This is a genomic window from Vibrio sp. Hep-1b-8 (genome assembly GCF_006124995.1).
Lineage (GTDB): Bacteria > Pseudomonadota > Gammaproteobacteria > Enterobacterales > Vibrionaceae > Vibrio.
This window is the reverse complement of sequence record NZ_QEWN01000001.1, coordinates 1-57,671: the sequence shown is the minus strand read 5'-3', so window position 1 is coordinate 57,671 and position 57,671 is coordinate 1. Positions and strand designations below refer to the sequence as shown.

Here is a 57,671-nt window from a genome sequence, read left to right as displayed (position 1 = left end):
CCTCTTCGATACCTCTAAATAGAGGGTGATCGGGTTTGGCTTTCACCGTATTCCAGCCCATATGAGGCAGTGGCAGATCACCAGTGTCCATCAGTCGGACTTCACCTTGACAAAGGCCAAGACACTCAACGATTTCGTCTGCTTTTTGGCCTTTTTCTTGCGAAAACTTACCTAAAAGCTGCATCCCTAAGCAAATTCCGAGCAGAGGCCTTTCTACCTGTTTAACCAGCTCAATTAGGTTGCGCTCCTCAAGGTTTTTCATTGCTTCGCTCGCCGTGCCTACACCTGGCAGAAACAGCTTATCTGCGGCCAAAACGACTTGAGGATCTTTCGATATGCTCACTTGGTAGCCGAGACGTTCAATGGCAAATTTCACTGAAGAGACATTGGCACAACCGGTATCAATAATGACAATTTTCTGATCTGTCATAACTCTATCCTTACAATACGCCTTTGCTGCTTGGTAACTCTGTGCCTTCTACCTTAATCGCTTGACGAAGCGTGCGACCAAAGGCTTTAAACAGACTCTCAATGATGTGGTGGTCGTTGTCACCGGCTGATGAAAGGTGCAAAGTACAAGCTAATGTGTCAGTCAATGAACGGAAGAAGTGAACGACCATCTCTGTCGATAAGTCACCAACCTGTTCACGGCTAAACTGGGCATCAAATTTAAGATATGGACGACCCGATAGGTCCAGAGCACATTGAGCTAAACATTCGTCCATTGGTAAACTAAACCCAAAACGGCCAATACCACGTTTATCACCCAGAGCATCTTTCAGCGCTTGTCCTAAAGCTAAAGCGGTATCTTCAATGGTGTGGTGATCATCAATATGCAGATCGCCTTCAACCTGACAGTTCATTTGGAAACCGCCGTGTGTAGCGATTTGATCCAGCATATGGTCGAAGAAACCTAATCCAGTAGAGATCTGGTTTCCACCTTGCTCATCCAGATTTACTTTGACCTTGATATCTGTTTCCTTCGTCGTACGAACCACTTCTGCGACACGAGCTTTTACCGTCAAGTCCTTGAGGATCTGCTTCCAGCCCATCGTTTCCGGGTTGTATTGAATACCGCGAATCGCCATGTTTTCAGCCAATTGCAGGTCTGTGTGACGATCGCCAATAACAACGGAGTTCTGGAAATCAACCTTACCGCCCTGCAAATACTCTTTAACCATGCCTAGCTTAGGCTTACGACATGAACAGTTGTCTTCTTCGAAGTGAGGGCAGATAAGAACGTCATCAAACTTGACGCCTTGCGACTCGAAAATGTCCATCATCATATTGTGCGGTGCATCGAAATCTTGTTGCGGATAGCTGTCCGTCCCTAGCCCGTCTTGGTTAGTCACCATGACTAAGCGATAGCCTGCTTCTTGTAGCGACAGTAGACTAGGAATAACAAATGGTTCAAGCTTCAATTTGTCTAAACGATCCACTTGGAAATCAACCGGCGGCTCAACAATTAAGGTGCCATCACGATCAATAAAAAGGATTTTTTGCTGTTTACTCACGGGAACTTCCTTATTTCAAAATGGTTGGCAGCCGCAATCAGCCGCTGCCAATGATGCTTTAGTTATAATAATTTCTGATAAATCCGAGTGTTTTTTCACACTCATCACGGCTACCAATGCTGATTCGGACACAATTATCAATTGGCGAATTACGTAAAATAATGCCTCGGTCCCAAGCGGCTTTAAATAGCGCATCACCATCAGGGAATTTCACTAATAAGTAATTACCCCAACCTTCGAATATTTCTAGACCATGAATCATCGACAAACCAACCTGTAAGTAGGCGCGATTGGCATTGAGGTCCAATACCTGAAACTTAGCGCGTGCTAGGCCAGCTTCGGACAGAGCCTGAGTGGCGATTTCCGCGACAGGAATTGGCACGGGATAAGGCGCGATGACCTTGAGTAACACATTAATTAGTTCTTCGTTAGCGAGTGTAAAACCACAGCGAAGCCCAGCTAAAGCAAACGCTTTAGACAAAGTGCGTAAAACCGCCAAGTTCGGGTATTGCTCTAGCAGTCCGACGGTGGATGCCTCTGGACAAAAATCAATATAGGCTTCATCCATAACCACGATGGCTTTATCTTTCGTCATTTCAAGTAAAGTGATGATATCTTCACGCTTGACTAGGTTGCCAGTCGGGTTATTCGGGCTACATACAAACACCAGCTTAACGTTTTCAAGGTTTTGTTCGATACCTTGTAAATCAAGCTGCCAATCCTGTGTCAGTGGGACTGTTTTGCGCTCAACACCGATAGTTTCAGCACTGATTGAATACATGCCATAGGTTGGAGGGCAATAGAGGATCGCATCCTCGCCCGGTTCACAAAACGCTCTAACGAGCAATTCGATACCTTCATCGGCACCACGCGACGTGAGTGTTTGCTCTGGTTTCACACCTGCGTATGCGGCATAAGCTTCGATCAGTTCTTTTGGCTGGCATTCGCTGTACCGGTTTAGGCGAGCGAAATCCGTTTTGTATTCATTATTAAACGGTGACTCATTGGCATTCAGCCATACATCCCCTGTCCCGCCAATGCGACGCGCAGAGAGATAAGGAGTGAGTTGTTGAATCTGTTTACGTGCTAGCTTTTCCATTGTCTCTACCTTACGCCTTTGCCAATTTTTCTACGCGAATTGTCACCGCTCTTTTGTGAGCATCTAGCCCTTCGGCTTCGGCCATAGTCACGACGGTTGGAGCAAGATTGATTAATCCTTCAGCAGACAGCTCTTGCACTGTCATGCGCTTAGAAAAGTCCGCCAAGCCGAGACTAGAATAAGTACGTGTGTAACCGTAAGTCGGTAATACGTGGTTAGTACCAGAGGCATAATCGCCCGCCGATTCTGGTGACCAATTACCCAAGAAAATAGAGCCTGCATTGTCAAGTAATGGCAGTAATTCTCTCGGCTGTTTGGTTTGTACTATTAAGTGCTCTGGGCCGTAGTAGTTTGAAATCGATACCGCCTGAGTAATCGAGTCCGCGATAATAACCAAGCTTGAAGCCAAGGCTTTTTCTGCAATCTCGGCACGTGACAACTGTTTCAACTGACGTTGTACAGCATCGATGACTTGATCGGCGATAATAGGTGATGGTGTCACAAGAACCACCTGAGAGTCTGGACCGTGTTCAGCCTGACTGAGCAGATCGGCGGCGATAAAATCTGGCTCAGCCGTGTCATCTGCAATGACAAGTACTTCTGATGGTCCAGCAGGCATATCAATCGCAGCGCCACGGAAGTCGTTGCTCACCTGACGCTTCGCTTCCGTCACGTAAGCATTACCAGGGCCAAAAATCTTGTCTACTTTAGACACAGATTCGGTGCCGTAAGCCATCGCAGCGATCGCTTGGCCACCACCAACTTTATACACCTCATCAATACCACACAGTCTTGCGACATAGAGGATCTCATCCGCAATTGGCGGCGGTGAACATAACACCACTTTTCGACAACCTGCGATCTTTGACGGAACGCCAAGCATTAATACCGTAGAAGGGAGTGGCGCACTTCCACCTGGGATGTATAAGCCGACCTTCTGGATTGGACGAGTGACTTGTTCACACAATACACCAGGTTGAGTTTCAACTTTAATTAGTTGCGGCTTTTGCGCTTTGTGGAACTTGGCAATATTAGAATAAGCTTGATTCAGAGCTTGCTTCATCGCATCCGTTAGCCGATCACACGCTGCTTCAATTTCTTGCTCAGACACACGAATAGACTGGGGCTTAACGCCATCAAATTTTTCGGTCAGTTCGACCAAGGCTGCATCACCACCTGTGCGAACCTTTGCAATCACATCAGAGACGGCGGCAGTAATATTTGCACCTTCAGTAATCGCTGGACGCTCTAAAATCGAGTCCTGCTGAGATTCACTTAGCGATTGCCAGACAACTGTTCTCATGGTTGTTACCCCATCATTTTTTCGATTGGAAGGACAAGGATTGAGCTCGCACCCAGCTCTTTTAGCTGTTCCATTGTTTCCCAGAACAAGTTCTCTGTACTCACAAGGTGAACGGCAACTTTGTTTATCTCGCTTGATAGTGGTAGAACTGTTGGATCTTCCGCACCTGGAAGTAGCGCTTTGATTTTATCGAGTTTGTCTGTCGGCGCGTGCAGCATGATGTACTTAGACTCTTTTGCCTGTTGAACACCCTGCATACGAGTGAGCAGCTTTTCAATAAGCGCCTGCTTTTCAGCATCAAACTCACCAACACGTTGGATAAGCGTCGCTTTAGATTTGAAAATAATTTCTGCTTCTTTGAGACCATTGGCTTCCAACGTCGCGCCTGTCGATACCAAGTCGGCAATCGCGTCAGCCAAACCCGCTCGTGGCGCTACCTCAACAGAGCCAGTCAGCATACACGTTGAAAAAGGTACGCCCTGCTCGTCCATGTAGGCTTTAAGCAATTGTGGGTATGTGGTCGCGATACGTTTGCCCGCTAAATCTTGTGGACCGTTGTACTGAGCATCTTTGTCGATAGCAATAGATAGGCGGCAACCACCAAAGTCTAAGCGACGTAGTTGGACGAAGTCACATGGTTCACCCAGCGCTTTACGGTCAAGACGCACTTCTTCCAGTTCGTTTTCACCGATAAAACCAAGATCAACCACACCGTCCATAATAAGGCCAGGAATGTCATCGTCACGAACAAGCAACAGGTCAATCGGCATATTTAGTGAGTGAACCACAAGACGCTCACCCATGATATTGAATTTAACGCCGCACGTTTTTAGTAGAGTCTGACACTCTTTACTTAGGCGACCTTTTTTTTGGATTGCGATTCTTAGGCGTTGTGTTTGCATGACATTTTCCCTGTGCAAATATTTGAAATCGATAAACTTTTCAAGACTGTAAAACTGAAAAACCCTCGGAAGAGTTGGTCTCCCGAGGGTTCTAAATCCTGTAGTTTGCGATATTAGCCTCCGGGAGTTTCCTGTCTCCCGGGTATGCGTGCATCTCCCGAAAGACTAGACTGGGTGATGGTGATGATGAATATTCATGACTAAATTACGCATACTTAATAAGCTCTTCTGTTTCGCTTTGTTGTTATCCACACTAACTAAGCTATCAACATTTTTCAACCATTTATTCAAACTTTTTTCATTTTGTCATATACAAATATAAAGGGAGCCGAAGCTCCCTTTATATTTTTCGTTCAAATGATGTGGTTATGCGTTGTGGCAATTTGCCATTTTCGATTTAGACAATACCGAAAGAAGCACACAAATCGCGACGAAAGCGATCGAAGAAACCGCAAATGAAAGTCCAATTGAAGCAGTCATGCCTAAGGTAACAAAGCCAATACACGAGACCGCCGCCACCGCCAGTGCATAAGGTAGCTGAGTGGATACGTGATCGATATGGTTACAACGCGCACCTGTAGACGACAGAATTGTGGTATCAGAGATTGGAGAACAGTGGTCACCGAATACCGAACCAGCAAGTACTGCACTTAGCATTGGCAGCATCAGCGCCAGATCCGTTGCACCAGCCATATCACCCGCAATTGGAAGCATGATACCGAACGTACCCCATGAGGTACCTGTCGAGAATGCCATTAGGCCAGATAGCAGGAACAAGATCACTGGTAACCAATGTGGGTTGATATTGCCTTGTGCCAGAGTCGAAAGGTACTTACCCGTGTTCATATCACCAATAACAGAGCCAATCGTCCACGCAAACACTAGAATAAGGATTGCACCAAACATTGATTTCGCACCAATCCAAAGCGTACGTGAGATTTCGCCCATCGCAATGCCCTGCTTAACCACGGTGAATAGTGCAAACGCAAGCCCGACTAAACCACCGTAGATAAGAGAGGTACCGACATCGGTATTCTCAAACGCACCCAGCAGATTAAATTCGACACCATCAGCAGCCAACGCTTGGCCACCTGTGTAAAGCATAGAAGCAACAGTTGCGATGATCAGGAATACAATTGGCAGAATCAAATCTAATACTTTACCGCCTTCGCTCTCACGAATATCCAGCTCTTCATTCAACTCATGCGCTTCTTGGCTATCTTCAGCTTGTTCTGCGCTAAACCCATGTCCACGCGATGCTGCAATCTCATGCTCACGCATTTTACCAATGTCTAAGCCAAACCAAGCTACCGCAAACACCATTAGCAGTGCAAAAATCGCGTAGAAGTTCATTGGAATCAGACGTACATACGCACCAAGCGCAGAGTATTCAGTGATGCCATGAGAAACAAGAATGCCACCGATGATCGTCATGATGTAGGCACCCCAGCTCGAAGCTGGCATGATCACACACATAGGTGCTGCGGTTGAATCGAGGATATATGCCAGTTTCGCACGTGATACGTAAAAACGATCCGTCACAGGACGAGAGATGGCACCTACCGCCAAGCTGTTAAAGTAATCATCAACAAAAATGAAAACGCCTAAAAAAGCAGCCAGTAATTTTGAGCCACGTTTACTCTTAACACGTGTTTGTGCCCATTCAGCAAAAGCACGAGTTCCGCCGGAAAGCGTCAGCAATGCAGTCATCATACCCAACAGGATAAGGAAACCAACAATGCTCATATTCCAAACGTTTAAGCCGCCATCTTCAACAAAAACACTAGATACCGTTGAACCAACGTAACCCAGCGTATTTGATGCAGAATAGTCATTTAGTAAGATAGCGCCAAGTAAGATACCGACACCGAGTGATACCAAAACACGGCGCGTTACGATAGCAAGACTCAAAGCCACTAATGGTGGCAAGAGAGAAATAGGAGATGATGCAAAATCAATTAAATTCATGATCTTCAAAAACCAGTAATAAATGGTTAGAGATCTACTGCAGACTAATTGAAGGAAATCATTTCCTAACAATTAAGTGAAATTAGCGACGAGCAAGCGAATGCTTAACCCTGCCCTACAGTAGCGCTCCATAGTTTTACAAATTATAGACTATGGCAGTGTTACCCCTTTCGGGTGCAACCCCAGCAAGCATCGTTGATATGAATACTCACTTCGGCGAAATAACCTTTCCTGTTTGTTCATTGGCATCACCCCAACAAACATTACTGATTTATTCCGCGCCTCTACCGCGATGTGTAAAATATTAAACTACCGAAAAGTCAATTTAACAATAATTTAACCCGACAATCGCATTAGGTTGCAGCCATTGTACTTAACCTGAGAGTCGATTCAACATATTATTCGATTTTATTGTTAATTTGTCCCATTCGAAGCGACTGACTAAGATTCCATGACGGATGAATAATCACTACTATTTAGCCGGTAATAATAGATACGCAGGGAAAACAAGCTGACCCTATATGGTCTTTATTGACTCTGGTTAACATACCCACATTAACAACGTGTATATATGTCTAAAGGTTAAAACAGTAACAATCCTACAATTAATAGGATTGATATATAGCTCTTCCCATATTGATATGAAACTATAATAACAGTAACTCTGTCGTAATTTAATTAATCAGATTTACGACTCTATTTCGCTCTTCGCTTTTTAATTCATTGAGACAGCAACAGCGAAACATCCGCTGTTTTTTATATTTTTTATTGCAGAAGATTGTATTATTTAAATTTGAAGTTTATGATTCATCGACAACTTATATACGAAGAGACGAATTAATGTCGGAACTAACTAAAACACTATTAAACATCCGTAGCCTACGTGCTTTCGCACGTGAACTAACACTAGAGCAACTTGAAGAAGCGCTAGATAAATTAACGACTGTTGTTAGTGAACGTAAAGAAACAGAAGAAGCTGAACGTGCTCAAGCTGCTGAACAAGAAGCGAAGCTAGCCGCAATTGCAGAGCAAATTGCAAGCGACGGTATCGACGTTGAAGCATTAATTTCTGCACTTGCCGGTGAAAATAAAGGCAAAGCGAAATCTAAGCGCGCTCCTCGTCCTGCAAAATATAAGTACACTGACAGCACTGGCCAAGAGAAAACATGGACAGGTCAAGGTCGTACGCCTTCTGCAATTCAAGAGCTATTAGACGCTGGTAAATCTCTAGACGATTTCCTAATCTAATCAGTCAACGTTTGTTACAAGCAATTAAAAAAAGCGCCCATTGGGCGCTTTTTTATCGCTAACAAACCTCACTCGAGTGAGGTTTGTTATTTATTCGTTGATTAACGTTCCCAATACGCTTCTTCCAAGCTATCTTCACGCTCAGGTAAACCACGAGACAAACGTGGTGAATGCTGAACTAAAACTTCATAACTCGCTCGGTTAGAATACTTACAAACTTGCGAGAAAGAGGAGTAAGTCAAATATGAGTACGCATGTTTACTTGAGTTAGGCACGTTTTCTTTGTGGTACTTATTTGCCGCCATATCATGCAATAACGCCGATAGTGCTGCATCCCCCGCTCCGTTGGTATTTTTGATTTTTTCCGGACCACCCATATATGGCGAAATATGAGAGTAAACTCTAATTGGATTCTCACACAAGTCTTTTGAAGCTGGTCGGCTAAATTCATAACGGTTGAATTCTGCAATACTACCAGGAAGAAGAGGCAAAGATGTTTCACGTTTAGCTGAATCCTCAGTGTAACCAGCCATAAATAGACCAACCGGACCCGCAGTACATAATACTAAATCAACCCATTCTAGAGTTTTATCTGACGCCGCTAGAGGATCAGACTCACCCGTTAACGCTTCTGCTTCATCTTCATTCATTGCAACGACACTAACGTGATCACGTAAGAAATCCTGCCATAATTGAGGATCGTCTTGAATCACAAACTTAGTTCCAAGTGTCAGTACGACCGGCACTTCATATTTCTTAGCGTATTCAATCGCTCTCATCGTCGCTTCAGGCATCGGATCGCCCTCTTTACAACGAACCAAGTAAGCCGTTAGTACTAAAGCCGATGCGTTCTTGAATATTTTCTCAGGAATATTGTCAGGGTGAAGCTGGTTCATTTGCCCTTCACTGATTGCAAATGTGCGTTCACCATCTTCGGTAATAAGAGCAAAACAGCGGCCAATTGCACCATCAACACCTTGCAGATAATTGAGATCCATTCGGCTAGAGGTATTACATAGGTAGCGGTAGCCATAACTACCAATTTTAATATCTTGGCTCATTACACCCAGAAGTGTCGAACGATCATCCGCTAATACTGAGTAATTATGAAGCGTATTACCGATGGTACCACCAGCGTATTCATTGGTGATAAGTTGGCTTTCTTTCAACTCGTTATATAACGCTTCAGCTGTCTCATCATCAATAACCAGTGAGTGTCCCTTACTCAGCTTATATTTATCAATCAACTCGCTGTTTACTTTCGCTTCAATATCTACCAAGGTTTGATCGATACCAATAATGTGCGTACGCGACATTTTTTTGCTTTCTTGTGATTGAGTCACAAGCGGATCGCGAGCGTGAACAGGAAAGTAATGCTTCGATTTGCGTTGACCAGGAAATTTCATATTGATGATTCTGAATAAGGGATGAAAGGATGCCGGATTCTACCTCGCCCTTTTTAGCGCGGCAACTAGAGGAATTATAGCAAACGTTTGCAATCGTAATTAAATCTGAGGCGATTTAGTACGTATTAAATAAGAAGGGATTTTCATCAACAAAGTAGCTGATTGTTGCTACTTCGAGCACATTCGCTCTCCGTTCCCAAACAGAATGTCAGATCTCACATTCAATTTCACTGAGACCTGATCAAATGTGATATGACGGATTACTCGCCTTCCATAAAGCTTAGATCCGGTAAACTTGCTAGATTTTCAGAGTAACGCTTTAGGTTGAACTCACCGTCGTTTTTCATGACATCATAAATCTCAATAGCCACGGCACAAGCCATCATGGCAATGGCGTCTTCACGGGAGGTGCCTGTCATCATCAAACGAATCAAAGTCTCTTTGACTTTAATTGGGTTTCCATCCTCTAGCTGATTTTCAATCACCTCAATCAATTGTTGCTCTTCGATGATTTGGTTCTGGTCGCTCATTTCAGTTGCTCTGTGTAACTTGAATTTCTGCAACTATGCCATATATAGATTCTCTATACTCAATTATTCTCAGGTTTCTGTCAGTGATTGAGGGGAAATTGACCAAAATCGAAGTGTGAGTTCGATCTCGGATCTGTCCCCTTGCTATGCTTTCTGATAAAATCTGCCTCCAGTTTATTTAAGTGGTGTTTAGTAATGTCTGACAACTGTACTGATAACAGTCAAAAGAAAGTCATCGTTGGCATGTCCGGCGGTGTGGATTCATCCGTTTCTGCTTATCTTCTCAAGCAACAGGGCTATCAAGTTGAAGGCCTATTCATGAAAAACTGGGAAGAGGATGACAATGAAGAGTACTGTACAGCAGCTGAAGACCTTGCAGACGCGCAAGCAGTGTGCGACAAACTAGGCATCCACCTACACACCATCAACTTTGCAGCGGAATACTGGGACAACGTGTTTGAGTATTTCCTTGCTGAATACAAAGCAGGCCGCACGCCAAACCCAGATATCTTGTGTAATAAAGAGATCAAATTCAAAGCATTCCTCGAATTTGCTGATGAGGTTCTTGATGCTGATTACATCGCTATGGGTCATTACGTTCGCCGTACGTTCCCGACGGCTGAAGAGCTTGCAGCAGGTGAAAAACCTAAAATGCTGCGCGGCCTAGACAGCAACAAAGATCAAAGTTACTTCCTCTATACTCTAAGCAGCGACCAAGTGGCACGAAGCCTATTCCCTGTTGGTGAGTTAGAAAAGCCTGAAGTTCGCCGTATTGCAGAAGAACAAGATCTGATCACCGCGAAGAAAAAAGATTCCACAGGTATCTGCTTTATTGGTGAACGTAAGTTTACCGATTTCCTAGGTCGTTACTTACCTGCTCAACCAGGCGATATAGAAACACCTGAAGGTAAAGTGATTGGCAAGCACAATGGCCTGATGTATCACACTCTTGGCCAGCGTAAAGGTCTGCACATTGGTGGTCAGAAAGGCGGCGGCGGTAATGAAGACCCATGGTTCGTTGGTGAAAAAGATCTCAAACGCAACGTTCTTATCGCGGTGCAGGGTAAAGATCACCCAATGTTGAAGTCTCAAGGACTTATCGCTTCCCAATTGCACTGGGTTGATCGTGAAGCGATTAAAGAACCGTTACAATGCACTGTGAAAACTCGCTACCGTCAAACAGATATCCCATGTACTATCATCCCTATTGATGATGAGAACATCAAAGTCATCTTCGACGAGCCGCAAATTGCGGTGACACCGGGACAATCTGCTGTTTTCTATCAAGGTGAAGTCTGCTTAGGTGGCGGCATCATCGAAGAGCGAATTTAATTTATCTTAATCATTGGAGTAGAATTACGTGGCTAACACACTTTATGACCGCACTATCGCATTTGCTGGAATCTGCCAAGCTGTTGCTTTGGTACAACAAGTCGCTAAAAACGGTCACTGTGACTCTGACGCGTTTGAAACTTCATTAAAAGCGATCTTAAACACTAACCCTGCAAATACGGTCAGTGTTTATGGTCGTGAAGTCGATTTGAAGCTGGGGCTAGAATGTTTGGTCAAAGGAATCGATAGCACCCCTTCTGGCAGTGAGATTACCCGTTACATCATTAGTTTGATGGCATTAGAGCGCAAGCTTCAAAGCCGTAACGATGCGATGTCACAGCTCGGCGACCGTATCCAAATGCTCGAACGCCAACTCGATCACTTTGATTTACTCGACGAACAGATGCTGAGTAACCTTGCCAGCGTCTATCTTGATGTCATTAGCCCAGTGGGGCCTCGCATTCAAGTAACGGGGACACCTTCTGTGCTGCAACAGACTACAAATCAACATAAAGTTCGAGCTCTGCTGTTGTCTGGCATTCGCAGCGCGGTACTATGGCGACAAGTGGGCGGTAAGCGTCGTCACCTCATCTTTGGACGAAAAAAGATGGTAGAACAAGCACAGATCCTACTTGCGAGAATGTCATAATTAATTCCCAGCTCGTGCCTTAGCGCGAGCTGTTTCTTTATACCAAAATAACTCTCGCGCAAACGTTTGCGCAATATTCGTGACAAATCACTAAGATGCTGGTATAAAGCTCACAAAATTTCGAAACTCAATTCAGGAGAACATCATGGAACTGTCAGCATTGACTGCTGTTTCACCAGTAGACGGTCGTTACGGAAGTAAAACTATTGCACTTCGCAGCATCTTTAGTGAGTTTGGTCTACTAAAGTACCGCTCTATCGTTGAAATCCGCTGGTTACAAAAGCTAGCAGCTACAGATGCCATCGCAGAAGTCCCTGCATTCAGTGCAGAAGCCAATCAGTTCCTAGATAACCTAGCCGCAAATTTCTCTGAACAAGATGCCGCTCGTATCAAAGAGATCGAACGCACAACAAACCATGACGTTAAAGCGGTTGAATACTTTCTGAAAGAGAAAGTTGCTGGTGTTCCTGAGCTACACGCAGTAAATGAGTTCATTCACTTCGCATGTACATCAGAAGATATCAACAACACCTCTCACGCTCTAATGCTGAAAGAAGCTCGCGACGAAGTTATTCTTCCTGAAATCAAAAACATCATCGACGCGATTAAAGCTCTTGCTGTTGAATACCGTGATATTCCACTACTGTCACGTACACACGGCCAGCCAGCTTCTCCATCAACCATGGGTAAAGAGATGGCAAACGTTGCGTACCGTATGGAACGTCAATACAAGCAGATCGCTAACGTTGAAATCCTAGCAAAAATCAACGGTGCTGTCGGCAACTACAACGCTCACCTATCCGCTTACCCTGAGCTAGATTGGCACACGTTCTCCGAAGAGTTCATCACTGAGTCGCTGGGTGTGACTTGGAACCCTTACACAACTCAGATCGAGCCACACGACTACATCGCTGAACTGTTTGATGCGGTTGCGCGTTTTAACACCATCCTAATCGACTTCGATCGTGACGTATGGGGCTACATCGCACTCGGTCACTTCAAACAAAAAACCGTTGCTGGTGAGATTGGTTCGTCAACGATGCCACACAAAGTTAACCCAATTGACTTTGAAAACTCTGAAGGCAACCTAGGTCTAGCGAATGCTGTATTCGGTCACCTAGCGCAAAAACTGCCTATCTCTCGCTGGCAGCGTGACCTAACGGACTCAACAGTACTACGTAACCTAGGTGTTGGTGTTGGCTATGCAATCATCGCTTACACTTCTACTCTAAAAGGCATCAGCAAACTCGAAGTTAACCGTGAAGCACTACTAGCAGAACTGGACAAGAACTGGGAAGTTCTAGCTGAGCCTGTACAAACTGTGATGCGTCGCTACGGTATCGAAAAACCATACGAGAAGCTTAAAGAGTTAACTCGTGGTAAACGTGTAGACGGTGAAGCAATGCGTCGCTTTATCGACGGTCTTGAACTTCCTGAGCACGAAAAAGCACGTCTTAAAGAGATGACGCCAGCAAACTACATCGGTCAAGCGATTGAGCTAACTGACAAGCTGTAAGAATCGAGTAGCGAGTAGCGAGTAGCGAGTAGTGAGTAGTGAGTAGTGAGTAGTGAGTAGTGAGTAGTGAGTAGTGAGTAGTGAGTAGTGAGTAGTGTGAGGGTTGGCGTTAAGGCGTCAACCCTTTTTATTTTGGTGAGCTGGATTATTATCTCGCTTTAGGAGCGAGTCCTGTCGACACCTTCAAGACCAAAAGTTGGATCATTTTCCTACCAACACTCACTGCCAGTAGGGTGGAGCCCGAGCCAGTTATCCACAACTGTTTATTGCTTCTGGAAAAACAGGGTGATCGTGCCTACCTCAATGCCAAACTTTTTGATTTTGGTAAGGTTGAACACATGTCTGTCATCTTGTCTGTATAACCAATCATCGAAGGTAACCACCACCGTTGATTGTTCCATCTTCAATTCAAAATCATACTGCCATTGCAGAGCATTACCAACTTCTCGTCCTGTGGCAACACCAATAATGTCGTCGGCACGCCCTTGGTATTGACCACCACCAACCCGCTCGATTGACCAGATTCTCTGCGATGTCTCTCCGTCATCAAAAACGAAATCTTCAACTAAGGTCAGCACATTGCCCGCTACGCTCCCTTTGATGTTAACTTCGAAACGCCGCGTCTGTTTACTGGAGTAGTCCTGCACCATTCCCCAAGCTGTCGACTCTCCCTGAAAATACTCGAACAGGTCAAATTTAGGTTGAGTAGATTGGTAATCATCCAATTCCGCCGCACAGCCTAGTAAAAACAGGATTACCAGAGTGGCGATAGCCGCACGTAGCTGAGTTATCATTGTGCTCTCCCAATCAGGCGCTCTCTCAAGCTAGGATATTCAGTATCGGGCGAGAGCCAAATAGCCAAAAATGCATCATTAAGCTGTTCTTCTTCTATCACACCGATGAGCTTAATGCTCGCTTGCTGCTCAGAGAAATAAAACTGTCCCTGAACACCGTCTGTTACATATGTCAAACTGTGTCCCTTCTTGATATTCGGGAAGATACTCGCTAAATGCTCTGCCCATTGCTGGGTTTGTGTTGCTTGGTAGCCGAGCTTTTGCCATTGTTCTAGCGTCGCATCGATCAATTGCTGCTGTGAAATCTCTCTTTGGTAGGTGATAGATAGTGCCAAAGGATGCGGGGTAATATCAGGGTCAAGTGTATATCGCCCACTCGGTGTAAGAAGCTGAGAGTGGTAAATATCAAAGAAAAGCATGGTAAGTTGCGCTTGTCCTACCTTTGACCAATTGCGCCAGTCTTGTTCCACCCTGTCAGAGACAACAGAAGCCAACGCACTAGCTGTCACTACTAGATAAGTTACGAGTATCAGGATGATTTTCATATCCGTACACCTTAAAAATCAATAAGACCATGATGGTCCACTCAATTAACAAGATGCCAGCTGTTAACACTATCGGCAATCCGAAAGTCACCGCGTTAAGCTTCTCACCGGCACTGTAACTGAGTGCTCCACCAATTCCACCTATGACTGATACGATAGATAATGGGTATTGGCTCACTACCGGATATAAAAAATAGCAGTACCAGGCAAAAATAACCCATAGAGAGACTAACCATAACGGAAGGTACCCTTGCTCAAAATGCAAGAGTCCTAACGCCATATTAACCGAGTCTACGCTGATGCCCACTGCCACGATCACCGCGATCTTTTTCCAAGCAAATTCGCTACGCATAGCGGTGATTAAGAGAGTAAAGGTGACTAACAACAACGTCAGCCAATGCCATGATGTTTGCCCAATAACAGCCACGAACCAGATAATCTGGAACCAAGTTGAGATGAGTATGAGACGCTTCATCAGCTCACTCTCTTTGTTAAGGACGTTGGAACGTCATGTGCACTGTACTGATCGATTTTGCTCGGAATCCGCCTTCACAATAGCAGAAGTAATAGTTCCACATGCGAATGAAACGTTCATCAAATCCGAGTTTATAGACCTGTTCTTGCGCAACATTGAAACGCTCATACCAGTGACTAAGCGTGCGTGCGTAGTCCTGTCCTATGTCAAACAGATCTCTTAGTACCAAGTCACTATGCTTAGTGGTGGCTTGAGTTAAAGCGGTGATTGAAGGAAGAAAACCACCCGGAAAGATATACTTCTGGATAAAGTCAACGTTGTTGCTGTAATAGTCATAACGTTGATCTGCAATGGTAATTGCTTGTATCGCCATCAGACCACCAGGTTTGAGTAACGATTGGCACTTCTGAATGTACGACGTCAAAAACTGTTTACCAACCGCTTCAATCATTTCGATCGAGACCAGCTTGTCAAATTCACCTTCAAGCAAACGATAGTCTTTCTTAAGTAACGTGATTCTATCGGTCAAGCCTTTCGCCTCTATGGCCTGTTTCGCATATTGGTATTGCTGCTCTGAAATCGTTGTTGTCGTAACATGGCAGCCATATGTTTCCGCCATATAGATCGCCATTGCCCCCCAACCTGTGCCGATTTCGATCACGCTATCGTTCGCTGTCAGCTTAAGTTGCTGACACAAACGTTCCATCTTGTTGATTTGCGCTTGCTCTAATGAGTCACTGCAATCGTTAAACACAGCAGACGAGTAGAGCATTCTTGGGTCGAGAAATGTTTGGTAAAGGTCATTACTCAGGTCATAGTGCGCTTCGATGTTTTTGGCTGAATTGGCCACCGTATTTCTGTTTAACCAATGGCTGACTTGATAAGTAAGCTTGGACAACAAACTAGAACGGCTCTCTATCGAGTCTAACGCTGACAAGTTGAGTGCCATCAACTCCATCAGTTGAGTAAGGTTAGGGCTATCCCACCAACCATCCATGTATGCCTCACCCGCTGCAATACTGCCCCCCTTGAGCAAACGGGCATAAAAGGCCGGATTCTTTACTTCTATGATAGCGCTGGGTTGACCTTCTTTAGGCTTGCCAAACTGCTCTCTTACGCGCAGTGCTGGTTCATCACTAAATGATTCAATCACAGTTAAAGAACCAACTTGTAGCTTGCAGAGACAAGAAAATGCGATATTTCGGGCTGTTTTTTGTACTGAACTTAACTGAACAGGCAAAGCCAGTGTCTGTGAGTTAATCATGTCATCGATTCCTTGTTATTTTTTTAGTTCCGCGCTGCTGTTATCCGTTGAACTGTCAAGCCCTTGTTGATATTTCGGATGAGAGTAAAACGGTGCACCTTTAATCCAGAGCTTTAAAGCGTGCCAATAAATCCCTGTCATCACTTTTACTGCCATTATGGGTGTAACGATCAGGTGCTTGAGTAATACTTTTGAATTAAAAGGATGTTTGTTCATTTTAAGCGTAGCATCAAACTCCTTACTCTCTCGGTGACAAGCCAAGTGAACAGATAACTTGTCGCCCAGAGGTTTGATGTTCCAGTGGTATTGCTGTTCTAGCGGATTGAATGGCGAGACATGAAATACTTTGCTGTGAGTCCAAGTATTCCGGTCATCAGCATCGAGCAGATAGTAGTGGCGCTCATTCCAAGGAGTATTACTGACTTCCGCAAGCAAGTATCTCCAATGACCTTGTTGGTCGTAAATGTAGTAAAAGTTCACCGGACTGAAGTAAATGCCAAAGTATCGAAGATGGATGACCGCTTTCACGGTTCCTTGAATCGGTTCTCCACCCAGCTGTTGAACCTTACTCAATACCGCTTGTTTTAAGTCCCCACTACCGAGATAGTCTTGGCGCTTAAACCTCGCCCAATGCCACCATCTCTGACCAAACCCCCACACTCTCTGTTGCAGAGCGTCGAGATCATCCAGATCAAGACAAGGCATAAATAGATGATAGTTCAGCGCATGTTCAATGGGCGTAAAACGACGATGTCGGACGTTTCCAACCAGCAAATGGTTACGCTGTTCCAAGGACATCTTAAGCCGCTCCCTGAGATTGAAGGGTTTCACTGGCTAAACGTATTCCTCTCACTACATCCAATCCACTGCGAACGCCATCTTCATGGAACCCGTTGTACCAATACGCGCCACAAAACCATGTCCGAGACAAGCCATTAATTTCATTGCGTCTTGCCTGAGCGGCCATCGAGTCGCGGCTAAACACCGGATGGTGGTAGACAAAACTTTTCAGTATTTTGTCTTTGTCTATCTGATCGCTACTGTTTAAAGAAACACAAAACGTTTTTGGCGCTTGGATGTGCTGTAGGATGTTCATATTGTAGGTCAACGTAGGTGGTCGAGATTGCTCTTGCTCACCACCATCCAACCAATAGTTCCATGATGCCCATGCCGCTTTTCGTTTTGGCAGCAAAGATTCATCCGTGTGAAGAACGACTTCATTTGGCTGATAGGCTAAATCGGATAAGATTTCGCTCTCTACTGAGCTGATATCAGCCAACAAATGCTTAGCTTGATCGCTGTGACAAGCAAAAATCACTTGGTCAAAACGTTCGGTTTGACCATTAACTCTGACCGTAACCCCAGCTTGATCACGACTCACTGACTCGACCGAACTATTGAGTCGAATCTTGTCCGCAAACCCTTTAGTTAATGGCTTGATGTACTCTCTAGATCCACCTTTAATCACATACCATTGAGGTCTGTTTGTCACATCAAGCAGTCCATGATTTAAGAAAAAACGCGCGAAAAACTGGAGCGGAAACGCTCTCATATCTGCGAGAGTTGAAGACCAAATGGCCGCCCCCATTGGTAGAATATAGTTGTCGCAGAAGTAATCGCTAAAACGGTGAGAGGTCAAGAAGTCGCCTAAGGTGTTCTCGCCCGTTGTTTGATCAACACACTCTTTGACTAGGCGGTTAAATCTCAATATTTCAAATATAAATGAGTAAAACTTAGGATTTAGCCAGTTTCTCTTCTGTGCAAATAAGGTGGTTAATGTGTGGCCATTATACTCAAGCCCATTACTGTCATTTCGGACGCTGAAGCTCATTTGGCTTGGTCTTCCTTCCACGCCAATCTCATTCATCAAGGCGATAAAATTCGGGTAGGTTCGATCGTTATAAACGATAAAGCCCGTATCAACGGAATAGCGACTACCCTCAAGTTCGACGTCAACCGTCGCGGTATGCCCTCCAATATAATCATTCGCTTCAAACAAGGTTACATCGTGGTCACGACTAAGATAATAACCACACGTTAATCCAGAAATTCCACTGCCTATAATTGCGATTTTCATATCTTTACCTCTATCCCTGGGCGAGCAACTTTGCAGTCAGAGCATTTTGCCAACGGTATGGCAATGCACCAATCAATCGCAAAATTGATGTAAATTTAGTTGGAAAATAAATATGGCCTTTGCCCTTCGCTAAACCATGACGAATCTGTTGGGATGCTTGCTGCGCAGACACCAACATTGGCATATCAAAGGTGTTCTTATCTGTGAGTGGTGTTTTCACAAAGCCAGGGTAGACTATCGAAACATCAATTCCCTGTGGTTTTAAGTCCAACTGTAAAGTTCTAGCGAGGTAGCTGACCGCAGCTTTTGACGCACCATAGGCTTCCGCTCTAGGTAACGCGACTTCACTGGCGATAGAGCCAATAATCGCCACCCTATGCCCCGCGCTGAAATGCGGCTGACACGCGTGGATAGCATTCGACAAACCAATCACATTGATATCGAAAACTCTCTTAATGAGTTCAGCGTCCAGTTGCCCATCTTCGATGTACTCACAATCACCCGCATTGAATATCCATAACTGGGGCGTAATCGGCAAATGAGACAAAGTCGTTTTGGTCTGCTCAAGGTTTGTTTGATCAAAGGTTAGTGAAGAGATCGACGTTGACGTCTCAACCATTTCATTGAGAACGGCAGTGTTACGTCCACAAGCAATAACATGCCAGCCATTTTCAGCGTAATCTTTGGCTAACTGATAGCCAATACCCGATGTCGCACCCGTAATCAGAACGCAGTTCATTTGCCTAACCTCTGCTTGATGCTTTTTATAATTGAGCCAAGTAACGGTAGGTTCTCATACAGCATTTCACCCAAATCAAAATAGTCTCTGTGGTAGATGACTCGCCCTTCAGAAAACTTAATATGACTAACGCCATTGACATAAATCACCGTACCTTTTGATAATTTTGGATGCTCTAATGCCATTCGCCAAGTGAGAAACCCACTATCATCCGTTTGCTGATGCTCCTGAATCTCAAAATCACAACGTGTCACGTTTTTGTAGAGTGTCTCAAAATAGCGCTCAAGCGCGTCCCAACCTTCCAAGCGGTGGGCAGCATCTTCAAACACCACTTCTTGATGATAAACATCCGACAGAAGGTGAAGATTTTCCTTGTTCAGTTGTTGATATACCTTGCTTACAGATTGGACATCCATATGTCACTCCCTAAAAGCTATACATAAATCTTATTTGTATAACATGCAAATCATAGATGAAAAATTAAAGTTGTACAAAAATGATTTTGTATAACTTATGGCTTTTGTACGTTGGATTTTTCAAACGGATCAAAAAAGGCTTGGTTATAAACCAAGCCTTTTCAAATAATTATAGCGACAGATTAAGAATTGCGCAGTGCAGCAATACGTTTGTCTAGTGGAGGGTGGCTCATTAGTAGTTCTGTCATTGAACGCTTACCATTGATGCCAAACGCCATCATAGAACCTTCTAGCTGTGATTCATGACTTACTTTAAGACGTTCTAGCGCTGCGATCATCTTGTGCTTACCAACCAACTGTGCGGCACCTGAATCTGCGTGGAATTCACGATGACGGCTGTACCACATGGTAATAAAGCTCGCTAGGAAACCGAAGATGAGTTCTAGTACCATACTGACACCAAAGTAAACCATCATATTACTACCACCTTCTTCTTCATTGTCGTTCGACGCAACAAGGTTAGCGATAAAACGAGACAAGAAGATAACGAAGGTATTTACAACACCTTGCATCAGAGTCATGGTAACCATATCACCATTGGCAATGTGGCTAACTTCGTGCGCAAGCACCGCTTCTGCTTCATCACGAGTCATGTTGTGCAATAGGCCTGTCGAAACCGCGACCAAAGAGTCATCTCGTTTCGCACCTGTTGCAAAAGCATTGATATCCGCTGAATCATAGATGGCTACCGTTGGCATGCCAATACCCACTTGCTCAGATTGACGACGCACCGTTTCTAGCAGCCAATGTTCTGTTTCGTTACGCGGACTCTCAATAACCATGCCTCCCACTGAACGCAATGCCATACTCTTTGACATTAGCAATGAGATAAACGAACCACCAAAACCAAATACCGCGGCCATCACCAGTAACCCAGAAAGGCTGCCTGGTTGCATGCCTGTCACTGCATACACAATGTTGAGGACAACACTTAATACCAGTACAACAGCTAAGTTGGTTACAAGGAATAACATTACTCGCTTCATTACTTTTCTCCAAAAACGGAAGCTTTTTCTCTATGCTGATGCATTCAAATCACGACCAGCTTGTTCTTTACCTAATAGATATAGTCTATCCCTTTTAATATCAAGGTTAAGCAGCAAATTGAAACATTTGATTTCTGGACGCAGCAAATTTCTCAATTTCATTACAATCAATGGATTAGCGCCATAATGTATCGTCAGCTTTCTCAACACCACGAGGCGTTAGACTTTGGTCGTATTGAGAGTCCAATCAAACATGCTAGATTTACTACTGATCCACTCCATGGGACATAGGGATAAGGGACAAAATCATGGTTGAAACTAACGACTATCAAATGGCTATTGATCTGTTGTGCTGCCACTTAGGGATCTCGGAAGATGAGGCAAAGCAGCAGTTAGGTATCTCTGCAGACAATCAAACACAAAAACGTATTGCAGAGACTCAAAGTGCGCTGATGGGGCTTAATCAAGAGCGATAATGCTGTTGACCAAATGCAAAAAGGGCTGCCAATGGCAGCCCTTTTAATATCTCTAACACTCGCCCTTTAGCAAAGGCGTCACATCAATATACTTTGCAAGCCCTTGGCGCTTCACGCTTGGAACGTAAGGTATTTCACCAATTTTCGGCGCATCAATTTTTTGCTCTAGCATCTCAATGATATCAGCATAGTGCTCTGTGCCTGGGTTGATCCGGTTTGCGACCCAGCCGATGACTTGTAAACCGTCCGCTTTGATTGCATCGAGCGTCAACATTGCATGGCTAAGACAACCAAGTTTAATACCGACCACAAGGACAACAGGTAGTTTTTCCTGCTGCACCCACGTTGACAAACAATCAGAGTCCGATACAGGTACTCGCCAACCGCCAGCGCCCTCAACTAACACGATATCCGCATTTTTCTTGTGCTGTGACAGCTTATCACTCAGTACGGAGTAATCGATGACGACTCCTTCTCGCTTAGCTGCAATATGTGGTGACGCTGGCAACGCTAGTGCGTATGGGTTGACGTCATCATACGCCACTTCCAACGTAGCGGCTTTTTGCAGATAGAGCGCGTCCGAATTTCGCAATCCAAACTCCGTTTTTTCGCAACCCGCGGCGACAGGCTTATAGCCTATGGTTTTTAAATCCTTTTCCGCTAGCGCGTTTAAAATCGCTTTAGACGCAACTGTTTTTCCAACATCGGTATCCGTACCCGCAATAAAAAATGCATCAATCATAGATGAATAACCCCTAAACAGACCTGATATGTTGCAGGTAGAAGACCCTGATGATTTCGGTTTGTTTGATACTCTTGTTCGACACGTTGTAACGCTTTGCGACCAGTCAAGCCATTTGCCCTGCCACCCACATGCGTTGCACCAATGCCCTTAAGATCACGCATTAAAGAAAATGCCGTCTTGTACCAAACCGTAATGGTCGGTAAGTCTAGTTGATGCGTATGGCATTCAGATTGCGCTAACGCAATTTTTACCTGATTGACTGAGATAAATTGATTCACGTGTTGATATGAATCAATTTTGCTCCACGCTTGTTTTAGCTCGTTTAGAGAACCGTCGAGTAAAGTCGAAAAATAAATTGAACCTAGCGGTTTTATCACTCGACGCAGCTCACGAAGTGGCACGGATAAGTCATCACACCACTGTAGCGCTAAGCTGGAAAATGCAAAATCAATGCTATGATTTTCAAATGGCAACGCTTCGGCATCTCCTTGCAAGTACGTAGCCATCTCACCACAGCGCTGTTTAGCGGCGTCGAGCATCTGTTGCGACAGGTCAAAACAGATCACCGTCGCACCACGTTTTATCAGTTCTAATGAGAAATAGCCTGTCCCACATCCCAAATCCAATACCGTTTTACCCGTAAGATCTTGAGGCATTTGGGCCAACAAACGTAAGCCCACATCACGCTGAAACTCTGCATGTTGATCGTACGTTTTGGCTGCTCTGCCGAATGCATCAGCAATCGCTGCTTTGTCGTTGACACGGTCAGGAGTAATCAATACCGCTTGTTCCATTAATCCACTTCCTTCAAAGCTGTTTTTAGCTGATTTGCCAATGCTCGTATGTGTGCTTTTTCATGGCTAGCCGTGAGAGTCACGCGCAGTCGTGCACTACCAACAGCAACTGTAGGGGGACGGATCGCCGTCGCCCAGATACCGTTAGCTTTGAGCTGTGATGCGATATTGATTGCCTTTTCACTACTACCAAGAATAAATGGCTTAATCGGCGTTTGAGTTGCACAGTAACCTTGTTCATTCCCTAACAGAGAATGGTAATACTCAGAGAGTTCGCACAATTTTTCTCTTCGCCATGACTGCTCCTGAATCATAGTGATCGCTTGAGTTAAGGCCACAGCCTGTGCAGGGGGCATCGCGGTCGAATAGACATGATGTCGGGCAAACTGAGTTAAATAGTCCCCCACCTCACGGCTACACATAATTGCAGCTCCAGATAGACCAAATGCTTTACCAAAGGTCACGACCAACAAATCAGGCTGAATCCCCGCATGATGGCAACTGCCACGACCATCTTTACCAAGCACACCAATGCCATGAGCATCATCAACCGCAAGCCAGGCTTTTTTACGTGTCACTGAATAGATATCTGCCAATGGTGACAAATCACCATCCATGCTAAAAACCCCTTCTGTGACGACCAAAGTATTGCCATCAATGGAAGAGCAAAGGTGGTCAACATCGTTGTGTCTGAAACGCTTCATCTTCGCAGTCGACAACATACCAGCTTCGATCAGTGAGGCGTGATTGAGCTTATCTTGTAATAGCAGGTCATCTTTCTCTAATAGTGCAAATAGCATGGCTTGATTGGCAGAAAATCCCGAGCTAAACAATATCGCCCTTTCAAACCCCAGCCATTGGCATAAGCTCTGTTCTATATCGCGATGAGCAGAGCTATGACCCGTCACCAATGGCGATGCCCCACTACCGTTGCCATAACGCTCTAGGCCTAGCTGCCACGCTTTGGTTAACTCTTTATCCGCGGCTAACCCAAGATAATCGTTGCTGGAAAAATTAAGGTAACTGTTACCTTCGTGAACTAAGTGGGTACGATTACCTTGTTCTATATTGAGTAAAGTACGGCTTAAACCCTGAGTTTTACGTTGCTCAAGGGCTTTAGCAATTCGTGTATTAAACGCCTGCATCGTAGAATAAGTCGTCTTTCGTTGGGCGTGCAGCCACTCGTTCTACAACTCGATCAAGAAGATCATTCTCTTCGATTTCATCGGGCTTCTGAGACACTTGCTGGCTATTAATGCCAAGCTTATCGAACAGAAGCATATCTTTGTCTTCAGAAGGGTTTGGTGTTGTCAGCAGTTTACAACCATAGAAAACGGAGTTGGCCCCCGCCATAAAGCACAGCGCTTGCATCTGCTCATTCATGTTCTCACGACCAGCAGACAGGCGTACCGCAGACTTAGGCATCATGATTCGAGCAATCGCTATCAGACGGATAAAATCGAATGGTTCAACATCTTCCACCTTCTCTAGTGGGGTACCTTTCACTTTGACCAACATATTGATTGGCACACTCTCTGGGTGAGTAGGTAGGTTTGCCAGCTCAACAAGCAGGCCCGCACGATCATTGGCATTCTCACCCATACCAATAATACCGCCAGAACATATCTTCATGCCTGCATCACGAACGTGAGAAAGTGTATCCAGACGGTCCTGATAAGTACGAGTAGTAATAATGTTGCCGTAGAATTCAGGCGAAGTGTCTAAGTTGTGGTTGTAGTAGTCTAACCCTGCGTCGGCTAAAGCTTTCGCTTGATCCGAAGTAAGCATACCCAGCGTCATGCAGGTTTCTAACCCCATCCCTTTGACGCCCTTAATCATATCGGTCAGATGCGGCATATCGCGTTCTTTTGGGTTTTTCCATGCCGCTCCCATACAGAAGCGGGTCGAACCTGCATTCTTAGCCTTCTGCGCTGCATCTAAAACACGCTCGACTTCCATCAGACGCTCTTTCTCTACGTCCGTTGTATATCTTGCGCTCTGGGGGCAGTATTTACAGTCTTCAGGACAAGCGCCTGTTTTTATCGAGAGCAAGGTGCTGACTTGGACATGATTGTGCTGCTGATATTGACGATGCACCAGTTGCGCTTCAAATAGAAGATCCATGAATGGCTTATCCATAAGTTCTCTAACTTGAGCAACTGTCCAGTTGTGACGTACTTCCACGGGGCTTCCTTTAGTTATTGTCAGTTTGAATACTTGGCTAGTCTACTGACACAAGGTAGACTGTCAACACCCAGCAATTTCAAAAGTTTACACTTGGTTATTTTTTAATCATTTAGATTTCAGGAACTGAACATGGATCTCGCTTTCGACCGCCGTCATATCTGGCATCCCTATACTTCAACGCTGACACCTCTGACCTGCTACCCAGTTGTTTCCGCCAAAGGAGTCATGCTGCAATTAGAGTCTGGTGAGCAGCTAATTGATGGTATGTCATCATGGTGGTCTGCGATTCATGGATACAATCACCCTCACCTAAATGCCGCAGCGCATGGCCAGATCGATAAAATGTCACACGTTATGTTTGGCGGGATCACTCATGATCCAGCGATTAACCTGTGTAAAAAGCTACTCTCATTTGCGCCAAATAATCTTCAGCATGTCTTTTTGGCCGATTCTGGTTCTGTCGCGGTGGAAGTCAGCTTGAAAATGGCGTTGCAATACTGGCATGCAAAAGGTCAAGTGAGACCGAAGTTCCTAACACTCAGAGATGGCTATCATGGTGATACGTTTGCTGCAATGTCGGTGACAGACCCTAACAATTCAATGCATTCTTTGTATAAAGGATTTCTGCCTGAACACATCTTCGCCTCTTCGCCAAAAACCGGCTTCTGGGAGGAGTGGGATGAAGCTGATTTAGCCGACTTTAAGCACAAGCTCGCTCAAAATCATTCTCAGATAGCGGCCGTTATCCTAGAACCTATCGTTCAGGGTGCTGGCGGAATGCGAATCTATCATCCTCAATTTCTTAAAGGTGTTAGAGCATTATGTGATGAGTTTGGCGTGCTATTGATTCTTGATGAGATAGCGACTGGCTTTGGTCGTACCGGTAAGATGTTTGCCTGTGAGCATGCCGAGATTGCACCCGATATACTCTGCGTGGGCAAGGCATTGACCAGTGGATATATGACATTATCTGCAACGCTAGCCTCAAGTGATGTTGCGGATACGGTATGTGGCGGAGATGCAGGCTGCTTTATGCATGGCCCTACTTTTATGGCCAACCCGTTGGCCTGTGCAGTCGCGACTGCCAGCATGAAATTGCTAGAGCAAAATGAATGGCAGCAGCAGACAAAGCAAATCGAACAACTCTTCTCTGAACTTCTGCCTAAGTTGAAACACCATAAATTAGTTACTGATGTACGCTGGCTTGGTGCCATTGGCGTGGTTGAAACCACGACGCCAGTCAATATGGAAGCGATTCAAGCACTGTTTGTCGAGAAAGGGGTTTGGATCCGCCCATTTGGCAAACTGATTTATATGATGCCGCCGTTCATTAGTGAACCTGAGCATATAGAGAGATTAGTGCATGCAGTTGAGTGTGCTTTGAACCATAAAGATTGCTTTAGTGGTTAACACTTAAGTTTCGAGCTGCGAGTAGCTCGCGACTCGAAACTTCAAGCTTTGTTTTACTCTTGGTCAATCATCCAACGGCGGAATTCTGTTCGTTGCGATGTGTTTGCTTTGCTGTACCACAACTTCAACTGCTTAACGACTTCTTCACTTCTGGCTTTTTCTGCTTTTTTTAGTTGGCCAGCAGGAGTGTCTAGATCTGCAGTTAAAACAATACCATTCACCTCATTGTACTCATTAATAATATCTTCCAATTGCAGGTATGGCATAAAGCCCTCTTTACCAGGAAGGAACCTAGAGTCATAAACTAAAGGGCTGCCGCCCTGTAGAATGCTCCAGTTAGTGGCATGTCGAAATTTCTTTTCAGCATCAGTAAAGTTCAAAACTTTTGGGTGTTCTACTAAAACGTCACGATCAGCATTAAAAGAAATAATGTAAGGTTTCGAAATAAACTGCTCTCTCGTACTACCGTTAGTTAATCGTTTTGACATACGGACGACTATCTGGTTGAAGCCTTTGTTTATTTCATAAGAGTCACTAACTTTAACCTTTAGCCCGTTCACAGCCAGTACTTCAACACCAGACCTTACCTCTAATACATTAGCAAATGTAGAAAAAGAGACTAGTGCTGCGATAATAGTCAGTAGAAATTTCATTAGCACACCTTCAAATATTGACCATTTAAATGGAATAGAGATAAAAAAAGAGTCGCCTGAAGGCGACTCTTAATAAAACTATCTAATAGTTAGATTAGAAGTTTACATTCATACCAAGTGCTAGCATGTCTTCGTCTGAAGCAGAACCTTCTTTATCGTAGCTAGCGCCTTCGATGAATAGAGTTGTTTTCGAACCGAATGCGTATGCCACACCTGCGTAGAAACCATCAGAGTCAGTCTTAGCACCACCAACTGGCTTGTTTTCAACTGCACCGTAACCTGCGTATAGACGGTACGCATCAATGTTGTATTCACCACCTAAGCGATATGCGTCAGCTTCGCTCTTATCGAAGAGCTCTTCTGATGCGTAATCCACACCTACTTTCGCATCGCCAAATGTGTAGCTAGCACCTAGGTTAAAACCTGCAGCGTGGTCTTCAACACCAGACTTTTTGTAGTCGAAGTAACCAGCAGATAGACCTAGACCGAAATCAGCGTCGTAAGAACCTGCAAAAGTAGCACCAGTAACACCAGCTTCATCAAACTGGTAAGAAGCAGATGCAACTAAACCGTTTAGGTTAGCAGTAGTTACTTTAATAATACCGTTTTCACGACCACGGTCTTCTAGATCTTGAGAGAAACCGTAGTATTCATCGAAGCCGCCGCGGAATGATAGGTCATCAAAAGAAGTAGTTTGGCGACCGAATGTTACTGTAACAGTATCAGTAAAATCTAGACCAGCGTACACATCACGGTTTTTAAGGCCGTGATCCTTGTCTTCTGTTAGTTGGAATTCAAATTTACCAACAGCTGCAACACCGTCAGTCACTTGGTGACGAACGTTGAAACCTAGACGAGAGTCGTAAGCGTGTACGTCTGTGTCAGTACCTGTTGCTTCTGTTTTTTTAGTTTCAACAATTGCAAAAGCACGACCTGTTAGTTCTAGAGAAGAACCATCTACGTTGTAAATCTCAGCCGCTTGAGCAGACGTTGCTGCCATAAGTACTGAAAGAGCTACTAGAGTCTTTTTCATAATAATCCACTGCCTTTTCTATAGAATGGGAAATCCTTGTCCGGTTCCCTTTATGTTTTTTGATGATGATTCCTTCCTCTAATGGGTCGGATATCAACGTCACTAAATTTCGAGGTCTAGATTGCAAAAGATTATTCGGCGTGTCAAATATTCTAAAAACAGAAAATAAAAAAACATTTATTCATTTTAAATCAATTAGTTACATAAAATTATGAGCAATTTTCGAGCGACTTCATAACTTTTAGCCTCGCAGTATCGAAAACTTAACAAACCATCAATACAGCATATAAACCCTAAAATCACATACCGAAACATAAAAATCAGAATATTATTCCAGTCAAATCCCAAGTTTGGCGTGATATATTTTTTACATTTAGAATTAATTGTAAGTATCTGAAGGTTCAGTTTTTTTTTGTGAAGAAGATCCACATTTCGTTATTAAGGATTCTATTTCGTGAACTAAGTAGCGTTTAGCAAACTGTGCTATGATGCGCTACCCGCAATACAGGTCACAATATGAATACCAGTAAAATCCAACAATCCATTCGAACGAGTTATCAAAACCTCCAATCTCAGCTTGAAAACTTTGTGCCTCGTCGAGCTCAGAATTACCTCGTTGCGGAGATAGCGAAAACATTATGTGGTGAGTATCACAAATCTACCCGTATGCTCGTTGCAGAAGCTGGGACTGGAATTGGTAAGTCCCTCTCCTATTTAATGGCGACCATCCCTGTCGCGATTCATAACAATAGAAAAGTGGTCATATCTACTGCGACAGTGGCTTTACAAGAACAGCTGGTCAATAAGGATTTACCTTTATATCGCCGCCTGACTGATCGTGAGTTCTCTTTTATTTTAGCGAAAGGACGTCAGCGCTATTGTTGTGCCGAGAAACTTGCAACCGCCAGTGGCGTTGATGGTGGTCAGTTAGCCATGTTCGAGACAAAACCTAAGAAGAAAGATATCGAACAACTCGAAACAATGTACCGTTCGCTAGCGCAAAATAAGTGGGACGGCGATAGAGACTCCTGGCCTAAGCCAATCGCCGATGATATTTGGCAATTAATCGTTAGCGATAAACATAGCTGCAACAATAGTATGCCAGCGCATCGCAACTGTCCGTTTCAAAAAGCGCGCTCTGAAATGGATAAAGCAGATGTCATCATCGCCAACCATAGCTTAGTCATGGCTGATGCGGGCCTTGGTGGTGGTGTCATTCTGCCTGAACCAGAAAATACAATTTATGTTTTTGATGAAGCGCATCACCTACCACACGTAGCCAGGGACCACTCTTCTGCCGCAGCAAGCCTGAAGGGCGCGGCTAGCTGGCTAGAACGCCTTAATCAAGCGGTGACGAAATTTGCCAATATGGCAGACGAAAAACGTGTCGCTCGATTTCGAAACGAACTACAAGACTCAGTTCAGCAACTGATCCCATCTTTAACTCAGCTAGCAACTCGCTTTGATCCCACCCATTTCGAAGAAAACATTTATCGTTTTGAGAATGGCGAGTTGCCTCAGTGGCTCACAGAGGAATCTATAGAACTCAAAAAACTCAGCCACAAAGGTTCGCTAGCAGTCGCAAAAATTGCAGACCTGATTGCCGAACGAGTTAAAGAAGGTGAACTTTCAAATCGATTGGCAGAGCCCGCTCTTGCTGAACTGGGGTTTTATATTCAACGAATGGATAATCTCGCTCAGGTATGGAACTTAATGGCGGAGCCTCAACGAGAAAAAGGAGCCCCACTTGCTCGTTGGCTTGAAGTCAGTACAGAGCGCGAAGGCGACTTTATCGTCAACGTTTCACCTTTGGAAGTAGGCTGGCAACTTGACCAGCAACTTTGGAGTCGTTGCATTGGCGCGGTACTCACTTCTGCCACTATGCGTGCTTTAAACTCGTTTAGCTTTTTCTGTCGCCAAGCAGGCATCAGTGAGAAGGGCGAAGATGGTGTGCGATTTTTGGCTTTAGCATCGCCTTTTGACTATCAGAATCAAGCGGAGCTCTATGTCCCTAAAATGGCGTATGAACCGCAAGCGCCACAATTCACTGAACACTTGATTGAAAAGCTGCCTGATTTAATTGAAGACAAAAAAGCCAATTTAGTCCTGTTTTCTTCATACTGGCAGATGAATCAAGTCGCGCAAGCCCTCTCAACCGATTTCGTAAAAAGAGGCTGGGCACTGCAAGTTCAGGGTAAGGAGTCGCGCTCAGAAATACTCAAAAAACATAAAACCTTAGTTCAATGCCAAAAGACCAGCGTTTTATTTGGCACTGGCAGTTTCTCGGAAGGATTAGATTTACCTGGTGAATTGCTAGAAAACTTGATCATCACCAAAATCCCTTTCGCTGTACCGACTTCACCAGTAGAGCAGGCGCATGCGGAATACATAGAAAGTCGAGGGGGAAATCCTTTCATGCAGATCACGGTTCCTGAAGCGAGTAAAAAATTAATTCAGTCTGTCGGACGCTTGCTGCGTAAAGAGAGGGATTCTGGTAAAGTCATCATTCTCGATCGTCGCGTGATCACCAAACGCTATGGCAGCGCCCTACTCGATTCACTGCCACCATTCAAGCGGATCATCGAATAAGTATCCGTATTTATATAAGAAGAACTATTTTATGGAATTGTTTGAGCCAACCGTACTGTTGGTGTTGGCACTGGTTGCTTTCCTTGCTGGGTTTATTGATGCTGTTGCTGGTGGGGGTGGTATGCTGACCGTCCCTGCACTACTGTCATTAGGTTTACCACCCCATATTGCATTAGGAACGAATAAATTAGCCGCCACCTTTGCATCATCAACCGCGGCTTTTACCTACTACCGTAAGAAGCTATTTAAACCAAGTTGCTGGAAACGTGCTTTCTTCTCGACTTTGATCGGAGCAATTATCGGCACCTTGGTGGTAGACCTCATTAGTACACAGTGGCTGGAAAAAATTCTGCCATTGGTGATCCTCGCCGCGGCTATTTATACCATTTGGCATAAAACCCCTAGCACGGTAAAGAACGATACGCCTCAGCCTTGTCCAGTACTTAACAAAAAACAGTACGCGCAAGGTTTGACTTTAGGTTTCTACGACGGTGTTGCAGGCCCTGGTACTGGCGCGTTTTGGACAGTAAGTTCGATGGCCCTGTATCGTCTCAATATTCTTCTTGCTTCGGGGCTGGCCAAGGCAATGAATTTCACAAGTAATTTTACTTCATTAGTTACTTTCGCAATTCTGGGGCATATCGATTGGGTACTCGGATTGACTATGGGTCTCTGTCTCATGGCAGGGGCTTTCGTCGGCGCACATTCAGCAATACGATTCGGAGCCAAGTTTATCCGACCAGTTTTTGTTACAGTCGTAAGTATCTTAGCCGTCAAACTGGCCTACGAAGCTTGGTTTGTTAATCTATAGTTGAGAACGCCATGAGCAAATTCAATCAGCTTCAATCAACCTTGGAACAGCTTGCTGTCGATGCTGCTGCACTCGACCGCAAAAGGGGCGAGCACCACCAGCCACTATTTGACGAGCGACTGTTCCAGAGTCGTTCCAAATTGCTCGTTCCATGTGTTAAAGAGACTCAAGGGACTCTTGAAAGCATCATCAGAGAACAGACCGCCGGCAAACTAACGGCACTGCGAGCGGAATATCTAACGGAGCGTTTGCTCTCACAAGTAAGCGCGCTACAACGAGAACTCGCAACCACAAAGATTCGTAAACAAGAGCCTAAGCATAAAAGCCACTTTCAAAAACCGATCAACGAGTTATATCAAAATCTTGCTCAGCATCAGGAGTGGGAGCGTCGCTTACTTGAAATGGTTCGCGACAAGGAGCTGGCTCTACAGTATGCTCCTCCGTTTCAACAGCAAGCGGCACAGCAAGCTTTGATTACTACCGAGCAGAGACTTAAACGCTGCCAAGAAGCCAAACTGAAAGTTGAAAAGCAAATAACCTATCGTGAAAGGAACCAATAATGTCGTCGACCAATGAAGGACTTGAAAACGCTCCGGATGAAATCAAACTGGCGGTTGATCTTATTTACCTCTTAGAAAGCAACGAAGTAGAGCCATATATCGCTTTAAAAGCACTGCAAATTGTTCAATCGGATATTGAGAAGAGATTACGACAAACTCACGCAAATTAAGGACGATTAGACCAATACCGATTGGATAAGCTGATCATGGCTCAGCGCTACACTTTAAACTGATTGACCAACTGCTGTTGTTTATCAGACAAGTCGCCAATTTGCCTACTTACCATCTCCGACTCTTCGGCTTGAGTTAAGATTTGAGCACTTAAATCACGAATATTACTCACGCTTTGATTGACCTCTGCGGAGACAGATTGCTGCTCTTCAGCCGTTTGCTGCTAACTCTTCCACAACAGGTACAGCAGCCGTCATACGATCAACTAATCTAACCATTTCCGTTTGAGACAGCTCGATAACACGTTGCCCAGTCGCAGCGGCTTCATTGGCCTGCTCTGCTGCCCTCACTGCGATTTCAGCGTTTTGAACCACTAGGCTAGCAGTTTGCGTCATCTCTTCAGAAGCAGTCGCCACGAGATCGACTTCTTTAAACTGTGAATCACTGCTGGTGCGAGTTTGCTGTGCAGCTACACGAGACTGATGTGTGGTGGTACCGATCTGAAGCGTCGTGTCCACCACATCACTGATGATTGACTGTAATTTATCAAGGAATTGGTTAAAGCCAATCGCTAATCGGCCAATCTCATCTTGAGATTTAACTTCCAATCGTTGTGTCAAGTCGCCTTCACCAGACGCAATATCATTCAAGCGCACCACCACTTCTCGAATAGGCTTCACTAGACGTGACGCCGCGACCGCGATAGTAGCAAGACCGAGTAGCATCAAAGCTGCACCAGCGATCACTTCAGTTTTTACACTTGAAGCCACTTGTTCGCTAATAATGGTATCCAGTGCTTCCGCATCAGCCAAGACACTCTCACGCGGCATGTCAAACAACACACCCCATGTCTGGTTAGCCACCATGATTGGCGCAAAAACATTCAGCCAGTTACCATCACTACTCCACTGAGTTTTCACCTCTTGACCAAACAACAAATCGGTCAATTGATCGCTTGGGACAATATCACTGTTATAAGGCTGACCAATGGTTTGAGTCACATCATCGCTTGCAATTAAAGAACCGTCGAGGCTGACTAAATTAATCGAACCCGTGCCAGAGAAAAGCAGTTGGTCAGATTCCGCAACGATATTTGTGAGGCTATCAAGACGCAAATCGATACCGAAAAACCCAATGGGGGTATCGTCGAGCATGAGGGGGACCGATATTGAACTGGTTAAGAAAGTAGTTCCATCTTGGTTAATTAACCTCGGCGTGGTCACACACGCGGTGCTGGACGCCATAGGGCAATAAAAGCGTTCACTGTTGATCGCGTCAGCCAATACCGCTTCTGACAGTACATTAGCCACAACGTTTTCGCCATTTTGCGATGTTAGCCAGTAAGGAGCAAAGCGACCAATTTCATTGGAGCCGACATACTCAGCATTCTCGTAATTGCTGTCTTCGTTATCGAGCATATTTGGTCGAAATACTAAGTAAGCACCCTGAATGGTCTCAAAACTCAATACAGAGCGGCGCACCATCTCATCTAAAGCGGTTCGCAGCTCTTCACTGTCACCGAAATTCTCTTCACTTAACGTCTTTTGAAACATAGCACTGGATGCCAGCATTTCTGCACGGTAGAGCGCTTCGTTCAAAAACTGAGTAACTTCTGTGGCATTGAGCAAGGCGCGTGTCTCAACAATCTGTTCAGACTTATTAATCACAGATTGAGAACTTTGCTGCTTAATTTGCTGCTGATTTGATACAGCGTTATAGACAGAAAAGCCGATCAATGAGAGAGATGTGATAAGAAGGCAGAAACCCGCTAAGAGCGTGATTTTCCACTGCACTGATAACGTTCGCATAATACATCCTTTTAGCAAACTCGGTGTTTTGAAGAGGGTTAATTAGCCCAGAGGCACAGACGAATTACACCACATTTGAATCGGTTATCAAACGAAAGTGTTAAATAAACACCAAGTAACTTTATCGGCTTTCCACCGTTCGTCTATTTGATGCTAGTATTGGCCAGACAAGAATTCAAATAGCCAAAAAGGGAACTCAATGAAAGTCATTTCCTTCAACATCAACGGACTTCGCGCCCGCCTGCATCAACTCCAAGCAGTTATCGACAAACATCAGCCGGACGTCATTGGTCTCCAAGAGATTAAAGTTCACGATGAAGCATTTCCATTAGAAGATGTTGAAGCCATGGGTTACAAAGTCTACTTCCATGGTCAAAAGGCGCACTATGGCGTTGCAATGCTATGTAAAAAAGAACCTTTATCCGTTCAGAAAGGCTTTCCGACAGACAGTGAAGATCATCAAAAACGCATGATCATGGTCACGATTGAAGACGATAATGGGCAGCCAGTTACCATTCTCAACGGTTATTTCCCTCAGGGTGACAATATTAACCATGAGAGCAAATTTCCATACAAGCGCCAGTTTTACGCTGATCTCATGACTTATCTCAATGACCACCATAATAATGAAGAACAGTTGGTTGTGATGGGCGATATCAACATCAGCCCAATTGATGCCGATATTGGTATTGGCGAACCTAACCGTAAACGTTGGCTACAAACGGGTAAGTGCTCATTCCAACCCGAAGAGCGCCAATGGCTTAAGACATTACTTGATTGGGGCTTTGTTGACACCTTCCGTCAGATCCACCCCGACGTAAACGACCGCTTCTCGTGGTTTGATTACCGTTCAAAGGGTTTCCCAGATAACCGCGGCCTACGTATTGATGTGGTACTAGCGACGCCTAAGCTGGCAGAGAAGTGTATCGAGTCAGACATTGACTATGAACTACGCGGGATTGATAAACCGTCTGATCACGCGCCGATTTGGTCGACGTTTGAATAGAGAGAAGTGAAGCGCTCTAAACTCTCGCAAACAAAAAGGGTTGGTGCGTAGCACCAACCCTTAAGTCGTATGTCGGAGCGAAGCGTTCTAGCCTCTCGCAGGGCGAAGCCCGCTCTCGAAGCTATACGTTCTCTATCAAATCTCGATAAAGTCTGCTTCTACCGCTGGATTCACATCCGCGTCGTAATCAACACCTTCAACACCGAAACCAAACAGTTTCAAGAACTCTTCTTTGTACTCAACGTAGTCAGTAAGCTCTTTTAGGTTCTCTGATGTGATTTGTGGCCATAGGTCACGGCAGTGCTGCTGAATGTCATCACGTAGTTCCCAGTCATCCAGACGCAGACGGTTCTTGTCATCCACTTCAGGTGCTGAACCATCTTCTTTGTAGAGACGCTGGCTGAACATGCGGAAGATCTGTTCCATACAACCTTCATGCACGCCCTCTTCACGCATTTTCTTAAATACCATCGCGATGTAAAGAGGCATTACCGGAATTGCAGAACTTGCTTGAGTAACGACAGACTTAAGAACCGCTACGTTTGCTGTTCCACCTTGAGCTGCTAGTTTCTCGTTAAGAGCGGCAGCAGCGCGGTCTAGGTCCATTTTCGCTTTACCTAGCGCACCATCCCAGTAGATCGGCCAAGTGAGCTCAGTACCGATGTAGCTGTACGCAACCGTCTTACAACCGTCTGCTAGAACACCCGCTTCAGAAAGAGCATTGATCCACAATTCCCAATCTTCACCGCCCATAACCGTAACAGTGTCGTTGATCTCTTGCTCAGTTGCTGGCTCTACGCTCGCCTCAATGATCACGTCTTTGTTTGTATCTACCGCAGTAGATGTGTACGTATCACCGATAGGTTTTAGAGATGAACGGATCACTTCACCCGTTTCTGGCATCTTACGCACTGGAGAAGCCAGTGAGTAAACCACCATATCAATCTGACCTAAGTCTTCTTTAATCAGATCGATCGTTTTCTGCTTAGCTTCATTTGAGAAAGCATCACCATTTAAGCTTTTTGCATAAAGACCTTCTTCACGCGCAAACTTTTCAAAAGCAACTGAGTTGTAAAAACCCGCTGTGCCAGGCTTCTTCTCCGAACCTTCTTTCTCGAAGAAAACACCAATAGTAGAAGCACCGCCACCAAATGCCGCAGCGATACGAGAAGATAGGCCGTAGCCACTTGAAGCACCAACAACAAGTACACGTTTAGGTGCATCTTTGATTGGGCCTTGTGCTTTAGTGTAAGCAATTTGTTCTTTTACGTTAGCTTCACAGCCCATTGGGTGCGTAGTAGTACAGATAAATCCGCGAATTCTAGGTTTGATGATCATATTCAACTTCCTTAACAAAACCCCGCTAGGATAAAAGTTTCACCCGCAGTTCGCATCTAATTTCTGTAAAAATGTCGGTAAAATGCAAGTGGTTGGAGCACTTTCAGTCAGGATTATTAAATTGTGCACAAAATAAAGGCACCTACTGGAGGTGCCTTTAAAAATGAGCAAGTTTTTATCTAGAGTAGACGAAATCGTCTAGATCACGCTGCACTATCAAGCTTTGCTTTTGACTTTTTTGTCTCACCATGAGTACGAACTTCGCTGAAATCATGGCTAAAGTGGTCAACTTGAATCGCTTTGTAACGCAATTGGTCTGCTGCTAGAATTTGATCAACTTCTTCCTCTGTTAACACATCGGCTTCAAGCGCTTGTGCCAGACGATCTTTCAGTAATCCTTTACGAGCCACTTTACCCTCTTTCGCTGCGCGCATCAGTTTACGCTCCAACCCCTTCACACCATACATCGCGAGGAATGCATTCTCCATCAGACCAACACTGTCGTTTTCATCTTTGCCTATGTAGCAAAGGTGAGTCAATCGGTCACGATGAGCGCCAGGAGTCATTAAACTTTCAGCCAATCGAACCGTTAGGTTGTCGCTTGGTTTCTGGTAGTGGTTGCCGAGTGGGAAGATCAAGCCTTTCAATAAACGACCAACGGCCTTTTGCGGGTAGTTGGCAAACGCTTCCTGCAGAGACTGGGCAGCATGGTACAAACAGTGCTGCACAGCATAGTGAACATAATCTAGGTCTTGTTGCTGACGACCTTCATCTTCATATTTCTTCAGTGCCGCTGATGCCATGTACAGGTAAGCAAGCACATCACCTAAACGAGCTGAGATCATCTCTTTACGTTTCAGATCACCACCCAGTGTAGCCATCGCGATATCGGCACTTACCGCCAAAGCGCGACTCAAACGAGTCATCTCTTTGTAGTACTGTTGAGTCGGACCGCTCATGCTGGCTTTAATAAAGCGTGAACCAGTCAATGCCGCGCCAAACGCACCAAAGGTGTTCTTCATCGCATGACCTATATGCTTGAACAGCAGATCGTCGAACTCTTTTGCGCCTTGCTTCTCATCTGGGTTAGCCGCAGCTTCCATCTCTTTGAGTACGTAAGGGTGACAACGTGTCGCACCTTGGCCAAAGATCATTAAGTTACGAGTCAGAATGTTAGCACCTTCTACCGTAATCGCGACTGGAATACCAAGGTATGGCGCCGCCAAATAGTTCATTGGGCCATCTTGAATCGCGCGACCTGAATGGATATCCATCGAGTCATCTAGGATCTTACGCGCAATTTCCGTCATGTGGTATTTAGCAATCGCGGTGACGATTCCCGGCTTCTCTTTTAAATCAAGCGACGTTGTCGTTAGTGTTCGGCTTGCTTCAAGAAGGTAAGTTAAACCACCGATACGGCCTAACGCTTCTGCCACACCTTCAAACTTACCAATCGACATACCGAACTGCTTACGAACGTACGCATAAGCACCCGTGGTGCGAGCAGTTAAGTGTCCCATTGCCGTGCCTAGCGCTGGCAGTGAAATACCACGGCCTGCTGACAAACACTCAACCAACATACGCCAGCCTTTACCCGCATAATCTTGACCACCAATTAGCCACTCCATCGGAATAAAGACATCTTTACCGCGCGTTGGACCATTCATAAACGCGAGACCAAGTGGATCGTGACGCTCGCCGATCTCAACACCTTTGTGGTTGGCAGGGATAAGGGCACAGGTAATACCCAGCTCTTTCTTGTCTCCCATTAAACCGTCTGGATCGTACATTTTGAATGCCAGACCAAGAACTGTCGCAACAGGCGCTAGCGTGATGTAGCGCTTGTTCCAGTTCAGACGAATACCTAGAACTTCTTTGCCTTCATGTTTGCCGTAACAGACAATACCGTCATCCGGAATACCACCAGCATCTGAACCCGCTTCTGGACCAGTCAACGCAAAACAAGGAATATCTGTACCGTTAGCGAGACGCGGTAGCCAGTAATCTTTCTGCTCTTGAGTACCGTAGTGGGAAAGAAGTTCACCCGGACCTAACGAGTTTGGCACCATCACAGATACGGCAGCACTGATACTGCGTGTCGCGATGCGAGATACGATAGTTGAGTTCGCTAAAGACGAGAACTGACGACCACCGTACTCTTTAGAAATGATCAGAGAGAAGAAACGCTCTTTGCGTAGGTATTCCCACACTTCGGCTGGTAGGTCGCGATCTTCTTTCACAATTTTATGATCGTCGAGCATCGCCAACAGCGTTTCGAGCTCATTGTTCATGAACGACTGCTCTTCTGACGTCAGCGTAGGTTTCGGGTACTGATGCAACTTATTAAAGTCTGGTCGACCAGAGAACAGCTCTCCGTCCCACCATACGCTACCCGCTTCCATTGCTTCTTTCTCAGTGCTAGACAACGGAGGCAGCACTTTTTTAAACATTTTGAAAGCTGGGTCACTTACCCATTTTTGTCTTAGAGAGCTCATAATCAGATCCTTTTGTTCACTGTAGGGTGGTCCAATATTTTTGTTATTTGTCTAATCAGTTTATTCCGCAGCGACGCCTGCTGCTAAATATGGAATCAGTTGGTCAACGACAGATTTTGCATCCATCGCTTTACCGTAATCATTTTCTGCGATTTCCAGTAAGGCCTGACTTGAAGCCATGGTGAATACGCAAGTACCTAAGGTAAAGTGCAAACGCCAGAACAACTCTTCCTGAGTTAGTTTTGGATTCGCCTTCATTACCGATTCGGTAAACAACGATAATGTGTCTTGATAACGAGTGGTGATAAACCAACGCAAGTGTCCCTGAACATCGGTGTAACCACGACCAATTAACAACATAAAGCGACTGGTTCCATTCGGTCTTACGTCATTTAAGTTACGTAATGGAGAGCGTAAAGACTCAAACACATCCGCCATCTCATAGCTGTCATTCAGATTGAGATTAATCAGTGCATCCTGTACCGCAGGCATAAAAGCCTCCAGATAACGATTCAGTACCGCTCGAACCAAGGTTTTCTTATCACCAAAGTGATAGTTCACCGAAGCCAGGTTTACGCCAGCTTTACTGGTAATTGTTCTTAAAGAGGTATCTTTAAAACCGTGTTCTGCAAACAAGGCTTCCGCTACATCAAGGATTTTCTCTTTGGTTGAGTTTCTCGCTGGCATTTCAATCACTCGTATTAAACAACTGTTTGAAATATACAGCTGAAACACAAAAGCAACAAGTTATTAACATCACACTTTTTAGCATTGGTCTGACCAGCACTCAAAAGACGGTGGTAACAAGCTGAATTGACGGGAATAAAATAAAATTAAAAAAATTTGGGAACTGTTTTGAATTTGCTCGGTCTGAATAGGTGTAGTTAGCAGAGTGTTCGAGGGTTTAACAACCCGATAAGTTTACAGGCCGTCAAACTTGTTTTCTTACTGAAACTACTAATTTACGCTGCTTTTTCTTATTAACTCCTATGTTTAATTGTATCCGCCCAGAGCCCCTTTGCTCCGGGCTTTTTTTATTTAGTGCGCTTTTTAAGCACCACTCGCGGCATCACTAACCCCGAGACTCTTGATGGCCCGCCCGATAAAATTTTGATCTAGATTGGTACAGCACAATAGTGATCCGTTAATATGATCGCCCATTTGGTTCACTACTTCGAACGATGAAACTCGCCAATACGCCAATTACTCAACATCAATTTGATGACATTCCTTTTTTCCTTAAGCGCGATGATCAGCTCCACACGCATTTCAGTGGGAATAAAGCGCGAAAATTTATGGCCGTATTGGAGCAAGATTACCCTGCAACTCGAACCTTGATCAGCTATGGTAGCGCACAAGCAAACTCGCTCTACTCTCTAGCGGCTTTAGCATCAATCAAAGGCTGGACGTTAGAGTTTTACGTTGACCATCTACCGCAGTGGTTAATCGATAGGCCGATGGGTAACTATCGTGGTGCTCTAGAGCTCGGGGCTAAGGTGATTGCAACCTCAGAGTACCACCTTCATCCCAAAGACTTTATTGAGCAAATGCGGCAACCGGATAGCAGTTGCCTTGTGATAGAAGAAGGGGGACGCTCGACTCTGGCTCGTTCAGGTATTGAACAACTGGCACAAGAAATACTCTCTTGGACTCGCTTTGAACCTCACAATCAGTTTGTTGTTGCTTTGCCAGCGGGGACTGGGACAACAGCACTATACTTGCATAAGTTCCTTAAGCCACATTCCATACCCGTTATCACCTGCCCTTGTGTCGGTGGCAAAGAGTATTTAATCAAACAATTTGAACAACTTGGTGAGAGCGACTTTCCACACATTCTGGAACTGGACCATAAGCACCATTTTGGCAAACTCTATCGACAAGATTATCTAATTTGGAAACAGCTTCTCGAAGATACCTCTATCGAATTCGATCTCCTCTATGACCCTATGATGTGGCAGTGTCTACAATCGTGGTATAAAGAGAATCAAGATAAAACCATCATCTATGTTCACCAAGGTGGCTTACTTGGAAACGAAAGCATGCTACCTCGTTACGAACGTAAATATGGCCCTGATTTGGGAGAGAGTCTATGAAGTCGTACCTACCGCTGCTACTCGTTGTAATGCCATTTTCAGCACAAGCTAATACGATTAGCACCACAGCAAAACCCATCATCGCAGTGAATGCCGGCGAGATTGGAAAACGCGTTTGTTACTATCAGGATCAAGCCTATTCTGACGGCGCTATCCTTCAGGTTGGTGAACATTACATGATTTGTTCGGCAGCTAACGATTTCGAGACAAATGGTGCACTAAAGTGGTCCCCTTTAGCGGAACACAGCGAGAGTTCTACCAGCAAAGAAAAACCTAAGGCCAAAGCGGTCAAACGCTACTCTACCAACGAATAAGGACTCATGTTGATCACACCGATTGCTGTGCGTCTCACCAAAGGTGATGACTTAAAACTTGCCCTTCAACGACTGGTCACTCAGCACCAAATTCGTGCTGGAAGTATCGCCTCTTGCGTCGGCTGCTTTACGCATCTCAAACTGCGCTTAGCTGGTGCGACTGAGACACTGCAACTTAATGAGCCGCTAGAGATTGTTTCCGTTATGGGTACACTGACTCCAGACCACCAGCACGTTCATCTTTCTGTCTCACGCGCAGATGGTTCAGTGGTTGGTGGACACCTACTGGAAGGTTGCCTGATTGATACCACGGCTGAACTGATTGTTCTCCAATACCATGAGCTTAATTTCAACCGAGAATACGACCCACAGACTGGCTATACTGAGTTGCACCTTGACTCTTCGAGCCAATGAAAAAAGGCTCCATGAAACATGGAGCCAGGAGCATAAATAGTTCGGGGGAACTATTTGACTAAATTCCTTAACGCTTTGACTGAATCAGGGCCGCTGCATTGTGCATCGCATCTTTGGTACTCACGTCTATAATAGCAATGTTCTTAAACCTTTCTGGCTCTTTAATCGCCACATCATGAGCAAATATCACCAACTTAGCGCGGGCAATATCGCGCTCGGTAATGCGATTGTTAATCCCATCTGCACCTTGGGTTTCTACCTTGATTCTCACCCCGACGGCGTTGGCAGCTTTCTCTAGTGACTTAGCCGCCAAAAAGGTATGCGCCACCCCAGACGGACATGATGTCACCGCCAGTACATCCGCCTCACCTTCTCCCTGAACCGAAGAATACACACGCTTCAACGAGCCGTATTCATCTTCGTCTTTAACATTTTTCTTCAGTAGGATGACGATACAAGCGGTCGTCAACGAGCCAGCGAGCGTACCAACGATATAACCGAGTTTGCCATCAACGACAGGCAAAACTATCCAACCACCCCATGGCGCATGATTGAGTACGTGGAACATAAAGCCAATCACGTTACCCACAATACCCCCCAGCACAATTGCAGGTAACACACGCGCAGGATCGGCAGCCGCAAAAGGAATTGCCCCTTCACTGATGCCAATCATGCCCATGATCCCAGCAGCCTTGCCTGCTTCACGCTCGTCACGCTTAAACTTCTGTGGCGATAGTAGCGTTGCGAGTGCCAACCCAAGCGGTGGGGTACAGATTGCGATGCCAACCCCTCCCATTAACCATGGCTGTGTATTCACTTGTGTTTGAGCAAACAGAGTAGCAACTTTATTAATAGGGCCACCCATATCAAAAGCGGTCATGGCACCCAGCACCATACCTAACACGATCTTGCCTGAACCTGCCATATCCGTCAGTAGGGTGTTAAGCGAATTCATGGTTGATGAGATAGGAACGCCAATCACCCACATTACTGCACCGCAGGTGACAAATGTGCCCACCAACGGATAGATAAAGATACTGCCGAGCGAAATCATGCTTTCCGGCAATCTAATTTTCTTCAGTAACCACACCACATAGCCAGCGAAAAAGCCAACCACTATCGCGCCGAGAAAACCCGTGTGGTACTGGTCAACGGCGACCCAAGAACCAATCATACCCGGTGCGAGTCCCGGCTTGTCAGCAATGGAGTAGGCGATATATCCACCAAGCACCGCAGTAAATAGTGTCAGACCGGCAATACCCATTTGCGCCATATCCGCCAGCATCCCTTTCTCTGGCACAGCACCATGCCCTGAGATCATTACCGACAGCGACAACAGAACGCCACCCGCGACGATAAATGGAATCATGTGTGACGTACCAAACAGCAGATGCTCTTTAACCCGAGCAAGTTGATGCGCCACTAGACTTTGTGACTGGAAATGGGATTCCTGCAACAGGTGTTGGTGTGACAACGGATCATCAATCTGCTCATCAATGATCAACGCAAGGGCCTGCTCAACGCTCTGTGCCTGTTTAAGCTGTTCAATAAACTCAGGTTCAATTAACTTACCAGATAGCTGTGCTAAGACTTCGATGTGATGATGATCATCACCGTCCGGCGAAGCTAACATAAAAAATACAGCCGACAGCTCGCCATCTTCAGCGCCGTAGTCAATACCCGAGCGGCTAATGCCAATCGCAACCGCTGGTTTTGCTACCGCACAGCTCTTTGCGTGGGGAATGGCAATCCCCTCTTCAAACCCTGTATTTCCAATGTTTTCACGCGCCCATAGATCAGCCAGAAACTGCTCTTTATCGGCAAGTTTTCCCGCCTTATCTAACATACCAACCAACTCTTCGAAAACTTGCTGCTTAGTGGTCGCTGTTAGCTCCAAACAGAGAGTTTCCGCTTGGATTAGGTTTGTTATGTCCATTGTCTCTACCTGCCGTACTCGCGCTCGAATATAGATTAATCAGCCCTATCTGTCAGAGATATAGGACTAAAACCGCATTAACTGGATTATTGTAACACTGACATGAAAGTGTGAAGTGTATCGGTGAATTTATTGTTCCGTGCCAATGAAATCTCAATTCGCTGTGCTAATATCCGCCAAAATACCACAGAGATTGACTATGAAAATTATTGCTGTCACTGCCTGCCCAACAGGCATTGCACATACCTATATGGCAGCAGATGCGTTAAACAAAGCTGCGCCGAAATACTCTGTTCAGATTAAAGTCGAGACCCAAGGTGCAATGGGTATCGAAAATCTTCTGACGCCGCACGACATCGCTCAAGCAGACAAAGTGTTAATCGTATCTGACATTGAAATTGAACAAGCTGCGCGTTTTGATAGCATTCCGTGTATCCGACTCTCGATAGAAGAAGTGCTGCTCAATGTGGATAAAGTTTTTATCACTCACTGCCGCGCATAACCCCACCCATGACTGAATACCAGATAACGTTTCTTGTCAGTAACACTAGCGCCCCGGCTCACGTCGCTCAGCCACTGCGTAGATTGGCGAAAAAGTTTAAAAGTTCGATTCGAATCATCAACATCACTCGCAATCGAAGTGCCGATTTGACCAAGTCAGTGGCTCTGCTTCAGGCCGGACTTGTTGAAGGGGATCTGTGCCAGATCACCGCCTTTGGCATTGATGCTGAACTGGCATGCTTCGTGATTAAAGATGTTGTTGCGGAACACTATGATCTGGTTGGGGCGCAAATCAACCACCAGTTCTCTAACCAACTTGCTAAGCGTCTGCCACAGTTAAATACACCGAGCCCCGTGGAGTGGCACTACGCTAAAGCACATACCGCGTTGACCAAATTTGAGTGTCTCAAAGGCCTCGCACAACTGATCCACCCGATAAATCCTGATGAGCTTATTCTGGCATTTATCAAACGTGAAGAGCGCTCTTCTACCTGTATCACCGCTGGTATTGCCCTGCCCCACGTGATGTTCGAAAACAAAAGCATCAATCATATTTCTATAGCGGTTATCAGTAGTGAAACACCAATAGACTGGGCTTCTCAAGTCGGCCAAATTCATCTAGCAATAGCACTGGTGATGCCTTCCTCGCCAACTCGCGATCAGATTGTCACCGCGACCAACCTAACCCGTAATCTGCTCTCTGGGCAGCTGGCTGAACGTTTGTTAGTGACCAAAAGCAGCATCGAACTTCAAGCCTTGTTGATGTATTCAATGTCGAGACTGATTGGATAGCGGTTAAATTGAGCCTCGATAATCGGAAGGGGTTCTGCCCGTGCGATTTTTAAATACCCGACAAAAGTAGTTTACATCCTTAAATCCGCAACGAACCGATACTTCATTCAGTTTAAAGTTGTATTTCTTGAGCATGAATTTCGCTCGATCTATCCGTACCCAAGTAATGTAATCGGCCAAGGTCATATGACCCTGCTGACGGAACAACCTAGATAAGTGATTGGACGAGATGCTAAAGCGTTCCGCAATGCTATCTCGAGTGATCTGTCGATGGAAATTTTCCTGAATATAGATACAAATCCCCTGATAGAGATCCTGAACACGGTTATGTGATTTCTCTTCCGGCGCATCAAGCATGGTATTGCAGTCTTGGAGCAATGCTTGAAGTAATAACTCATCCATCGGTTGTTTGATGCTTTCTCTCGCCAGCGAACTCAGGGCTTCTAGGATATTGTCGATAGCAAAGCCCGAACGGGTTTGTAAACTATGCTTCTGAATATCATAGAAACTCTCTTCACCTTTTCGCTTACTCACTAAGCTAAGCCCTAATTGTCGGCGACCAAAAAGAATGCTCAGCACAGAACAGTTAGTATCCCAATCTGGCTTGTTCCAGCAGTTTGGCGGAATAAAAATCGCATCGCCCGCCTGAGCAACGATCTGACTGACCTTACGTTGATGATCTTCCATCTCATTGATGTACTCACCTTCAAGCACCAGTTCCAAACGTGGAAAGTTAACCTGATAACTGCACTCTGGTGGAGTATGAAAGTCACCCGCAAACCAAATATTGTGAATTGGTTTACGTTCATTAAGTACCGCACAAATTAAATCTTGGAACATCATCTTTGGCCCCTCAACAGGACATTCTCTCTACTACACGCACAGGTATACCCCGTGATGAATCACGGCGCTACTGAGCAAAGTCACACTTCCATATTAATGATACAAAAATCCAGCAAAAGCAATAATTTTATAGTTAGACAATCATAGATTAACAAACAATAAGGCGACCAATCACACCATAAGTTAATGTTTTAAAAACATTTAACATCAACAATCCCATAACACAACGGCGTTCAACCACGATCCAAATCACATCACGAAAATACAGTTACAATCGTCTAGTAAATGCATTTTTTCTTCACTACAGGACTTTCGCCTCGCCTTTCACAATACCCCTAGTAAAACAATAAAATGATAGGGGTTCCTAATGATCACCAAACTCATCAATGAGAATTTGATTGCGCTCAATCTTAATGCGCAGTCCAAAGAAGAGGTTTTTAACGAGCTAATCGAGATCCTGTACGCACAGGGTCGTATTTCAGACAAAGAACAGTTTCTTGCTGATATCAAAGCGCGTGAAGAACTTGGCAATACAGGTTTTGAACAAGGCGTCGCACTGCCGCACGCTAAGAGTTCTGCTGTCATCGAGCCCGCAGTGGTTATCGGTGTACATAAAACAGGCATCGACTACGGCGCTGAAGATGGGCTTGCTTCGAAACTGTTCTTTATGATTGCTTCACCAGACGGAGGAGACAATCACCACATTGAGGTTCTGGCTGAACTCTCTTCTAAGCTGATCGAGCCAGGTTTTATTGAACAGTTTCTCGATTGCCAAGATAACCATGCTGCGCTGGAACTTTTACTGACAAAACAGCCTGAAACGGCATCGAACCAAGCCCCAACCAAAGGCTTGATTATCGGTGTGACCGGTTGTCCTGCAGGTGTTGCCCACACTTATCTAGCAGCAGAAGCACTAGAAAAAGGGGCGGCAAAGTTAGGATACGAAATCAAGGTTGAAACGAATGGCTCGATCGGGGTCAAAAATAGTCCGAGCGAAAAAGAGATTGCACAAGCGGAAGCGGTTGTTGTTGCCTGCGACAAACAAGTCGATATGGCTCGCTTTGCTGGTAAACGCGTGATCAAAACTAACGTTAAAGCGCCTATACGCGATGCCGAAGGACTGATTCAACAAGCACTATCTGCACCAATTTACCAAGCAGAGCAAACACAATCGACCCAGTCTGTCGCAGACAAAGCCTCACAAGCTCGTTCCGATCTCTACCGTTACCTGATGAACGGCGTATCACACATGATCCCGTTTGTCGTAACGGGTGGTCTATTAATCGCTCTTGCCCTAGCCATTGGTGGTGAGCCGAGTGAATCGGGTATGGCAATTCCTGCCGGTAGCATGTGGAACCAAATCCTTGAAGTGGGCGTGGTCGCTTTCACGCTGATGATCCCGATCCTAGCGGGTTACATTGCTTATGCGATTGCTGACCGTCCTGCCCTAGCCCCTGGCCTGATTGGCGGCTGGATTGCAAATAACGGTTCATTCTATGGCGCTGAAGCGGGTACTGGTTTTATCGGTGCTATCGTAGCCGGTCTGCTTGTGGGTTACTTCGTTAAGTTCATTACTTCAATCAACTACCACAAATTCATCCAGCCGCTTGTACCTATCATGATCGCTCCGATCACAGGTTCACTGTTTATCGCTGGTCTGTTTATCTTTGTTATCGGCGCACCGATCGCCGGACTAATGGATGGCCTGACTGCAATGCTAACCAGCATGAGTACGGGTAACGTCGTTCTACTCGGTATCGTTCTTGGTGGTATGGCTGGCTTCGATATGGGTGGTCCATTCAACAAGGTCGCATTCCTATTCTCTGTCGGCATGATTGCTAGCGGTCAAACTCAATTTATGGGCGCAATGGCGTGTGCAATCCCAGTCGCTCCACTTGGTATGGCGATCGCAACCGCAGTTGGCCGTAAGTTCGATCTGTTTGAATCCTCTGAAATCGAGGCAGGCAAAGCAGCTGGTGCAATGGGACTTGTGGGCATTTCTGAAGGTGCGATTCCGTTTGCCGCTCAGGATCCGATGTCAGTTATCCCAGCGAACGTACTTGGCTCTATGGTGGCGGCAGTAATGGCGTTCTCATTCGGCATCACCAATAGCGTGGCTCATGGTGGTCCTGTTGTCGCACTGCTTGGAGCGATGAACTTCCCTATGCTTGCTCTGCTATCAATGGCGACGGGCGCATGTGTTACTGCAATGACATGTATTGCGCTTAAAAATCTGCGTAAGGCGAAGCTAGCCGCTGCAACCGCTTAAACCGCTCTCCCCCTTATGGCTTGAGTGGTTTCATCCTCAAGCCATGTTTATTTCATGGTGACTTCTATGTCTGATTTTTCTATCTCGAATGACTCTCTTATTCGACAAGTCTTCTACCCTATGACTAACGTTATCCAGAATTACGCATGGGGTAGCCGCTGTTCTTTTGCTCAGCTATTTGGTATTTCCAATCAGAGTGGAGAACCCCAAGCCGAAATCTGGATGGGTGCCCATCCCAATGGCTGTTCTACCGTGAACACCGAGGGTGAAGAGACAAAACTCTCCAATCTAATCTCACAAAATTTAAGCCTGTTTCTCAGTGACAAAATTGCCAAACGCTTTGGTGAGTTACCCTATCTGTTTAAAGTGCTTGCAGCGGAAAAAGCCTTGTCGATTCAGGTTCACCCAAACAAACAACAAGCGGAACGTGGCTACCAGTTTGAAGAGCAGCAAGGGGTCCCGCTCACAGCTGGCAACCGCAATTACAAAGATCCTAACCACAAACCGGAGCTGGTCTACGCGCTAACTGACTACACGGCAATGAATGGTTTTAGACCGATTAGCGAGATCCTTGCCCATTTTAACTACCTTGATATTCCTGAACTCACGTCATTGGTTCACGACTTAGCAGGCGATCAAACACCGAATGGTTTAGCGAGCTTTTTCTCGGGTTTGTTGTCACTGCAAGGTGAGCAGAAAGAAATAGCGTTGATGATGCTAATCATGAAAGCCAAATTATCACCGACCCCGCTGTTTAACCTGATCAGTGAGCTTGAAGAGCAATACCCTGGTGATGTTGGTCTTTTCGCTCCATTAATCCTAAATGTGATTGCGCTAAAACCCGGTCAAGCGATGTACTTGGATGCAGAAACGCCCCACGCCTATATCAAGGGGACTGGGCTTGAGATCATGGCCAACTCAGACAACGTATTGCGTGCAGGTCTGACACCAAAATATATGGACGTAGAGGAACTGGTCTCCTGTACCAAATTCAATGAAAAACCTATCGACAGACTGCTACTGCAACCCCTTGAGCAAGATGGTGTGATGGAGTATCCGATCCCAGTTGAGGACTTTAAGTTTGCCATCCTCAGCAACTCCCACCAGCGCGAGATTAAAACCGAAGGTGCCGAGATTCTGCTGCCGCTGGATGAGGCTATGACACTGACGCACCAGTGCGGTGAAAGCTGCGTGATTGACAAAGGCCAGTCGGTATTTATTCCAGCCTATGCCAACAGTTACATCGTTGACTGCAATGGGCGTGTAGCACGCGCGTATAGCTAAGTAAAAAAATCACTTTGCACCAATGTAAAATGCCTCGCGACTGCGAGGCATTTTTGTTTTCAACCGTTCACAAGGCACTGAATCTATTAATATTTATGACTAACATCACAAGAATGTCATTCACGAATAATGACGCTAATCACAGTTAGATTTGCTGGATACAAATGTACAGTGAAAGGCTTTTTTTTACTATTTCGCCACTGGCCACAATCCATTAATTTTTAACTCAGAAGTTCAATAAAGATTGAGTTAAATAAATGATCACAAAACTAACTAACGTCAGCCTAATTAACGCCAACCTTCAAGCAAATAATAAACAACAAGTGTTTGAAGAGTTAGCCCAAATGTTATTAAGCGACCAGCGTATCAATAACAAACACGCGTTCTTAAATGATATCCATCATCGCGAGTCACAAAGCATTACGTCAATGGACGGCATCGCCTACCCACACGCTAAAAGTCAAGCAGTGACAGAACCAGCAATCGCTGTTGGCGTAAAGCGCGAAGGTATCGATTACGGCGACGAAGACGGCATCAAACCGACCGTATTTTTTATGATCGCCTCTCCGGATAACGGTGCGGATCATCATATTTATGTTCTACAAGAATTATTTGGAAAATTCAGTGATGAATTTATTCAAGATATTCACAACGCAAAAGACCAACAACAAATCCTAGATATTTTAATCAATTCATAAGGCGTAGTAACTATGAGTACCCTAACAGCTCAAGCTACAAACAATAGCGACTTTAAAAAACTACTTAGTACCATGAAAGGCCACCTTTTATTTGGTACCTCTCACATGCTTCCGTTCATCGTTGCCGGTGGTGTATTGCTGGCACTGGCGGTCATGGCATCAGGTAAAGGTGCGGTGCCTGCTGACGGCTTACTGGCAGATATCTCAAACATCGGCATTAAAGGCTTGGTGCTTTTCCCTATCATCCTTGGTGGCTTTATCGGCTACTCCATTGCCGACAAACCTGCCCTTGCGCCAGCTATGATCTCATCTGGTATTATGGCGGATATGGGCGGCGGCTTCCTAGGCTGTATCGTGGCTGGCTTTATCGCCGGTGGTGTGGTGTTCCAACTTAAAAAGATCCCTCTTTCAGCCAACATGACCGCGCTAGGCGCGTACTTTATTTACCCTCTGATTGGTACGCTGATTTCTGCAGGCATCGTACTATGGGGTATCGGTGAGCCAATTAAGATCTTTATGGCTTCAATGAACGAGTTCTTGGCCTCGATGGCTGGTGCTTCTAAAGTGGTGCTAGGTACCATTCTAGGTGGTATGACAGCGTTCGATATGGGTGGCCCAATCAACAAAGTGGCCACACTGTTCGCTCAAACTCAAGTAGACACACAACCGTGGCTAATGGGCGGTGTAGGTATCGCAATCTGTACGCCTCCACTCGGTATGGCACTGGCTACTTTCCTATTCAAGAAGAAGTTCACTAAGCAAGAGCAAGAAGCCGGTAAAGCAGCCGCTATCATGGGTTCAATTGGTATCTCTGAAGGTGCTATCCCATTCGCAGCAAACGACCCAATGCGCGTTTTGCCATCCATCGTTGCTGGCGGTATCGTAGGTTGTGTGTTCGGCTTCCTCACTGACGTACTACTGCATGCACCATGGGGCGGTCTGATTACTGCGCCAGTCTCAAGCAACATTCCAATGTATGTGATCGGTATTGCACTGGGCTCACTAACAACGGCTCTTATTGTGGGCTTCTGGAAACCTGTCGCTGAAGAAGAGACGGAAGAGACAACAGTCGAAGCGACTCCTGCACAAGTAGCTCCTGTTGCGGGTGAGGGCGAATACGACATCGTAGCCGTCACATGTTGTCCATCAGGCGTGGCGCATACCTTTATGGCTGCTAAAGCACTAGAAAAAGCAGGCGCAGCAGCTGGCATCAAGATTAAAGTAGAGACACAAGGTCAAAATGGTATCCAGAACCGCATCACCGACCTAGATGTCGCTAACGCGAAGTTGGTTATCTTAGCCCACGACATTCAAGTTAAAGACGCGCAACGCTTCGCTAACGCCAATGTGATTGAATGCTCAACTAAAGAAGCGATGAAGAAAGCCGCACAACTGATTCAACACTAATCAATATCCCTCTGAAATCTAGCGCCCTAGCACTCTGCTGGGGCCTTTGATGTATGGCATCAGTCGCCGCGAGTGATACAAATATCCCGCCCCATAGACCTTACTCTTTAGTGTTAGTTTGATCAAATGCACTTAATCGCTGTGCAACAAAATGTATCAACTGAAATTATGAGCTACATCGCCACAGATAAAAGAAGAATTGCTACATTCCAATTAAACGTCAGAAATATCAATAATTATAACTCTAAGGGGCTAACTATGAGGCTAAGTAATCTCTCTATCAAATCAAAGCTCGCATCCATCGTGGTTTTATCGGCAATACTCATTGCCATGGCTTGTGCCTATAACCTGATTCTACAACGCAACTCTTCCATACTAGAGCGTGAAAGCAAACTTAGCGCCCAAGTAGAAGCAGTAGTCAGTTTAGCAAAGCACTATTACGATCAGCGCCAACTGTTAGGAAATGATGTTGCGAAGCAACAAGCTCTACTTGCAATCGAAGCGCTTAGATATGACAGCAACAACTATTTCTGGATTCTGAATCAAAACCTCACGGTCGTGCTCCACCCTATCAAGCCAGAGCTTAATGGTAAAAGTGCGGAAAACTTTCAAGACGGCGGTGGCAAATTCCACTGGCGTGAGATGGTTTCGATATCCAAATCGCCAGCTCAAAAAGGCTTTCTTGAGTATCAGTGGAAAAGCCCAGACGGAGAGCTAAAAGATAAAATCTCTTACGTACAATTGTTTCCTGAGTGGAACTGGATTATCGGCTCCGGAATCATGGTTGCCGACATTCAAGAAGCGTTTTATGCCTTGGCGATTAAAGAAGCGATTGTTGCCCTTCTCTTATCTGCGTTACTGTTTGGCATGGGATATATGATTTCCAACAACATTTTGATCCCACTTCATCGACTGATTGATCACACCCATTTGATTGCCGATGGTGATTTACGAGTTCGTATGAACATGAAGCGCAAAGACGAACTTGGCGACATGAGTAGCCAGATTAATAAAATGATGGACAAACTCCAGTCAACATTACGTACGGCGAATGAGTCTGCGGCTCAATCTAGCACCATGGCATGCCAAATTGCTCAGGCTAGTGAAGAAGCCGCTACCAGTGTCAATTCACAACACGCTCAACTAGAGTTGCTCTCGACCGCGATGACAGAAATGAGCGCCACCATCTCGGATGTTGCGACCAATGCTGAAAACACCGCCGCGAGCACCAACAAAGTCGTCGACCATGCACACAACAACGACGAGACAATGAAGCGTACTTCGGAGTCAATTGCACATGTGTCTGATAATATCTCAGTAGCGAACGAGCTGGTGCGCGACCTGCAATCTGGCGTCCAAGAGATCAGCAATGTGGTCGGTGTGATTCGAGAGGTGTCTGAGCAAACTAACCTTCTAGCGCTTAACGCTGCAATCGAAGCCGCACGAGCGGGTGAACAAGGTCGTGGATTTGCAGTTGTGGCTGATGAAGTCCGCAACCTCGCGAGTCGCACGCAAAACTCAACCAACGAAGTGCAACAGACCATCGAAAAACTCACACGCCAAGCAGAGAAAACCTTCGCGGCGATGCAAACCAGTAACGAAAACGTTGAGGAGAGTGTTCGAGCTTCAGAGAATACACGCAAGCAGCTTGATTTAATCGTTGATGAAATGCAAAACGCCAATGATATGGTGGCTCAAATTGCCGCAGCCTCAGAACAGCAAAGCGCTGTTGCGACCGAAATGAATGAAAACGTCACTGGCATCCACTTGGCTGCTAACGAAGTATTGCACGCTTCTCAGTCGCTCGCGGAAGATAGCCAGTTAATGGCGAATACCGCAGAGCACCTTACCGCCCAACTGAGATACTTTAAGGTTTGATTCGTCGCCAGTGACAAATACAAATACGCCTTTAGCAACACGAATCGCCCTCGGTTAAGCCGCTATTGGGGAAACTGACGATGGAATCGTTCAATCAAGAAATCGATAAACAGGCGCAAGCGCTTAGGTTGATACTGACGACTCTGATAGATGACGTTTAAGTCTGCGCCTGCTTGCGATATAGCACGCTTCAACAAAAAGTCTGTGTTGGCTGAGTTAGAACCAAGGTTGGGTAACTGAGCAAGAATACTTCTAAGCACCTTAGTTTAAATCACAAAGGCCTGTTCACTCAGGCCTTTGATGGAGGCGTCGAATCATAGTGTTTGGGAAAGCAAAAGAACAGAAGATAAGCATCAATAGCTAAGCTAAATATCTGTATTGTATTATTTGGCAAAAAATCAGCGAAGAAACTTTCAAAAAATATCACTTCAACTTTCAAACCATTATGGTTCATTCCATAATTAAATATTGAGTAATACTGTGCTCCAATTGCTATATATAACGAAACATATAAGTAGTACTGAATTTTGGCCAACCTACACTTCTTTATTTTCCTAGCAGTAACCATTATCATTAGTGATATTAATATAAATATTACAATATTAATCATTTATAAAGCTCTTTATGTAACTGATCAACAGTCATCCCATCACTAAAAGCACTAGCACCAAGAGATATCTTACTAGCAGCCTGATACCCTCTTAGATAATCTTCAGCACTATACCTAAATAACTTAAACTGCTTGGCTTTTCGGGTTCTTGTCCATGGCATCGGATTCAAGTTAGGTTTGGAGGCAATCTGGTACGCCTCGGAAGCATTTTTAACCGTAGTGCTTTTAGCGAATGCCCCATAAGCAGACAAGGCTAAATCTGCCCCATAGTAGGCAATATCACCGTGAGATTTTGAGTAACCTAGCGATTCCGCTGCATGTTGATAACCTTTGCGAACTGGCCCTGTTGCATTCTCATCGCCATCCCAAAAGTACTTGCCATTTTCATACAGATTGTTGGTGCCATGAGCCATCATTGGACCACCAATTAAGCATAAGACCGCCGCTGAGGCGTAACATATTCCGGCGCCTGTTGTTACCTGCATGACACCAGCGACAAAGCCAATCCCTTTTTTAAAGATCAAGTTACCTTGCTCGATAAGACTTTGTTTTTCTTTTTGAAGCTCTTTGAATACTGTCTCTTTGTCCTTCTTACCGCTTTTATAATCGTTCACCAGACATTGCTCAAACCGGGTCGACTTCACGAACAAACTGCATCTTCAGACCGCCATTCGAGATGTGGCGATGTGAAAGCGTAACAGCTTGCATAGTGAGCCCTTTAGCGGCTTTTTCGACTTCACGAATGTCCCATGAGTCTGGCGCGGTTTGGTTTCTCATCCTAAGTATCTATCCCATATTTGATAACCTTCTGTGCCGGCCATGTTATGTTTCCAGATTATGTCGCGGTATGTGAGATGGAATATCTCAGACATATCTTCATCTCCGGAAGTAAGTACGTTTGGTTGATCAAATGACAGAGAGGTAATCAACGCATCAACTAATTCAATCGTGTAGAAGTTTTCGTTATGACCATGCTCATTGGTTCGATAAAATTTGATAGTGCATTGCAAATGCTCTTGTTTGGAAAGGGCGTTGCCAAGTAATGGCGAAGACTTATCTACGGGTTTGGTAATCGCCACTTCCGTTGGGCCTCCCTGCTTGTTTAAGGTGAAGTTACAAGCCAGAACCGTGATTTCATCTTTATGAGATTCTTGAGCCTTGTTGCCGATTGAATCTTTGGTGTTACAGCCTTGAGAGATACAGTATTGTTTTTTACCCATGATAGATAAGTATGCCGTATGAGCCATAATTTACTCGTTTATATTTATGGGACGGTAAACATATCGTATATCAATAGATCCGTTATGGACGACTGCTAACTGGCGGGATTTGAAGCAATATTCATTAATTACGCGGAAATCACCTTAAAATGGTATGGAAAATCAGATATCTGCACGGGTGGCAAATCATGCTAAACACCCATGCGCTCCTTTCAGGTTGGATGAAGGGAACATGAGCAAGTGCGCTTTCAGGAACGCAGATTACCTCCCCTTAAACAACTCACCTCGGTGATGTGCCAGATATGGTTTATGCTCACGCACGATCCTAAACGACATATCGTCTCTTAGGCCGATGACTTCTGGCGCTTCAAGATACTCTGAGATAAGAACCTTGCCGTTGTCGTCAAAGGAGATAAAACCGAGGTCAAACGCTTTATCTAAGTTAGCGAGCAGCAGCAATCCGTTGAACTTATCCAGCCTTTCTTTATTGTTTGAAGCGCGCCAAGGTTTTATATGGGAAGCGAGCAAAAGTTGTGTGTTGCGATACCCTGTAACGGCACAGCCTCCCCACATCTGCACCAACTGAGATCTAAAGTGACCTTGACCCATTCTGGTTTTGACCATGATGCTTTTTTCGGTATCAGTTAGCTTTTTGTCTACCATGACCTGCCGAATGTCTGCGTTCACATCTATTTGAGCTAAATCGGCTAGGAACTTGTTGTAATGGGTCAGCGCAGCGCTGTACATTCCTTTACCCTTGCGATCCGTTAGTTTAAAAACCTCTAGCTGTCTGACTTTCTCTTCATACTGAGTAAATCGACGGTAGGAAGTCACTTCGGTCAATGGCTCACAGATTTCCCCCGTATCCATTAACCAGTTTGAAATTGAACCACGAATTGCTCCAAGATAATTTTTTGCGGTTTTCTCCGACTTACCAATATCCATCAGCCACTGATAGTAAAGGGATGCAAAGTCTGTAAAATTTGAAACCAGCGCTTCTTTCAGCTCATTGCTAACGATAAAGCTTTTCATATCGTTAAATAGCTCATCGTCTAGGTACGCATAGGCGATCGCTTTTGAGGAATAGCGACTGGTCGTCATTTCGTCATAGCCAGCGTGATAGGCGAGGTGCCAGAATCCCTCGTCTGACAGGAGACTGCACAATGCCTTTATAGCGATAGATCTTTGCTGAACGGGAAGATGCATCCAAACCGCCGACAACAGAACTAAGTCATACTGCTTTTCTAGCTCTATCACGTGTTTTAAATAAGGTAATGAGTCATGTAACCAGACGACTTGCTCCGAACAGTTATAGTTGCCGATCTCAAGCAATCTAGTTGATGGCTCAACAGCAAACACTACACAACCACGGGCGCTCATCCACCTTGCATCTCTTCCAGAACCAGCGCCAACATCCAAAACAACATCACCCGATTGAGGCCAATATTCAGTCCAAGACTGGTGAACAGATTCGAATTCTAGGGAATCGTATTGCTGAGCTAGCTTTGAGGCATTGTTGTTGTAAAAAGAAGTAGTTGCGGACATATATCAAACCAAGCATCACTGTTCCTGCATGATATACGGCTAGGTTGCATAAGGCGATAAAGTATTAGAAATGAATTAGATTCTGTGATGAAAATCTTATACAAAAGCCATCCGCAGAACTGTGAACGCCGTAAATCTAGAGTGATGTTTAAGCGCCTACTCGGATCACAAATCAAGCATATGTTGCTCTGGAATAACGCCACTAAAGATACGAGCGTGGTAGTATTTGTTAGCTCCATTGTGAGCTATTGCTATCTTGTAGAACCTTCAGATATGAAAAAGGCCTGATAAATCAGACCTTTTAGAATGTGGGAGTGAGACGTCAGACCTTGGTATTTAACTAATTGATTCAAATGAATTTACAACAAGGAACAAATGAAAAGTATTACTATAGGAATTACTTGGTGAATATCATTAGATTTTAGAACGACACCGGAAAATCACCAATGTATCGGATCGTACAGTGATACGAGTGGCTAAGAAGTTGGCAAATGAGCGTTCATTGGGCTTCAATCCCCCTAAACAAGATTAGAAGTATTGTCACTCTTGGTTTACCCCTGCTTTAAGTGCTATCACTTACGCCATGATTAAAGCGCTGAACAAACTTACAGGGCTTGGTATGCCTGAAACTCAGTGTGTTGTATAAGAATCAATCAATTGCAGGCAGTTTGGTTCTCTGACCAAATTACGCAAAGCCGTAGAGACAAAAGGCAACACTAAATAAACAAGGCGACAAACTAAGTTAAATGTTTGTCATATTTGAATTTTAGCCAATCAATAACGTTCGCGTGTGTGTATTATCCCTATCGACATACAAGAAACTAAGAGACGTTATTCAAATGAAAAAAACACTACTCACGTTATCACTATCTTTCCTTACACTAGGTAGCGCCTACGCATCAGAATGGGGTTATGATGATCAGCATGGGCCTGCGCATTGGGGAACATTCGCACAAGATTGTTCGATG

At 45.1% G+C, this 57,671-nt stretch carries 53 protein-coding genes, 2 pseudogenes, 1 riboswitch and 1 other annotated feature (1 of these 57 running past the window's edge); of the genes and pseudogenes, 21 read left to right on the top strand and 34 right to left on the bottom strand.

Going from position 1 to position 57,671, the window contains the following annotated elements:
* The 6 genes from hisH to DA100_RS00250 all read right to left on the bottom strand — a co-directional run.
* Nucleotides 1–430 carry the 5' portion of an imidazole glycerol phosphate synthase subunit HisH gene (gene hisH / locus DA100_RS00275; protein WP_138970312.1) on the bottom strand. 185 nt of this gene lie to the left of the window's left edge, so the window shows 430 of its 615 coding nt (coding positions 1–430); the start codon lies at nucleotides 428–430; the stop codon falls past the left edge of the window.
* Nucleotides 431–440: 10 nt separating this feature from the next.
* A complete protein-coding gene (gene hisB / locus DA100_RS00270; protein WP_138970311.1) occupies nucleotides 441–1,514 on the bottom strand; it encodes a bifunctional histidinol-phosphatase/imidazoleglycerol-phosphate dehydratase HisB in 1,074 nt (357 codons plus the stop codon).
* Nucleotides 1,515–1,572: 58 nt separating this feature from the next.
* Nucleotides 1,573–2,613, bottom strand: a complete 1,041-nt coding sequence (hisC, locus tag DA100_RS00265) for a histidinol-phosphate transaminase (protein ID WP_138970310.1) — start codon at nucleotides 2,611–2,613, stop codon at nucleotides 1,573–1,575.
* 10 nt (nucleotides 2,614–2,623) lie between these two features.
* Complete coding sequence (gene hisD / locus DA100_RS00260; protein ID WP_138970309.1) at nucleotides 2,624–3,916, bottom strand: histidinol dehydrogenase; 1,293 nt, start codon at nucleotides 3,914–3,916, stop codon at nucleotides 2,624–2,626.
* A 5-nt stretch (nucleotides 3,917–3,921) separates the two neighbouring features.
* Nucleotides 3,922–4,818 carry an ATP phosphoribosyltransferase gene (hisG, locus tag DA100_RS00255; protein ID WP_138970308.1) on the bottom strand — a complete coding sequence of 299 codons (897 nt, stop codon included), beginning with the start codon at nucleotides 4,816–4,818 and terminating at the stop codon, nucleotides 3,922–3,924.
* A gap of 53 nt (nucleotides 4,819–4,871) precedes the next feature.
* Nucleotides 4,872–5,008, bottom strand: a sequence feature (His leader region).
* Between the two features lie 176 nt (nucleotides 5,009–5,184).
* Nucleotides 5,185–6,786 (bottom strand): Na+/H+ antiporter NhaC family protein, encoded by a 1,602-nt coding sequence (locus tag DA100_RS00250; RefSeq protein ID WP_138970307.1) that lies wholly within the window; start codon nucleotides 6,784–6,786, stop codon nucleotides 5,185–5,187.
* A gap of 113 nt (nucleotides 6,787–6,899) precedes the next feature.
* Nucleotides 6,900–7,081, bottom strand: a riboswitch (Lysine riboswitch).
* A 545-nt stretch (nucleotides 7,082–7,626) separates the two neighbouring features.
* On the opposite strand from DA100_RS00250, the gene DA100_RS00245 reads away from it, so the two are divergent.
* Nucleotides 7,627–8,034 (top strand): H-NS family nucleoid-associated regulatory protein, encoded by a 408-nt coding sequence (locus DA100_RS00245; protein WP_138970306.1) that lies wholly within the window; start codon nucleotides 7,627–7,629, stop codon nucleotides 8,032–8,034.
* A 101-nt stretch (nucleotides 8,035–8,135) separates the two neighbouring features.
* On the opposite strand, the gene DA100_RS00240 is transcribed toward DA100_RS00245, so the two are convergent.
* Nucleotides 8,136–9,440, bottom strand: coding sequence for an inosine/guanosine kinase (locus DA100_RS00240; RefSeq protein ID WP_138970305.1), 1,305 nt, complete (start codon nucleotides 9,438–9,440; stop codon nucleotides 8,136–8,138).
* Between the two features lie 260 nt (nucleotides 9,441–9,700).
* A complete protein-coding gene (locus DA100_RS00235; protein WP_138970304.1) occupies nucleotides 9,701–9,970 on the bottom strand; it encodes a hypothetical protein in 270 nt (89 codons plus the stop codon).
* 195 nt (nucleotides 9,971–10,165) lie between these two features.
* Between DA100_RS00235 and mnmA the strand changes: the two genes are divergently transcribed.
* From mnmA to purB, 3 genes are all read left to right on the top strand, one after another.
* Complete coding sequence (gene mnmA / locus DA100_RS00230; protein ID WP_138970303.1) at nucleotides 10,166–11,302, top strand: tRNA 2-thiouridine(34) synthase MnmA; 1,137 nt, start codon at nucleotides 10,166–10,168, stop codon at nucleotides 11,300–11,302.
* A gap of 28 nt (nucleotides 11,303–11,330) precedes the next feature.
* The gene (gene hflD / locus DA100_RS00225) at nucleotides 11,331–11,951 is read left to right on the top strand and encodes a high frequency lysogenization protein HflD (protein ID WP_138970302.1); all 621 of its coding nucleotides are present in this window, start codon (nucleotides 11,331–11,333) and stop codon (nucleotides 11,949–11,951) included.
* 145 nt (nucleotides 11,952–12,096) lie between these two features.
* Nucleotides 12,097–13,467, top strand: a complete 1,371-nt coding sequence (gene purB / locus DA100_RS00220; RefSeq protein ID WP_138970301.1) for an adenylosuccinate lyase — start codon at nucleotides 12,097–12,099, stop codon at nucleotides 13,465–13,467.
* Between the two features lie 263 nt (nucleotides 13,468–13,730).
* On the opposite strand, the gene DA100_RS00215 is transcribed toward purB, so the two are convergent.
* The 9 genes from DA100_RS00215 to htpX form a co-directional block, all read right to left on the bottom strand.
* Complete coding sequence (locus DA100_RS00215) at nucleotides 13,731–14,261, bottom strand: DUF3833 domain-containing protein (RefSeq protein ID WP_138970300.1); 531 nt, start codon at nucleotides 14,259–14,261, stop codon at nucleotides 13,731–13,733.
* A complete protein-coding gene (locus DA100_RS00210) occupies nucleotides 14,258–14,806 on the bottom strand; it encodes a chalcone isomerase family protein (RefSeq protein ID WP_138970299.1) in 549 nt (182 codons plus the stop codon). Before DA100_RS00210 ends, DA100_RS00215 begins: the two co-directional genes overlap by 4 nt.
* Nucleotides 14,760–15,281 (bottom strand): DUF2878 domain-containing protein, encoded by a 522-nt coding sequence (locus DA100_RS00205; RefSeq protein WP_138970298.1) that lies wholly within the window; start codon nucleotides 15,279–15,281, stop codon nucleotides 14,760–14,762. The genes DA100_RS00210 and DA100_RS00205 overlap by 47 nt, the downstream gene beginning before the upstream one ends.
* Before the next feature lie 16 nt (nucleotides 15,282–15,297).
* The gene (locus DA100_RS00200; protein ID WP_138970297.1) at nucleotides 15,298–16,545 is read right to left on the bottom strand and encodes a cyclopropane-fatty-acyl-phospholipid synthase family protein; all 1,248 of its coding nucleotides are present in this window, start codon (nucleotides 16,543–16,545) and stop codon (nucleotides 15,298–15,300) included.
* A 15-nt stretch (nucleotides 16,546–16,560) separates the two neighbouring features.
* Nucleotides 16,561–17,343: a DUF1365 family protein gene (locus DA100_RS00195; RefSeq protein WP_138970296.1), complete on the bottom strand. Its 783-nt coding sequence runs from the start codon at nucleotides 17,341–17,343 to the stop codon at nucleotides 16,561–16,563.
* A gap of 1 nt (nucleotide 17,344) precedes the next feature.
* Nucleotides 17,345–18,622, bottom strand: coding sequence for an NAD(P)/FAD-dependent oxidoreductase (locus DA100_RS00190; RefSeq protein ID WP_138970295.1), 1,278 nt, complete (start codon nucleotides 18,620–18,622; stop codon nucleotides 17,345–17,347).
* Nucleotides 18,623–18,632: 10 nt separating this feature from the next.
* A complete protein-coding gene (locus DA100_RS00185; protein WP_138970294.1) occupies nucleotides 18,633–19,361 on the bottom strand; it encodes an SDR family oxidoreductase in 729 nt (242 codons plus the stop codon).
* Entirely contained in the window at nucleotides 19,358–19,777 is a 420-nt protein-coding gene (locus DA100_RS00180) for a nuclear transport factor 2 family protein (RefSeq protein WP_138970293.1), read from the bottom strand. Before DA100_RS00180 ends, DA100_RS00185 begins: the two co-directional genes overlap by 4 nt.
* Nucleotides 19,778–19,959: 182 nt before the next feature.
* Entirely contained in the window at nucleotides 19,960–20,823 is an 864-nt protein-coding gene (htpX, locus tag DA100_RS00175; RefSeq protein ID WP_138970292.1) for a protease HtpX, read from the bottom strand.
* 308 nt (nucleotides 20,824–21,131) lie between these two features.
* Between htpX and DA100_RS00170 the strand changes: the two genes are divergently transcribed.
* Complete coding sequence (locus DA100_RS00170; RefSeq protein ID WP_138970291.1) at nucleotides 21,132–21,299, top strand: hypothetical protein; 168 nt, start codon at nucleotides 21,132–21,134, stop codon at nucleotides 21,297–21,299.
* Nucleotides 21,300–21,351: 52 nt separating this feature from the next.
* On the opposite strand, the gene bioD is transcribed toward DA100_RS00170, so the two are convergent.
* From bioD to bioB, 4 genes are read right to left on the bottom strand one after another with little or no spacing between them, the layout of a single operon-like run.
* Nucleotides 21,352–22,041: a dethiobiotin synthase gene (bioD, locus tag DA100_RS00165; protein ID WP_138970290.1), complete on the bottom strand. Its 690-nt coding sequence runs from the start codon at nucleotides 22,039–22,041 to the stop codon at nucleotides 21,352–21,354.
* Nucleotides 22,038–22,838 (bottom strand): malonyl-ACP O-methyltransferase BioC, encoded by an 801-nt coding sequence (gene bioC, locus DA100_RS00160; RefSeq protein WP_138970289.1) that lies wholly within the window; start codon nucleotides 22,836–22,838, stop codon nucleotides 22,038–22,040. The genes bioD and bioC overlap by 4 nt, the downstream gene beginning before the upstream one ends.
* Nucleotides 22,838–23,983, bottom strand: a complete 1,146-nt coding sequence (bioF, locus tag DA100_RS00155; protein WP_138970288.1) for an 8-amino-7-oxononanoate synthase — start codon at nucleotides 23,981–23,983, stop codon at nucleotides 22,838–22,840. The genes bioC and bioF overlap by 1 nt, the downstream gene beginning before the upstream one ends.
* A complete protein-coding gene (gene bioB / locus DA100_RS00150) occupies nucleotides 23,970–25,022 on the bottom strand; it encodes a biotin synthase BioB (protein WP_138970287.1) in 1,053 nt (350 codons plus the stop codon). Before bioB ends, bioF begins: the two co-directional genes overlap by 14 nt.
* A gap of 132 nt (nucleotides 25,023–25,154) precedes the next feature.
* Here bioB and bioA point away from each other — a divergent pair, with 132 nt between their 5' ends.
* A complete protein-coding gene (bioA, locus tag DA100_RS00145; protein ID WP_138970286.1) occupies nucleotides 25,155–26,435 on the top strand; it encodes an adenosylmethionine--8-amino-7-oxononanoate transaminase in 1,281 nt (426 codons plus the stop codon).
* 53 nt (nucleotides 26,436–26,488) lie between these two features.
* On the opposite strand, the gene DA100_RS00140 is transcribed toward bioA, so the two are convergent.
* Entirely contained in the window at nucleotides 26,489–27,088 is a 600-nt protein-coding gene (locus tag DA100_RS00140; RefSeq protein ID WP_138970285.1) for a DUF2057 family protein, read from the bottom strand.
* Between the two features lie 94 nt (nucleotides 27,089–27,182).
* On the bottom strand, nucleotides 27,183–28,121 hold the full coding sequence (locus DA100_RS00135) for a porin (protein WP_138970284.1): 939 nt from the start codon (nucleotides 28,119–28,121) through the stop codon (nucleotides 27,183–27,185).
* Between the two features lie 516 nt (nucleotides 28,122–28,637).
* Here DA100_RS00135 and dinG point away from each other — a divergent pair.
* From dinG to rsmS, 4 genes are read left to right on the top strand one after another with little or no spacing between them, the layout of a single operon-like run.
* On the top strand, nucleotides 28,638–30,710 hold the full coding sequence (gene dinG / locus DA100_RS00130) for an ATP-dependent DNA helicase DinG (RefSeq protein WP_138970283.1): 2,073 nt from the start codon (nucleotides 28,638–28,640) through the stop codon (nucleotides 30,708–30,710).
* A gap of 31 nt (nucleotides 30,711–30,741) precedes the next feature.
* A complete protein-coding gene (locus DA100_RS00125; protein WP_138970282.1) occupies nucleotides 30,742–31,521 on the top strand; it encodes a TSUP family transporter in 780 nt (259 codons plus the stop codon).
* Between the two features lie 11 nt (nucleotides 31,522–31,532).
* The gene (locus DA100_RS00120) at nucleotides 31,533–32,081 is read left to right on the top strand and encodes a primosomal replication protein (RefSeq protein WP_138970281.1); all 549 of its coding nucleotides are present in this window, start codon (nucleotides 31,533–31,535) and stop codon (nucleotides 32,079–32,081) included.
* On the top strand, nucleotides 32,081–32,251 hold the full coding sequence (gene rsmS / locus DA100_RS00115) for a pleiotropic regulatory protein RsmS (RefSeq protein WP_138970280.1): 171 nt from the start codon (nucleotides 32,081–32,083) through the stop codon (nucleotides 32,249–32,251). The genes DA100_RS00120 and rsmS overlap by 1 nt, the downstream gene beginning before the upstream one ends.
* Nucleotides 32,252–32,298: 47 nt before the next feature.
* On the opposite strand, the pseudogene DA100_RS00110 reads toward rsmS, so the two are convergent.
* Nucleotides 32,299–34,060 (bottom strand): annotated as a pseudogene (locus DA100_RS00110) (methyl-accepting chemotaxis protein).
* Nucleotides 34,061–34,259: 199 nt separating this feature from the next.
* Between DA100_RS00110 and xthA the strand changes: the two are divergent.
* Complete coding sequence (gene xthA, locus DA100_RS00105) at nucleotides 34,260–35,066, top strand: exodeoxyribonuclease III (RefSeq protein ID WP_138970279.1); 807 nt, start codon at nucleotides 34,260–34,262, stop codon at nucleotides 35,064–35,066.
* A 135-nt stretch (nucleotides 35,067–35,201) separates the two neighbouring features.
* On the opposite strand, the gene fabV is transcribed toward xthA, so the two are convergent.
* The 3 genes from fabV to DA100_RS00090 all read right to left on the bottom strand — a co-directional run bounded on the left by fabV (nucleotide 35,202) and on the right by DA100_RS00090 (nucleotide 39,586).
* Nucleotides 35,202–36,404: an enoyl-ACP reductase FabV gene (gene fabV / locus DA100_RS00100; protein ID WP_138970278.1), complete on the bottom strand. Its 1,203-nt coding sequence runs from the start codon at nucleotides 36,402–36,404 to the stop codon at nucleotides 35,202–35,204.
* Between the two features lie 203 nt (nucleotides 36,405–36,607).
* Complete coding sequence (locus DA100_RS00095) at nucleotides 36,608–38,899, bottom strand: acyl-CoA dehydrogenase (RefSeq protein WP_138970277.1); 2,292 nt, start codon at nucleotides 38,897–38,899, stop codon at nucleotides 36,608–36,610.
* Between the two features lie 60 nt (nucleotides 38,900–38,959).
* Nucleotides 38,960–39,586: a TetR/AcrR family transcriptional regulator gene (locus tag DA100_RS00090; RefSeq protein WP_171052106.1), complete on the bottom strand. Its 627-nt coding sequence runs from the start codon at nucleotides 39,584–39,586 to the stop codon at nucleotides 38,960–38,962.
* A 494-nt stretch (nucleotides 39,587–40,080) separates the two neighbouring features.
* Between DA100_RS00090 and DA100_RS00085 the strand changes: the two genes are divergently transcribed.
* From DA100_RS00085 to DA100_RS00075, 3 genes are read left to right on the top strand one after another with little or no spacing between them, the layout of a single operon-like run.
* On the top strand, nucleotides 40,081–40,992 hold the full coding sequence (locus DA100_RS00085; protein ID WP_138970275.1) for a 1-aminocyclopropane-1-carboxylate deaminase/D-cysteine desulfhydrase: 912 nt from the start codon (nucleotides 40,081–40,083) through the stop codon (nucleotides 40,990–40,992).
* On the top strand, nucleotides 40,989–41,306 hold the full coding sequence (locus DA100_RS00080) for a DUF1496 domain-containing protein (RefSeq protein WP_138970274.1): 318 nt from the start codon (nucleotides 40,989–40,991) through the stop codon (nucleotides 41,304–41,306). Before DA100_RS00085 ends, DA100_RS00080 begins: the two co-directional genes overlap by 4 nt.
* A 9-nt stretch (nucleotides 41,307–41,315) precedes the next feature.
* Nucleotides 41,316–41,720 (top strand): PPC domain-containing DNA-binding protein, encoded by a 405-nt coding sequence (locus DA100_RS00075; protein ID WP_138970391.1) that lies wholly within the window; start codon nucleotides 41,316–41,318, stop codon nucleotides 41,718–41,720.
* A 67-nt stretch (nucleotides 41,721–41,787) separates the two neighbouring features.
* Here the strand turns inward: DA100_RS00075 and DA100_RS00070 are convergent, their stop codons facing one another.
* Nucleotides 41,788–43,656, bottom strand: coding sequence for a fructose-specific PTS transporter subunit EIIC (locus DA100_RS00070; protein ID WP_138970273.1), 1,869 nt, complete (start codon nucleotides 43,654–43,656; stop codon nucleotides 41,788–41,790).
* A gap of 199 nt (nucleotides 43,657–43,855) precedes the next feature.
* On the opposite strand from DA100_RS00070, the gene DA100_RS00065 reads away from it, so the two are divergent.
* Together DA100_RS00065 and DA100_RS00060 are read left to right on the top strand one after the other, a co-directional pair.
* Entirely contained in the window at nucleotides 43,856–44,158 is a 303-nt protein-coding gene (locus tag DA100_RS00065; RefSeq protein ID WP_138970272.1) for a PTS fructose transporter subunit IIB, read from the top strand.
* An 8-nt stretch (nucleotides 44,159–44,166) separates the two neighbouring features.
* Nucleotides 44,167–44,949: a PTS sugar transporter subunit IIA gene (locus tag DA100_RS00060; protein ID WP_138970271.1), complete on the top strand. Its 783-nt coding sequence runs from the start codon at nucleotides 44,167–44,169 to the stop codon at nucleotides 44,947–44,949.
* A gap of 3 nt (nucleotides 44,950–44,952) precedes the next feature.
* On the opposite strand, the gene DA100_RS00055 is transcribed toward DA100_RS00060, so the two are convergent.
* On the bottom strand, nucleotides 44,953–45,792 hold the full coding sequence (locus tag DA100_RS00055; protein WP_138970270.1) for an AraC family transcriptional regulator: 840 nt from the start codon (nucleotides 45,790–45,792) through the stop codon (nucleotides 44,953–44,955).
* A gap of 367 nt (nucleotides 45,793–46,159) precedes the next feature.
* On the opposite strand from DA100_RS00055, the gene DA100_RS00050 reads away from it, so the two are divergent.
* The 5 genes from DA100_RS00050 (at nucleotide 46,160) to DA100_RS00030 (ending at nucleotide 53,328) form a co-directional block, all read left to right on the top strand.
* On the top strand, nucleotides 46,160–48,061 hold the full coding sequence (locus tag DA100_RS00050; RefSeq protein WP_138970269.1) for a fructose-specific PTS transporter subunit EIIC: 1,902 nt from the start codon (nucleotides 46,160–46,162) through the stop codon (nucleotides 48,059–48,061).
* Between the two features lie 66 nt (nucleotides 48,062–48,127).
* On the top strand, nucleotides 48,128–49,345 hold the full coding sequence (manA, locus tag DA100_RS00045; protein WP_138970268.1) for a mannose-6-phosphate isomerase, class I: 1,218 nt from the start codon (nucleotides 48,128–48,130) through the stop codon (nucleotides 49,343–49,345).
* A gap of 257 nt (nucleotides 49,346–49,602) precedes the next feature.
* Nucleotides 49,603–50,043, top strand: coding sequence for a fructose PTS transporter subunit IIA (locus tag DA100_RS00040; RefSeq protein WP_138970267.1), 441 nt, complete (start codon nucleotides 49,603–49,605; stop codon nucleotides 50,041–50,043).
* A 12-nt stretch (nucleotides 50,044–50,055) separates the two neighbouring features.
* The gene (locus DA100_RS00035) at nucleotides 50,056–51,450 is read left to right on the top strand and encodes a fructose-specific PTS transporter subunit EIIC (protein ID WP_138970266.1); all 1,395 of its coding nucleotides are present in this window, start codon (nucleotides 50,056–50,058) and stop codon (nucleotides 51,448–51,450) included.
* Nucleotides 51,451–51,708: 258 nt separating this feature from the next.
* Nucleotides 51,709–53,328, top strand: coding sequence for a methyl-accepting chemotaxis protein (locus DA100_RS00030; RefSeq protein ID WP_138970265.1), 1,620 nt, complete (start codon nucleotides 51,709–51,711; stop codon nucleotides 53,326–53,328).
* 62 nt (nucleotides 53,329–53,390) lie between these two features.
* Here the strand turns inward: DA100_RS00030 and DA100_RS00025 are convergent.
* From DA100_RS00025 to DA100_RS00010, 5 genes and pseudogenes are all read right to left on the bottom strand, one after another.
* Nucleotides 53,391–53,513: pseudogene (locus DA100_RS00025) on the bottom strand (LysR family transcriptional regulator); the annotation flags it as partial.
* Between the two features lie 421 nt (nucleotides 53,514–53,934).
* Nucleotides 53,935–54,552 (bottom strand): DUF4225 domain-containing protein, encoded by a 618-nt coding sequence (locus tag DA100_RS00020; RefSeq protein WP_240800858.1) that lies wholly within the window; start codon nucleotides 54,550–54,552, stop codon nucleotides 53,935–53,937.
* Between the two features lie 10 nt (nucleotides 54,553–54,562).
* Nucleotides 54,563–54,715 carry a hypothetical protein gene (locus tag DA100_RS21185; protein ID WP_240800857.1) on the bottom strand — a complete coding sequence of 51 codons (153 nt, stop codon included), beginning with the start codon at nucleotides 54,713–54,715 and terminating at the stop codon, nucleotides 54,563–54,565.
* Complete coding sequence (locus tag DA100_RS00015; RefSeq protein WP_138970264.1) at nucleotides 54,712–55,185, bottom strand: Hcp family type VI secretion system effector; 474 nt, start codon at nucleotides 55,183–55,185, stop codon at nucleotides 54,712–54,714. Before DA100_RS00015 ends, DA100_RS21185 begins: the two co-directional genes overlap by 4 nt.
* A 234-nt stretch (nucleotides 55,186–55,419) precedes the next feature.
* On the bottom strand, nucleotides 55,420–56,703 hold the full coding sequence (locus tag DA100_RS00010; protein ID WP_138970263.1) for an HNH endonuclease: 1,284 nt from the start codon (nucleotides 56,701–56,703) through the stop codon (nucleotides 55,420–55,422).
* Nucleotides 56,704–57,671 lie beyond the last annotated feature (968 nt).

Bases quoted from the DNA above. Each gene is read 5' to 3' on its own strand.
- hisC (WP_138970310.1), bottom strand. From the start codon at position 2,613: ATGGAAAAGCTAGCACGTAAACAGATTCAACAACTCACTCCTTATCTC.
- hisD (WP_138970309.1), bottom strand. From the start codon at position 3,916: ATGAGAACAGTTGTCTGGCAATCGCTAAGTGAATCTCAGCAGGACTCG.
- hisG (WP_138970308.1), bottom strand. From the start codon at position 4,818: ATGCAAACACAACGCCTAAGAATCGCAATCCAAAAAAAAGGTCGCCTA.
- DA100_RS00250 (WP_138970307.1), bottom strand. From the start codon at position 6,786: ATGAATTTAATTGATTTTGCATCATCTCCTATTTCTCTCTTGCCACCA.
- DA100_RS00245 (WP_138970306.1), top strand. From the start codon at position 7,627: ATGTCGGAACTAACTAAAACACTATTAAACATCCGTAGCCTACGTGCT.
- DA100_RS00240 (WP_138970305.1), bottom strand. From the start codon at position 9,440: ATGAAATTTCCTGGTCAACGCAAATCGAAGCATTACTTTCCTGTTCAC.
- DA100_RS00235 (WP_138970304.1), bottom strand. From the start codon at position 9,970: ATGAGCGACCAGAACCAAATCATCGAAGAGCAACAATTGATTGAGGTG.
- mnmA (WP_138970303.1), top strand. From the start codon at position 10,166: ATGTCTGACAACTGTACTGATAACAGTCAAAAGAAAGTCATCGTTGGC.
- purB (WP_138970301.1), top strand. From the start codon at position 12,097: ATGGAACTGTCAGCATTGACTGCTGTTTCACCAGTAGACGGTCGTTAC.
- DA100_RS00215 (WP_138970300.1), bottom strand. From the start codon at position 14,261: ATGATAACTCAGCTACGTGCGGCTATCGCCACTCTGGTAATCCTGTTT.
- DA100_RS00210 (WP_138970299.1), bottom strand. From the start codon at position 14,806: ATGAAAATCATCCTGATACTCGTAACTTATCTAGTAGTGACAGCTAGT.
- DA100_RS00205 (WP_138970298.1), bottom strand. From the start codon at position 15,281: ATGAAGCGTCTCATACTCATCTCAACTTGGTTCCAGATTATCTGGTTC.
- DA100_RS00200 (WP_138970297.1), bottom strand. From the start codon at position 16,545: ATGATTAACTCACAGACACTGGCTTTGCCTGTTCAGTTAAGTTCAGTA.
- DA100_RS00195 (WP_138970296.1), bottom strand. From the start codon at position 17,343: ATGTCCTTGGAACAGCGTAACCATTTGCTGGTTGGAAACGTCCGACAT.
- DA100_RS00190 (WP_138970295.1), bottom strand. From the start codon at position 18,622: ATGAAAATCGCAATTATAGGCAGTGGAATTTCTGGATTAACGTGTGGT.
- DA100_RS00185 (WP_138970294.1), bottom strand. From the start codon at position 19,361: ATGAACTGCGTTCTGATTACGGGTGCGACATCGGGTATTGGCTATCAG.
- DA100_RS00180 (WP_138970293.1), bottom strand. From the start codon at position 19,777: ATGGATGTCCAATCTGTAAGCAAGGTATATCAACAACTGAACAAGGAA.
- htpX (WP_138970292.1), bottom strand. From the start codon at position 20,823: ATGAAGCGAGTAATGTTATTCCTTGTAACCAACTTAGCTGTTGTACTG.
- DA100_RS00170 (WP_138970291.1), top strand. From the start codon at position 21,132: ATGGTTGAAACTAACGACTATCAAATGGCTATTGATCTGTTGTGCTGC.
- bioD (WP_138970290.1), bottom strand. From the start codon at position 22,041: ATGATTGATGCATTTTTTATTGCGGGTACGGATACCGATGTTGGAAAA.
- bioC (WP_138970289.1), bottom strand. From the start codon at position 22,838: ATGGAACAAGCGGTATTGATTACTCCTGACCGTGTCAACGACAAAGCA.
- bioF (WP_138970288.1), bottom strand. From the start codon at position 23,983: ATGCAGGCGTTTAATACACGAATTGCTAAAGCCCTTGAGCAACGTAAA.
- bioA (WP_138970286.1), top strand. From the start codon at position 25,155: ATGGATCTCGCTTTCGACCGCCGTCATATCTGGCATCCCTATACTTCA.
- DA100_RS00140 (WP_138970285.1), bottom strand. From the start codon at position 27,088: ATGAAATTTCTACTGACTATTATCGCAGCACTAGTCTCTTTTTCTACA.
- DA100_RS00135 (WP_138970284.1), bottom strand. From the start codon at position 28,121: ATGAAAAAGACTCTAGTAGCTCTTTCAGTACTTATGGCAGCAACGTCT.
- dinG (WP_138970283.1), top strand. From the start codon at position 28,638: ATGAATACCAGTAAAATCCAACAATCCATTCGAACGAGTTATCAAAAC.
- DA100_RS00125 (WP_138970282.1), top strand. From the start codon at position 30,742: ATGGAATTGTTTGAGCCAACCGTACTGTTGGTGTTGGCACTGGTTGCT.
- DA100_RS00120 (WP_138970281.1), top strand. From the start codon at position 31,533: ATGAGCAAATTCAATCAGCTTCAATCAACCTTGGAACAGCTTGCTGTC.
- rsmS (WP_138970280.1), top strand. From the start codon at position 32,081: ATGTCGTCGACCAATGAAGGACTTGAAAACGCTCCGGATGAAATCAAA.
- xthA (WP_138970279.1), top strand. From the start codon at position 34,260: ATGAAAGTCATTTCCTTCAACATCAACGGACTTCGCGCCCGCCTGCAT.
- fabV (WP_138970278.1), bottom strand. From the start codon at position 36,404: ATGATCATCAAACCTAGAATTCGCGGATTTATCTGTACTACTACGCAC.
- DA100_RS00095 (WP_138970277.1), bottom strand. From the start codon at position 38,899: ATGAGCTCTCTAAGACAAAAATGGGTAAGTGACCCAGCTTTCAAAATG.
- DA100_RS00090 (WP_171052106.1), bottom strand. From the start codon at position 39,586: ATGCCAGCGAGAAACTCAACCAAAGAGAAAATCCTTGATGTAGCGGAA.
- DA100_RS00085 (WP_138970275.1), top strand. From the start codon at position 40,081: ATGAAACTCGCCAATACGCCAATTACTCAACATCAATTTGATGACATT.
- DA100_RS00080 (WP_138970274.1), top strand. From the start codon at position 40,989: ATGAAGTCGTACCTACCGCTGCTACTCGTTGTAATGCCATTTTCAGCA.
- DA100_RS00070 (WP_138970273.1), bottom strand. From the start codon at position 43,656: ATGGACATAACAAACCTAATCCAAGCGGAAACTCTCTGTTTGGAGCTA.
- DA100_RS00065 (WP_138970272.1), top strand. From the start codon at position 43,856: ATGAAAATTATTGCTGTCACTGCCTGCCCAACAGGCATTGCACATACC.
- DA100_RS00060 (WP_138970271.1), top strand. From the start codon at position 44,167: ATGACTGAATACCAGATAACGTTTCTTGTCAGTAACACTAGCGCCCCG.
- DA100_RS00055 (WP_138970270.1), bottom strand. From the start codon at position 45,792: ATGATGTTCCAAGATTTAATTTGTGCGGTACTTAATGAACGTAAACCA.
- DA100_RS00050 (WP_138970269.1), top strand. From the start codon at position 46,160: ATGATCACCAAACTCATCAATGAGAATTTGATTGCGCTCAATCTTAAT.
- manA (WP_138970268.1), top strand. From the start codon at position 48,128: ATGTCTGATTTTTCTATCTCGAATGACTCTCTTATTCGACAAGTCTTC.
- DA100_RS00040 (WP_138970267.1), top strand. From the start codon at position 49,603: ATGATCACAAAACTAACTAACGTCAGCCTAATTAACGCCAACCTTCAA.
- DA100_RS00035 (WP_138970266.1), top strand. From the start codon at position 50,056: ATGAGTACCCTAACAGCTCAAGCTACAAACAATAGCGACTTTAAAAAA.
- DA100_RS00030 (WP_138970265.1), top strand. From the start codon at position 51,709: ATGAGGCTAAGTAATCTCTCTATCAAATCAAAGCTCGCATCCATCGTG.
- DA100_RS21185 (WP_240800857.1), bottom strand. From the start codon at position 54,715: ATGAGAAACCAAACCGCGCCAGACTCATGGGACATTCGTGAAGTCGAA.
- DA100_RS00015 (WP_138970264.1), bottom strand. From the start codon at position 55,185: ATGGCTCATACGGCATACTTATCTATCATGGGTAAAAAACAATACTGT.
- DA100_RS00010 (WP_138970263.1), bottom strand. From the start codon at position 56,703: ATGTCCGCAACTACTTCTTTTTACAACAACAATGCCTCAAAGCTAGCT.